This window comes from Streptomyces sp. NPDC046303 (genome assembly GCF_055588085.1).
This window is the reverse complement of record NZ_JBVJFA010000021.1, coordinates 1-56,308: the sequence shown is the minus strand read 5'-3', so window position 1 is coordinate 56,308 and position 56,308 is coordinate 1. Positions and strand designations below refer to the sequence as shown.

At 72.8% G+C, this 56,308-nt stretch carries 53 protein-coding genes and 1 tRNA gene (1 of these 54 cut by a window edge); 30 read left to right on the top strand and 24 right to left on the bottom strand.

Features of this window, described 5'->3' with window-relative positions:
• The 8 genes from ACZ6I1_RS22410 to ACZ6I1_RS22375 all read left to right on the top strand — a co-directional run.
• Positions 1-2,082 carry the 3' portion of a right-handed parallel beta-helix repeat-containing protein gene (locus ACZ6I1_RS22410; protein ID WP_469289767.1) on the top strand. 84 nt of this gene lie to the left of the window's left edge, so the window shows 2,082 of its 2,166 coding nt (coding positions 85-2,166); the start codon falls outside the window, past its left edge; the stop codon is at positions 2,080-2,082.
• Positions 2,079-2,948, top strand: coding sequence for a cupredoxin domain-containing protein (locus tag ACZ6I1_RS22405; RefSeq protein ID WP_469289765.1), 870 nt, complete (start codon positions 2,079-2,081; stop codon positions 2,946-2,948). Before ACZ6I1_RS22410 ends, ACZ6I1_RS22405 begins: the two co-directional genes overlap by 4 nt.
• Before the next feature lie 178 nt (positions 2,949-3,126).
• Entirely contained in the window at positions 3,127-4,443 is a 1,317-nt protein-coding gene (locus ACZ6I1_RS22400) for a hypothetical protein (protein WP_469289892.1), read from the top strand.
• Positions 4,444-4,477: 34 nt separating this feature from the next.
• On the top strand, positions 4,478-5,098 hold the full coding sequence (locus ACZ6I1_RS22395) for a TetR/AcrR family transcriptional regulator (protein WP_469289763.1): 621 nt from the start codon (positions 4,478-4,480) through the stop codon (positions 5,096-5,098).
• A 148-nt stretch (positions 5,099-5,246) separates the two neighbouring features.
• Positions 5,247-7,526, top strand: coding sequence for a molybdopterin oxidoreductase family protein (locus ACZ6I1_RS22390; RefSeq protein WP_469289761.1), 2,280 nt, complete (start codon positions 5,247-5,249; stop codon positions 7,524-7,526).
• Between the two features lie 73 nt (positions 7,527-7,599).
• The gene (locus ACZ6I1_RS22385; RefSeq protein ID WP_469289759.1) at positions 7,600-9,108 is read left to right on the top strand and encodes a CitMHS family transporter; all 1,509 of its coding nucleotides are present in this window, start codon (positions 7,600-7,602) and stop codon (positions 9,106-9,108) included.
• Positions 9,109-9,206: 98 nt separating this feature from the next.
• Positions 9,207-10,619 (top strand): aldehyde dehydrogenase family protein, encoded by a 1,413-nt coding sequence (locus tag ACZ6I1_RS22380; RefSeq protein WP_469289757.1) that lies wholly within the window; start codon positions 9,207-9,209, stop codon positions 10,617-10,619.
• A gap of 47 nt (positions 10,620-10,666) precedes the next feature.
• On the top strand, positions 10,667-11,746 hold the full coding sequence (locus tag ACZ6I1_RS22375) for a Zn-dependent alcohol dehydrogenase (protein WP_469289755.1): 1,080 nt from the start codon (positions 10,667-10,669) through the stop codon (positions 11,744-11,746).
• Positions 11,747-11,865: 119 nt separating this feature from the next.
• Here ACZ6I1_RS22375 and ACZ6I1_RS22370 read toward each other — a convergent pair whose 3' ends face one another.
• The gene (locus ACZ6I1_RS22370) at positions 11,866-12,519 is read right to left on the bottom strand and encodes a TetR/AcrR family transcriptional regulator (RefSeq protein WP_469289753.1); all 654 of its coding nucleotides are present in this window, start codon (positions 12,517-12,519) and stop codon (positions 11,866-11,868) included.
• 78 nt (positions 12,520-12,597) lie between these two features.
• Between ACZ6I1_RS22370 and ACZ6I1_RS22365 the strand changes: the two genes are divergently transcribed.
• The 3 genes from ACZ6I1_RS22365 to ACZ6I1_RS22355 are packed head-to-tail and all read left to right on the top strand — an operon-like array spanning position 12,598 to position 14,790.
• Positions 12,598-13,749 (top strand): acyl-CoA dehydrogenase family protein, encoded by a 1,152-nt coding sequence (locus ACZ6I1_RS22365; protein ID WP_469289751.1) that lies wholly within the window; start codon positions 12,598-12,600, stop codon positions 13,747-13,749.
• A 60-nt stretch (positions 13,750-13,809) separates the two neighbouring features.
• Positions 13,810-14,100, top strand: coding sequence for a YiaA/YiaB family inner membrane protein (locus ACZ6I1_RS22360; protein ID WP_469289749.1), 291 nt, complete (start codon positions 13,810-13,812; stop codon positions 14,098-14,100).
• Positions 14,101-14,160: 60 nt separating this feature from the next.
• Positions 14,161-14,790: a TetR/AcrR family transcriptional regulator gene (locus ACZ6I1_RS22355; protein ID WP_469289747.1), complete on the top strand. Its 630-nt coding sequence runs from the start codon at positions 14,161-14,163 to the stop codon at positions 14,788-14,790.
• Between the two features lie 29 nt (positions 14,791-14,819).
• Here the strand turns inward: ACZ6I1_RS22355 and ACZ6I1_RS22350 are convergent, their stop codons facing one another.
• Positions 14,820-15,281 (bottom strand): MaoC family dehydratase, encoded by a 462-nt coding sequence (locus ACZ6I1_RS22350; protein WP_469289745.1) that lies wholly within the window; start codon positions 15,279-15,281, stop codon positions 14,820-14,822.
• A 109-nt stretch (positions 15,282-15,390) separates the two neighbouring features.
• On the opposite strand from ACZ6I1_RS22350, the gene soxR reads away from it, so the two are divergent.
• Positions 15,391-15,834, top strand: coding sequence for a redox-sensitive transcriptional activator SoxR (gene soxR, locus ACZ6I1_RS22345; protein ID WP_469289743.1), 444 nt, complete (start codon positions 15,391-15,393; stop codon positions 15,832-15,834).
• On the opposite strand, the gene ACZ6I1_RS22340 is transcribed toward soxR, so the two are convergent.
• The 4 genes from ACZ6I1_RS22340 to ACZ6I1_RS22325 all read right to left on the bottom strand — a co-directional run bounded on the left by ACZ6I1_RS22340 (position 15,815) and on the right by ACZ6I1_RS22325 (position 20,081).
• Positions 15,815-16,615: a 3-keto-5-aminohexanoate cleavage protein gene (locus tag ACZ6I1_RS22340; protein WP_469289741.1), complete on the bottom strand. Its 801-nt coding sequence runs from the start codon at positions 16,613-16,615 to the stop codon at positions 15,815-15,817. The genes soxR and ACZ6I1_RS22340 overlap by 20 nt on opposite strands.
• A 17-nt stretch (positions 16,616-16,632) precedes the next feature.
• Positions 16,633-17,214, bottom strand: coding sequence for a hypothetical protein (locus tag ACZ6I1_RS22335; RefSeq protein ID WP_469289739.1), 582 nt, complete (start codon positions 17,212-17,214; stop codon positions 16,633-16,635).
• A gap of 95 nt (positions 17,215-17,309) precedes the next feature.
• Complete coding sequence (locus ACZ6I1_RS22330) at positions 17,310-18,695, bottom strand: serine-threonine protein kinase (protein ID WP_469289737.1); 1,386 nt, start codon at positions 18,693-18,695, stop codon at positions 17,310-17,312.
• 84 nt (positions 18,696-18,779) lie between these two features.
• Entirely contained in the window at positions 18,780-20,081 is a 1,302-nt protein-coding gene (locus ACZ6I1_RS22325; RefSeq protein ID WP_469289735.1) for an exo-beta-N-acetylmuramidase NamZ family protein, read from the bottom strand.
• 98 nt (positions 20,082-20,179) lie between these two features.
• Between ACZ6I1_RS22325 and ACZ6I1_RS22320 the strand changes: the two genes are divergently transcribed.
• Genes ACZ6I1_RS22320 through ACZ6I1_RS22310 form a run of 3 tightly spaced genes read left to right on the top strand, consistent with a single transcriptional unit; the run spans position 20,180 to position 23,471 of the window.
• Positions 20,180-20,950 (top strand): SDR family oxidoreductase, encoded by a 771-nt coding sequence (locus ACZ6I1_RS22320; RefSeq protein WP_469289733.1) that lies wholly within the window; start codon positions 20,180-20,182, stop codon positions 20,948-20,950.
• Positions 20,935-22,818, top strand: coding sequence for a class I adenylate-forming enzyme family protein (locus ACZ6I1_RS22315; RefSeq protein ID WP_469289731.1), 1,884 nt, complete (start codon positions 20,935-20,937; stop codon positions 22,816-22,818). The genes ACZ6I1_RS22320 and ACZ6I1_RS22315 overlap by 16 nt, the downstream gene beginning before the upstream one ends.
• A gap of 47 nt (positions 22,819-22,865) precedes the next feature.
• Positions 22,866-23,471: a TetR/AcrR family transcriptional regulator gene (locus ACZ6I1_RS22310; RefSeq protein ID WP_469289729.1), complete on the top strand. Its 606-nt coding sequence runs from the start codon at positions 22,866-22,868 to the stop codon at positions 23,469-23,471.
• A gap of 42 nt (positions 23,472-23,513) precedes the next feature.
• Here ACZ6I1_RS22310 and ACZ6I1_RS22305 read toward each other — a convergent pair whose 3' ends face one another.
• The 7 genes from ACZ6I1_RS22305 to ACZ6I1_RS22275 form a co-directional block, all read right to left on the bottom strand.
• Positions 23,514-24,728, bottom strand: coding sequence for an acyl-CoA dehydrogenase family protein (locus ACZ6I1_RS22305; protein ID WP_469289727.1), 1,215 nt, complete (start codon positions 24,726-24,728; stop codon positions 23,514-23,516).
• Between the two features lie 11 nt (positions 24,729-24,739).
• Complete coding sequence (locus ACZ6I1_RS22300) at positions 24,740-25,798, bottom strand: phosphotransferase family protein (protein ID WP_469289725.1); 1,059 nt, start codon at positions 25,796-25,798, stop codon at positions 24,740-24,742.
• A gap of 122 nt (positions 25,799-25,920) precedes the next feature.
• Positions 25,921-26,832, bottom strand: a complete 912-nt coding sequence (locus ACZ6I1_RS22295; protein WP_469289723.1) for an MBL fold metallo-hydrolase — start codon at positions 26,830-26,832, stop codon at positions 25,921-25,923.
• 134 nt (positions 26,833-26,966) lie between these two features.
• On the bottom strand, positions 26,967-27,263 hold the full coding sequence (locus tag ACZ6I1_RS22290; protein WP_469289721.1) for a hypothetical protein: 297 nt from the start codon (positions 27,261-27,263) through the stop codon (positions 26,967-26,969).
• A 93-nt stretch (positions 27,264-27,356) separates the two neighbouring features.
• Positions 27,357-27,680 (bottom strand): DUF202 domain-containing protein, encoded by a 324-nt coding sequence (locus ACZ6I1_RS22285; protein ID WP_469289719.1) that lies wholly within the window; start codon positions 27,678-27,680, stop codon positions 27,357-27,359.
• Entirely contained in the window at positions 27,677-28,075 is a 399-nt protein-coding gene (locus ACZ6I1_RS22280) for a YidH family protein (protein WP_469289718.1), read from the bottom strand. The genes ACZ6I1_RS22285 and ACZ6I1_RS22280 overlap by 4 nt, the downstream gene beginning before the upstream one ends.
• Complete coding sequence (locus ACZ6I1_RS22275; RefSeq protein WP_469289716.1) at positions 28,072-28,596, bottom strand: NUDIX hydrolase; 525 nt, start codon at positions 28,594-28,596, stop codon at positions 28,072-28,074. Before ACZ6I1_RS22275 ends, ACZ6I1_RS22280 begins: the two co-directional genes overlap by 4 nt.
• 84 nt (positions 28,597-28,680) lie before the next feature.
• Here ACZ6I1_RS22275 and ACZ6I1_RS22270 point away from each other — a divergent pair, with 84 nt between their 5' ends.
• Complete coding sequence (locus ACZ6I1_RS22270; RefSeq protein ID WP_469289715.1) at positions 28,681-30,336, top strand: FAD-binding dehydrogenase; 1,656 nt, start codon at positions 28,681-28,683, stop codon at positions 30,334-30,336.
• Between the two features lie 14 nt (positions 30,337-30,350).
• On the opposite strand, the gene ACZ6I1_RS22265 is transcribed toward ACZ6I1_RS22270, so the two are convergent.
• Positions 30,351-30,776, bottom strand: coding sequence for an ASCH domain-containing protein (locus tag ACZ6I1_RS22265; RefSeq protein ID WP_469289713.1), 426 nt, complete (start codon positions 30,774-30,776; stop codon positions 30,351-30,353).
• A gap of 270 nt (positions 30,777-31,046) precedes the next feature.
• Between ACZ6I1_RS22265 and ACZ6I1_RS22260 the strand changes: the two genes are divergently transcribed.
• The 3 genes from ACZ6I1_RS22260 to ACZ6I1_RS22250 all read left to right on the top strand — a co-directional run bounded on the left by ACZ6I1_RS22260 (position 31,047) and on the right by ACZ6I1_RS22250 (position 35,293).
• The gene (locus ACZ6I1_RS22260) at positions 31,047-31,994 is read left to right on the top strand and encodes a hypothetical protein (protein WP_469289711.1); all 948 of its coding nucleotides are present in this window, start codon (positions 31,047-31,049) and stop codon (positions 31,992-31,994) included.
• A 95-nt stretch (positions 31,995-32,089) separates the two neighbouring features.
• Positions 32,090-33,634 carry an APC family permease gene (locus ACZ6I1_RS22255; RefSeq protein WP_469289709.1) on the top strand — a complete coding sequence of 515 codons (1,545 nt, stop codon included), beginning with the start codon at positions 32,090-32,092 and terminating at the stop codon, positions 33,632-33,634.
• 219 nt (positions 33,635-33,853) lie between these two features.
• Positions 33,854-35,293 (top strand): amino acid permease, encoded by a 1,440-nt coding sequence (locus ACZ6I1_RS22250; protein WP_469289707.1) that lies wholly within the window; start codon positions 33,854-33,856, stop codon positions 35,291-35,293.
• A 113-nt stretch (positions 35,294-35,406) separates the two neighbouring features.
• Here the strand turns inward: ACZ6I1_RS22250 and ACZ6I1_RS22245 are convergent.
• Positions 35,407-35,491 (bottom strand) — tRNA-Leu (locus ACZ6I1_RS22245).
• A gap of 168 nt (positions 35,492-35,659) precedes the next feature.
• Between ACZ6I1_RS22245 and ACZ6I1_RS22240 the strand changes: the two genes are divergently transcribed.
• From ACZ6I1_RS22240 to ACZ6I1_RS22230, 3 genes are all read left to right on the top strand, one after another.
• Entirely contained in the window at positions 35,660-36,985 is a 1,326-nt protein-coding gene (locus ACZ6I1_RS22240) for a M20/M25/M40 family metallo-hydrolase (protein ID WP_361762124.1), read from the top strand.
• 144 nt (positions 36,986-37,129) lie between these two features.
• A complete protein-coding gene (locus ACZ6I1_RS22235) occupies positions 37,130-37,363 on the top strand; it encodes a chaplin (protein ID WP_469289705.1) in 234 nt (77 codons plus the stop codon).
• Between the two features lie 129 nt (positions 37,364-37,492).
• Positions 37,493-38,251: a chaplin gene (locus ACZ6I1_RS22230; RefSeq protein WP_469289703.1), complete on the top strand. Its 759-nt coding sequence runs from the start codon at positions 37,493-37,495 to the stop codon at positions 38,249-38,251.
• Positions 38,252-38,289: 38 nt separating this feature from the next.
• Here the strand turns inward: ACZ6I1_RS22230 and ACZ6I1_RS22225 are convergent, their stop codons facing one another.
• Entirely contained in the window at positions 38,290-38,478 is a 189-nt protein-coding gene (locus tag ACZ6I1_RS22225) for a DUF5703 family protein (protein WP_031146791.1), read from the bottom strand.
• Between the two features lie 47 nt (positions 38,479-38,525).
• Between ACZ6I1_RS22225 and ACZ6I1_RS22220 the strand changes: the two genes are divergently transcribed.
• Positions 38,526-39,200 (top strand): hypothetical protein, encoded by a 675-nt coding sequence (locus ACZ6I1_RS22220; RefSeq protein WP_469289701.1) that lies wholly within the window; start codon positions 38,526-38,528, stop codon positions 39,198-39,200.
• Positions 39,201-39,256: 56 nt separating this feature from the next.
• On the opposite strand, the gene ACZ6I1_RS22215 is transcribed toward ACZ6I1_RS22220, so the two are convergent.
• A complete protein-coding gene (locus ACZ6I1_RS22215; RefSeq protein WP_469289700.1) occupies positions 39,257-41,371 on the bottom strand; it encodes a helix-hairpin-helix domain-containing protein in 2,115 nt (704 codons plus the stop codon).
• Positions 41,368-42,351, bottom strand: a complete 984-nt coding sequence (locus ACZ6I1_RS22210; protein WP_469289698.1) for an aldo/keto reductase — start codon at positions 42,349-42,351, stop codon at positions 41,368-41,370. The genes ACZ6I1_RS22215 and ACZ6I1_RS22210 overlap by 4 nt, the downstream gene beginning before the upstream one ends.
• A 101-nt stretch (positions 42,352-42,452) precedes the next feature.
• On the opposite strand from ACZ6I1_RS22210, the gene ACZ6I1_RS22205 reads away from it, so the two are divergent.
• The gene (locus tag ACZ6I1_RS22205) at positions 42,453-43,502 is read left to right on the top strand and encodes an LLM class F420-dependent oxidoreductase (RefSeq protein WP_469289697.1); all 1,050 of its coding nucleotides are present in this window, start codon (positions 42,453-42,455) and stop codon (positions 43,500-43,502) included.
• 217 nt (positions 43,503-43,719) lie between these two features.
• Positions 43,720-44,508, top strand: a complete 789-nt coding sequence (locus tag ACZ6I1_RS22200) for a ferritin-like domain-containing protein (RefSeq protein ID WP_469289695.1) — start codon at positions 43,720-43,722, stop codon at positions 44,506-44,508.
• An 18-nt stretch (positions 44,509-44,526) separates the two neighbouring features.
• Here the strand turns inward: ACZ6I1_RS22200 and ACZ6I1_RS22195 are convergent, their stop codons facing one another.
• Positions 44,527-45,519 carry a magnesium and cobalt transport protein CorA gene (locus ACZ6I1_RS22195; RefSeq protein ID WP_469289890.1) on the bottom strand — a complete coding sequence of 331 codons (993 nt, stop codon included), beginning with the start codon at positions 45,517-45,519 and terminating at the stop codon, positions 44,527-44,529.
• A 54-nt stretch (positions 45,520-45,573) separates the two neighbouring features.
• Here ACZ6I1_RS22195 and ACZ6I1_RS22190 point away from each other — a divergent pair, with 54 nt between their 5' ends.
• The 4 genes from ACZ6I1_RS22190 to mshC all read left to right on the top strand — a co-directional run bounded on the left by ACZ6I1_RS22190 (position 45,574) and on the right by mshC (position 49,091).
• Positions 45,574-46,278 carry a histidine phosphatase family protein gene (locus ACZ6I1_RS22190; protein WP_469289693.1) on the top strand — a complete coding sequence of 235 codons (705 nt, stop codon included), beginning with the start codon at positions 45,574-45,576 and terminating at the stop codon, positions 46,276-46,278.
• Between the two features lie 67 nt (positions 46,279-46,345).
• Complete coding sequence (locus ACZ6I1_RS22185) at positions 46,346-46,936, top strand: DUF3090 domain-containing protein (protein WP_362595049.1); 591 nt, start codon at positions 46,346-46,348, stop codon at positions 46,934-46,936.
• Entirely contained in the window at positions 46,900-47,751 is an 852-nt protein-coding gene (locus ACZ6I1_RS22180; protein ID WP_469289888.1) for an SCO1664 family protein, read from the top strand. The genes ACZ6I1_RS22185 and ACZ6I1_RS22180 overlap by 37 nt, the downstream gene beginning before the upstream one ends.
• A 110-nt stretch (positions 47,752-47,861) precedes the next feature.
• Entirely contained in the window at positions 47,862-49,091 is a 1,230-nt protein-coding gene (gene mshC, locus ACZ6I1_RS22175) for a cysteine--1-D-myo-inosityl 2-amino-2-deoxy-alpha-D-glucopyranoside ligase (protein WP_469289691.1), read from the top strand.
• A gap of 177 nt (positions 49,092-49,268) precedes the next feature.
• On the opposite strand, the gene ACZ6I1_RS22170 is transcribed toward mshC, so the two are convergent.
• The 5 genes from ACZ6I1_RS22170 to ACZ6I1_RS22150 form a co-directional block, all read right to left on the bottom strand.
• Positions 49,269-50,264 (bottom strand): PAC2 family protein, encoded by a 996-nt coding sequence (locus ACZ6I1_RS22170; RefSeq protein ID WP_469289690.1) that lies wholly within the window; start codon positions 50,262-50,264, stop codon positions 49,269-49,271.
• A 138-nt stretch (positions 50,265-50,402) separates the two neighbouring features.
• Positions 50,403-52,010 carry a glycerol-3-phosphate dehydrogenase/oxidase gene (locus ACZ6I1_RS22165; protein WP_469289688.1) on the bottom strand — a complete coding sequence of 536 codons (1,608 nt, stop codon included), beginning with the start codon at positions 52,008-52,010 and terminating at the stop codon, positions 50,403-50,405.
• A 40-nt stretch (positions 52,011-52,050) separates the two neighbouring features.
• Positions 52,051-53,577, bottom strand: coding sequence for a glycerol kinase GlpK (gene glpK / locus ACZ6I1_RS22160; RefSeq protein WP_469289686.1), 1,527 nt, complete (start codon positions 53,575-53,577; stop codon positions 52,051-52,053).
• A 36-nt stretch (positions 53,578-53,613) separates the two neighbouring features.
• A complete protein-coding gene (locus ACZ6I1_RS22155; protein WP_469289684.1) occupies positions 53,614-54,402 on the bottom strand; it encodes an MIP/aquaporin family protein in 789 nt (262 codons plus the stop codon).
• 323 nt (positions 54,403-54,725) lie between these two features.
• The gene (locus tag ACZ6I1_RS22150) at positions 54,726-55,493 is read right to left on the bottom strand and encodes an IclR family transcriptional regulator (protein ID WP_469289683.1); all 768 of its coding nucleotides are present in this window, start codon (positions 55,491-55,493) and stop codon (positions 54,726-54,728) included.
• Between the two features lie 267 nt (positions 55,494-55,760).
• Here ACZ6I1_RS22150 and ACZ6I1_RS22145 point away from each other — a divergent pair.
• Positions 55,761-56,308, top strand: a 548-nt coding sequence (locus ACZ6I1_RS22145) for a homocysteine S-methyltransferase family protein (protein ID WP_469289681.1), incomplete at its 3' end; no start/stop codon positions are given.

The window sequence follows — 56,308 nt, the reverse complement described above, 5'->3', positions numbered from 1 at the left end:
CCCGCCGCCCGCGCGCACGAGGAGCGCCCCGTCACCTTCCCGGACGGCTCCGGCTCCGTGCCCGAGTACCGCAAGACCGACCCCGACCTCGTGGTCTGCAAGACCGGGCGGCCCGACTTCGAACGCCGGATATCCGCCTTCCCGGAAGAGCTCAGACAGCGCAACCTCGCCCTCTACGAGCGCTGCGAGAAGAGCGGCTACCGCCACCTCCAGGAGGCCGTCGACGCCGTCGACCGGCCCGGGATGAACATCGCGATCCTCCCCGGCCTGTACGAGGAGGAGCCCTCACTCGGAAAGCCGACGGGGGAGTGCGCCGCCCTCAAGGCCCCGAACTCCTCGCTCGGCTACCAGATCCTCAGCTACGAGCAGCAGGTGGCCTGCCGCCACAACCAGAACCTCGTCGCGATCCTCGGCAAGACGAACCTGCAGATCGAGGGCACCGGCGCCGCCCGCACGGACGTCGTCATCGACGCCAAGTACCAGAAGCTCAACGCCCTCCGCGCCGACAAGTCCAACGGCATCTACTTCCGCAACTTCACCGCCCAGCGCACCACCTTCAACTCGCTGTACGTGCTCGCCGCCGACGGCTTCGTCATCGACGACGTGCTGACCCGGTGGAACGACGAGTACGGCTTCCTCACCTTCGCCAGCGACCACGGGCTCTACAAGAACTGCGAGTCGTACGGCAACGGCGACTCCGGCATCTACCCGGGCAGCGCGTCCGACATCAACGACGGCCGCGGTTACGACGTGCCCCGCTATTCCATCGAGATCACCGGCTGCCGCAGCCACCACAACATGGTGGGCTACTCCGGCACCGCGGGTGACTCGGTGTGGGTGCACGACAACGAGTTCGACCAGAACATGGGCGGCGCCTCGATGGACAGCGCCTTCCCCGGCCACCCCGGACTCCCGCAGAACCACGCCAAGTTCGAGCGGAACCTCATCCACGACAACAACCAGGACTACTACCGGTACGTCGCCGACGGCACCTGCGCCAAGCCGCCGGTCGAACGCGGCTACGAACGCGGCGTCGTCTGCCCGCAGATCTCCATGCCGCCGGGCACCGGCATCATCACCGCGGGCGGCAACTGGAACATCTACGAGGACAACTGGGTGTACGGGCACCAGCGCGCGGGCTTCTTCCTCAGCGCGGTCCCCGCTTTCATCCGCGGCGAGGAGCAGTGGTCGAAGCAGGCCGACACCTCCCACCACAACCGCTACGCCGGGAACACCCTGGGCAAGGACAAGTCGGGTGCCGCCCGCCCCAACGGCATGGACGTGTGGTGGGACGGCCAGGGCCGCGGCAACTGCTGGCAGGACGGCCCCGACGGCTCCACCCCGGGCACGGTGCCGCAGTGCGGGGGCGCGCGCGGCGATGTCTCAGGGGCCTCGGCCCGCCTGGTCGGCGAACCGGTCAAGCTGGTGCAGCTGCTCGTCTGCGCGGACTACAGCGTCCAGGCCCGCAAACTCCCGGCCGGCTGCGACTGGTACGGCGCCCGCGGTCTGGAACGGGTCGAGACCCAGATCGCGCTCGCCGTGGCGGGCGTCCTGCTCCTGGTCGGCGGCGTGCTGTGGTGGCGCCGTCTGCGCGGCTCGCGCCTGGGCACGGCGGCCTCGCTCGTGGGCCTGGCGGGCCTGGCCCTGGACGTGGCCGGCTCCACGACCGGGCTGGTCGCCACGTTCGTTCCGGCACTGGCTCTCCTCCTCCTCGGACTGTGGTGGACGGGAGCCGGGCTGGCCCTGCGCCCGACCCGCCCATGGCTGGCCCGCCTGACCCTGCTGCTGGCCGGGCTGACCCTGCTGGACGCCTTCGACAAGGCCGTCCTGATGATCCCCTGGACCCCGCTGAGCCCCGCCTGGGTGCGGGCGCTGCTCGCCGTGGTCTGGGTCCTGTGGGCCGTGGTCGCCTCGGCCCGGCCCGAATCCCCGGTCCGTCCCTCCGGCCCCGGCTCCGACCCGGCGGGTGACCGCACCCCGGCCCCGACCGCCCCCTCCCCGGCCCTCGCCACGGCAGCCCCCGAACCCCGCCCCGACACCGGCCCGGAATCCGCAGACCCCACCCCGGGAGCCCACCCGTGACCGCCCGCCCCACCCCCGGGACCGAGAGCGCGGCCGCGACCGGCCGCCCGGCGCGCACCGCGGTCGTGCTCGCCCTGGCCGTGCTGGTCGCCTGCGCGGCGGTGACGGGCTGTGGCGGGCGGGCCACCACCCACCACAAGCCCGGCACCAGCCACGAGGAGGCCTCCGGGAACACGGGCACCCTGCTCACCGCCGACGACGGCAGCGGCCATCGGCTCCGCGAGGTCCCGGCCGAGGGCGCACCAGAGGTGCGGCTCACCGCTCGCCCGGACTCGGAGGACGGCTGGAACCTCGAACTGGCCGTCAAGAACTTCCGCTTCACCCCCGACAGTGCCGGTGGCGCCGCCCTCCCGGGCGCGGGCCACGCGCACCTCGAGCTCGACGGCCGCAAACTGGCCCGGGTCTACGGCCCCTGGTTCCACCTGCCCGCCGCGCTGGTTCCCGAGGGTGCGCACACCCTGACCGTCCGCCTGTACGCCGACGACCACACGGCCTGGGCGGTCTCGGGCAAGCCGGTCGAGGGCACGACCCCGCTCACCGCCACCGCCCCGGCGCCAGGGCAGTCCGGCGGCCACGAGCACCCCAGCACCCCGCAGGCGCAAGCCGACCGGACGGTCACGGTCACCGTCCGGGACGGCAAGGTCAGCCCCGCTCCCGCCCGCACCGAGCTGCGGCGCGGCGAACGGGTCGCCCTGCGCGTCACCAGCGACCGCGCGGACGTCCTGCACGTCCACGGCTATGACAAGGAACTCGCCCTGCCCGCAGGCCAGGAGGCCACCCTGGTCCTGACGGTCGACCGCACGGGCCTCTTCGAGGTCGAGACCCACGAGTCGGCCCTCGTCCTGACCCAGCTCCTCGTCCGATGACCCCGCCGAAGCCGAAGCCGACGCCGAGGCTTATCCCGGCACCGGCACCGGCTCCGACCACTCCGCCCCGGGCCGGGGGAGTGGCGGTGCCCGGTGCCGGGCCATGGGCGGGCCGATGCTGACCCCCGCCGGGCCGGTGCCCGCCCCGGGCGCCGGCGGTGGCGGCGCCGGCCAGAGCGTGGTCCTGCACCCGGCCGATCCGCTCACCGCGCTCGCGCACGGGATCGGGTCCCAGCACGATCTGCCGATCTCTCCCTTCTACGCCTTCGCCGGCGCCTTCGCCGCGCTCTTCGTCTCGTTCCTCGCGCTCGGCCTGCTCTGGTCCACCTCCCGATTCCGCGGCGACCGCTCGGGTCTCCCCCTGCCCGCCGCCCTCCAACGTGCCGCCGACGCCCCTGGCACCCGCACCGCTCTGCGCGGAGTCGGCCTTGCCGCCGCCCTCGCCGTCCTCCTGCACCTCCTCCTCGGTCCCGACGACCCGGCGCGCAACCCCGCTCCCGGAGCCGTCTACGTCCTCTTCTGGGTCGGACTCGTCCCCGCCTCCCTTCTCCTCGGCCCCGTCTGGCGCCTGCTCAACCCGCTCCGCACCCTGCACCGCCTGCTCGCCCGGGCCCGCCGCCACCGCGCCCCCGAGCGCCCCCGTACCGACCGCCCCCTCCCCGCCCGGCTCGGCCAATGGCCGGCCGCCGCCGGGCTGTTCGCCTTCACCTGGCTCGAACTCGTCGCTCCCGATCCCGCATCCACCACCACCCTCCTGATCGCCCTCGCCACCTACGCCACCGCCCACCTGCTGCTCGCCGCCCGCTTCGGCGAACGCTGGTTCGACGACGCCGACGCCTTCGAGGCGTACTCGTCCCTCCTGGCCCGCCTCTCCCCCCTCGGCCGTCGAAGCGACGGCCACCTGGTCCTCCGCAACCCCTTCCACGGACTCGACGCGACACCCGAGCGGCCCGGACTCGTCGCCACCGTCTGCGTCCTGCTCGGCTCCACCGCCTACGACGGCTTCTCCGACAACCCGTCCTGGATCAACGTCCTCCAGACCTCCCCCCTCGGCCGCACGCCCACGGCCACACTTGGACTGCTCGCTTCCGTCGCCCTCGTCGCCACCCTGTACTGCCTGTGCGCGGCAGCCACCCGCCTGGTCAGCGGCCCGCACCCCGGACCGCTCACCGCCTTCGCGCACTCACTCGTGCCGATCGCACTCGGCTATCTCATCGCCCACTACTTCTCCCTTCTGGTAACCGAAGGACCACGCACAGTAAGCATGGCACTCGGCACTGACAACGGCCCCGATCCTGTCCCGCCCCTGGGTCCGGGCGGCCTCGCGGCCCTCCAGGTCATCGCCGTCGTGACCGGCCACGTCCTGGGCGTCGTCGCCGCCCACGACCGTTCGGTACGCCTTTTCCCGCCCGCGAAAGCCGTGGCGGGCCAGCTGCCGCTGCTCGCGCTGATGATCACGTACACCATCGGCGGGCTGAGCCTCCTGCTGAACTGAGCCCCCGCTCGACACAGAAGCGAGGAACGGCATGATGGACCCCGTGCCTCCCGCCCACTCCCTGCGCCGCACCCCGATCCAGCAGCGCAGCGCCGACCGGCTCGCCCGGATCCTCGACGCCTGCGCCGAACTGCTCGACGAGACCGGGTACGAGAACCTCAGCACCCGCGCCGTCGCCCTGCGCGCCGGCGTGCCGATCGGTTCGGTCTACCGCTTCTTCGGCAACAAGCGGGCCATGGCCATCGCCCTCGCCCACCGCAACCTGGACCGCTACGCCGAGGGCATCGCGGACCGGCTCGCCGACCTCCCCGCCACGCACTGGCGGCCCGTCGTGGACGCCGTACTGGACGAGTACCTGACCATGAAGCGGAGCGTTCCCGGCTTCGCGCTCGTCGACTTCGGCGTCCCCGCGCCGCCGCCCGAGGGCCCCGAGGCCGACCCCAACCACCTGGTCGCCGCCCGCCTCACCGAACTGCTCTGCGCACACCTCGGGCTGACCCCCGACGACACTCTGCGGCGGGCCGTCCTCGTCGCCGTCGAGGCCACGGACGCGCTGATCCAGCTGGCCTTCCGGACCGACCCGGCAGGCGATCCCGGCATCGTCGCCGAGACCCGGGCGATGATGCAGGCCTACCTGGCCCGCGTACTGGACTGAAGCGCCGGCCCGCCCGGCCCTGCTTGCCCCGCGCACCCCACCGCACCGCCACCGAACGGAGCCCGCAACCCCTCCCCTCCGTGCCAACCGGTCGGTATGCTCGAGGCGCCCACGTGCCCGTGCCGCAGCCTGCCGCCCTGGAGGGCCCATGCCCCGCACCGCCCTGCGCATCTGTCCCCTCTGCGAAGCCACCTGCGGCCTCACCCTCACCCTCGAAGGCACCGCCGTCACCGGCGCCCGCGGTGACCGCGAGGACGTCTTCAGCAAGGGCTTCATCTGCCCCAAGGGCGCCGCCTTCGGAGCCCTCGACGCCGACCCCGACCGGCTGCGCACGCCCCTCGTCCGACGCGACGGCCGGCTCCAGCAGGCCACCTGGGAGGAGGCCTTCGACGCCATCGCCGCCGCGGTGCCCGCACTCGTCCGGAAGTACGGACCCCAGGCGGCCGGCCTCGTCCTCGGCAACCCGAACGTCCACACCATGGCCGGCGCCCTCTACCCGCCGCTGCTCATCAAGGCCCTCGGCACCCGCAACCTGTTCACCGCCAGCACGCTCGACCAGATGCCCAAGCACGTCTCCAGCGGGCTGCTCTTCGGCGACCCCTTCGCCATCCCGGTGCCCGACCTCGACCGCACCGACTTCCTGCTGCTCCTCGGCGCCAACCCGGTCGAATCCAACGGCTCGCTGTGCACCGCCCCCGACTTCCCGGGCCGGCTCAAGGCCCTGCGCGCCCGCGGCGGCACCTTCGTCGTCGTCGACCCGCGCCGCACGCGCACCGCCAAGCTCGCCGACCGCCACCTCGCGCCGCGCCCCGGCAGCGACGCACTGCTGCTCGCCGCCCTCGCGCACACGCTGATCGAGGAGAAGCTCGCGGCCCCCGGCGCGCTGGAAGAACACACCGAGGGGATCGGGGAACTCGCCGCCGCGCTCGGGAGTTTCACCCCTGAGGCCGTCGCACCCGCCTGCGACCTCACCGCCGCCGAGATCCGCACCCTCGCCCGCGAGCTCGCGGCCGCACCCACCGCCGCCGTGTACGCCCGCATCGGCAGCTGCACCGTCGAGTACGGCACGCTCGCCAGCTGGCTGGTGGACGTACTGAACATCCTCACCGGCAACCTCGACCGGCCGGGCGGAGCCCTCTTCCCGCTCTCCGCGACGGCCCCGGGACCCCGGCCGCCCGGTCCCGGCAAGGGCTTCGCCCTCGGCCGCTGGGCGAGCCGGGTCAGCGGCCACCCCGAGGCCAAGGGCGAACTGCCGACCGCCGCGCTCGCCGAGGAGATCGAGACCCCGGGGGACGGCCAGATCCGGGTGCTGCTCGCCATCGCCGCCAACCCCGTCCTGTCCGCACCCGACGGCGACCGGCTCGACCGGGCCCTGGCCGGGCTCGACTTCATGGTGTCCGTCGACCCCTACCTGAACGAGACCTCGCGCCACGCCCATGTCGTGCTGCCCCCGCCGCCGCCCTCCCAGAGCGCGCACTTCGACTTCGCGTTCAACGGGTTCGCCGTACGCAACCAGGCCCGCTACTCGCCCGCCGCCGTCCCGCTCGAGGAAGGGCTGATGGACGAGTGCGAGATCCATGCGCGGCTGATCCTCGCCGTCTCCGGCCTGCACGGATCCGCCGATCCGGCGGGCATCGACGAACTGGCCGTCCAGTCCGCCTTGGCGAAGGAGACCGCCGCCGCGCACTCCCCGCTGCACGGGCAGGACCCGGCGCGCCTCGCCGGACTGCTCACGGGCGGGAGCGGCCCCGAGCGCCGGCTCGATCTGATGCTCCGACTCGGGCCGTACGGAGACCGGTTCGGCGCTGGCGGTGCCGATCCCGTTGCCGGCCCTTCCGCCGACCCCTCCGCCGCCCCGGTCGCGTACGGCCTCAGCCTGGAGAGGCTGCTCGCGCACCCGCACGGCATCGACCTCGGCCCGCTGGGGCCTCGGCTGCCGAGCGTGCTGAAGACCCGCAGCGGCAGGATCGAGCTGCTCCCGGACCCGATCGCGGCCGAGCTGCCCAGGCTGCGCACGGCGCTCGCCGACCGCCCCGCCGGCCTGGTGCTCGTGGGCCGCCGCCATCTGCGGTCCAACAACAGCTGGTTGCACAACGTCCCGGCCCTCACCGGAGGTTCCAACCGGTGCACCCTCCAGATCCACCCGCAGGACGCGGACCGGCTGGGGCTCACCGACGGGGGCCGGGCCAGGATCACCGCCGACGGCGGCAGCCTGGACGTTCCCGTCGAGATCACCGACACCCTGCGCACCGGAGTGGTGAGCCTCCCGCACGGCTGGGGACACGACCGCGCGGGCGCCCGGCTCTCGGTGGCCGCCGCCGCACCGGGCGCCAACGTCAACCAGCTGCTCGACGGCACCCGGCTCGACCCGCTCTCGGGCACGGCCGTGCTCAACGGCTTCCCCGTCGAGCTCGCACCCCTGCCCTGAGCTGGGGTTTTGCTCGTATTGCTCACGCGTTGACGTCTTGTTGGCATAAGGAGGAGGCGCCTACGTTCCCTGCATGCTGACCCTCCTCGGCTTCGCCATGATCGCGACCTTCCTGGTCCTGATCATGCTGAAGAAAATGTCGCCCATCGCGGCGCTCGTCCTCATCCCCGCGCTGTTCTGCGTGTTCGCAGGCAAGGGCGCCCACCTCGGCGACTACGTCATCGACGGCGTCGGCAAACTCGCGCCGACCGCCGCGATGCTGATGTTCGCCATCGTCTACTTCGGCGTGATGATCGACGTCGGCCTCTTCGACCCGATCGTGCGCGGCATCCTGCGCTTCTGCAAGGCAGACCCGATGCGCGTGGTCGTCGGCACCGCCGTCCTCGCCGCGATCGTCTCGCTCGACGGGGACGGATCGACCACCTTCATGATCACCGTCTCGGCCATGTACCCGCTCTACAAGCGGCTCGGCCTGAGCCTGGTGGTCATGACGGGCGTCGCGGCCACCGCCAACGGCGTCATGAACACCCTGCCCTGGGGCGGTCCCACCGCCCGCGCCGCGACGGCCCTCAAGCTCGACGCCGCCGACATCTTCGTCCCGATGATCCCCGCCCTCGCCATGGGCCTGCTGTTCGTGTTCCTCCTGGCCTACGCCCTCGGCCTGAAGGAGCGCCGCCGGGTCGGCCTCCTGGTCATGCCTGACGAAGACGCCGCCACGTCGACGGCCGCTGACACCGTCACCGAACGCACCCCGGAGACCGCGTCCGCGCTGGTCGCCGCCGGTACGGGCGGCTCCGCCGAAAACCCCGCCGGCCCGTCCGGCCCGTCCGGCCCGTCCGCCGCGTCCGGCCCCGGTCGTACGGGCTCCCCCGCGAGCGACGGTTCCGAGCCCGCCGCCACGACTCCGGCGCCCGCCGCTTCCGGCGCCTCCGAGGACGGGTTCCAGGGCCTCGACCCCCAGCGCGCCACCCTGCGCCCGCGCCTGTACTGGTTCAACGCCGGCCTCACCCTCGCCCTCCTCACCGCGATGATCATGGAGCTGCTGCCCATCCCGGTGCTGTTCCTGATCGGCGCCGCCCTCGCCCTCACCGTCAACTTCCCGCACATGCCCGACCAGAAGGCGCGGATCGCCGCCCACGCCGAAAACGTCCTCAACGTCGCCGGCATGGTCTTCGCCGCCGCCGTCTTCACGGGCGTCCTCTCCGGCACCGGCATGGTCAAGCACATGGCCGACTGGCTCGTCGGCGCCATCCCCGAGGGCATGGGCCCGCACATGGCGCTGGTCACCGGGCTGCTCAGCCTGCCGCTCACCTACTTCATGTCCAACGACGGCTTCTACTTCGGCGTGCTGCCCGTCCTCGCCGAAGCCGGCGCCGCCCACGGGGTCTCCCCGCTCGAGATCGCCCGCGCCTCCCTGGTCGGGCAGGCGCTGCACATGTCGAGCCCGCTGGTTCCGGCCGTCTACGTCCTCGTCGGCATGGCCAAGGTCGAGTTCGGCGACCACACCCGCTTCACCGTGAAATGGGCGGCCCTGACCTCCCTGGTGGTCCTGGCGTCGGGGATGCTTTTCGGCATCATCTGATCCCCGCCGCCCCTGGCGCGCCCAAAACTACCGGCGCTAGTTTGTAGGGTGTCCGCGAGGTCTGGTCTACGCGCTCGTGCGTGCTCGGGAGGAATGCCATGAAGGCCCACGACGGGATGTACATCGGCGGCGCCTGGCGGCCCGCCGCCGGACGCGACCGCATCGAGGTGGTCAACCCGGCCGACGAGACGGTCATCGGTGCGGTTCCGGCCGGTTCCGCCGAGGACGTGGACGCCGCCGTACGCGCGGCCCGCGCCGCCTTCCCGGCCTGGGCGGCCACGGCTCCGGCCGAGCGGGCGGCGCTGATCGGCGCCCTGCGCGACGTGCTGGCCGCCCGCAAGAGCGAGATCGCCGAGACCATCACCGCGGAGCTCGGCTCCCCGCTCGGCTTCGCGGAGATGGTCCACGTCGGGGCGCCGCTCGCGGTGGCCTCCTCGTACGCCGAACTCGGCGCCTCGTACGCCTTCGAGCAGCGGCTCGGGAACTCCACCGTGCTGCTCGAACCGGTCGGTGTGGTCGGGGCCATCACGCCCTGGAACTATCCGCTGCACCAGGTCGTTGCCAAGGTGGCGCCCGCTCTCGCCGCCGGCTGCACCCTCGTCCTCAAGCCCGCCGAGGACACCCCGCTGACCGCACAGCTCTTCGCCGAAGCCGTGCACGAGGCGGGCATCCCGGCCGGAGTCTTCAACCTGGTGACCGGAACCGGTCCGGTCGCCGGGCAGGCCCTGGCCGCGCACGAGGGAGTCGACCTCGTCTCCTTCACCGGCTCGACCGCCGTCGGCAAGCAGATCGGCGCCACCGCCGGCGCCGCCGTCAAGCGGGTCGCCCTCGAGCTGGGCGGAAAATCGGCCAACGTCATCCTGCCCGGCGCCGACCTGGCCAAGGCCGTCGCCACCGGCGTCGGCCACGTCATGAACAACACCGGCCAGAGCTGCAACGCGCTCACGCGCATGCTCGTCCACCGGGACCAGTACGAGGAGGCCGTCGCCCTCGCGGCCGCCGCCGTCGCCGCGTACCCCACCGGCGACCCCACCGACCCGGCCACCCGCCTGGGCCCGGTCATCAACGCCAAGCAGCACCAGCGCGTGCGCGGGTACATCGCCAAGGGTGTCGAGGAAGGCGCTCGCCTCGTCGCCGGCGGCGCCGACGCACCGCACGAGCGCGGGTACTTCGTCGCGCCCACCGTCTTCGCCGACGTCACGCCCGACATGACCATCGCCCAGGAGGAGATCTTCGGCCCCGTGCTGTCGATCCTCGCCTACGAGGACGAGGAGGACGCGCTGCGCATCGCCAACGGCACCGTCTACGGCCTGGGCGGCGCGGTCTGGGCGGCGGACGAGGAGACGGCCGTGGCCTTCGCCCGCCGGATGGACACCGGGCAGGTGGACATCAACGGCGGCCGCTTCAACGTGCTCGCGCCCTTCGGCGGCTACAAGCAGTCGGGCGTCGGCCGGGAGCTGGGCCCGCACGGCCTGGCGGAGTACCTCCAGACCAAGTCCCTGCAGTTCTGAGCTGTCCCGCCCGTTCTGAGCCGCCGCCCGATTCGGAGAAGACGACCATGGTCCGCGCCGCCATCCTGCCCGCCGTCGGAGCCCCGCTGGAGATACGGGAGATCGTGCTGCCCGATCCCGGCCCCGGGCAGGTCAGGGTCCGGCTCACCGCAGCCGGGGTCTGTCACTCCGACCTCTCCCTCACCAACGGCACCATGCGGGTGCCCGTGCCCGCCGTCCTCGGCCACGAGGGCGCGGGTACGGTCCTCGCCGTCGGGGAGGGCGTGACCCACGTCGCGCCCGGCGACGGGGTAGTGCTCAACTGGGCGCCGTCCTGCGGCCGGTGCCCCGCCTGCTCCATCGGCGAGGTCTGGCTCTGCGCGCAGGCGCTCACGGGCGTCGGGGCCGTCTACGCGCACGACGCGCAGGGCACCGAGCTGCACCCGGGGCTGAACGTGGCCGCGTTCGCCGAGGAGACCGTCGTCGCGGCCAACTGCGTACTGCCCGCGCCCGCCGGGATTCCGCTCGCCGAGGCCGCCCTGCTCGGCTGCGCGGTCCTCACCGGCTACGGCGCCGTCCACCACAGCGCCCAGGTACGCCCGGGCGAGTCGGTGGCCGTGTTCGGCGTGGGCGGGGTCGGCCTGGCCGCGCTCCAGGCCGCCCGGATCGCCCAGGCGGGCCCCCTCGTGGCCGTCGACGTCTCCCCGGCCAAGGAGGAGCTGGCGCGGGCGGCGGGAGCCACCGAGTTCGTGCTCGCCTCCGACGCCACCCCCAAGGAGATACGCGCCCTGACCGGCGGTCAGGGCGCGGACGTCGCCGTCGAATGCGTGGGCCGGGCGGAGTCCATCCGCGCGGCCTGGGAGTCCACCCGGCGCGGCGGCCGCACGACGGTGGTCGGCATCGGCGGAAAGGACCAGCAGGTCACCTTCCACGCGCTGGAGATCTTCCACTTCGCCCGCACCCTCACCGGCTGCGTCTACGGCAACAGCGACCCCGCCCGTGACCTCCCGGTGATCGCCGAGCACGTCCGGGCGGGCCGCCTCGACCTCGGCTCCCTCGTCACCGACCGGATCACCCTCGACGGCATCCCGGCCGCGTTCGACGCCATGCTGGCGGGCAAGGGCGGCCGCTCGCTGGTCGTCTTCTAGCCCAAAGGCGGGGCCGGGGTTCCGCGGACCCCCGGCCCCGCGGAGGCCGGCGGCCGGTCAAGGCCGGTCCGCCGGCCAGGGCCCGGCCAGGGCCCGGCCTGGGTCCGGCCAGGGTCCGGTCAGGGGCCGGCGTTCCCGCGCGACAGCGCCTCGTATTGGAGGGCCAGCCCGTCCAGGAGGGCCGCCAGGCCCGTCTCGAAGGCTCCCTCGTCCACCTCCTGCCGGTGCTCGGCCAGCAGGTGGGCCTGACCCAGGTGGGGGTAGTCCGCCGGGTCGTACGCCGTCTCGTCGTCCACGAAGCCCCGCGCGAACGAGGCCATCGCCGAGCCCAGGATGAAGTAGCGCATCAGCGCGCCGATCCGGGTCGCCTGCGCCGGCGGCCAGCCCGCCTCCGTCATCGCGCCGAAGACCGCGTCCGCCAGCCGCAGGCCCGCCGGGCGGCGGCCAGGGCCCCGCGCCAGCACTGGGACGATGTTCGGATGGTCGGACAGAGCATCCCGGTACGAATGGGCCCAGGCGTACAAGGCGCCCCGCCAGTCCGGGCGGCAGGCCTCGAACATCGACAAGTCGACCCGCGCGCTCACCGCGTCCGCCACCGCGTCCAGGATCTCGTCCTTCGTGCGGAAGTGGTTGTACAGGGACGGCCCGCTGACCCCGAGCGCGGCCGCCAGCCGCCGCGTCGACACCGCCTCCAGCCCCTCCGCGTCCACCAGCGCACCCGCCGCCTCGACGATGCGGTCTCTGCTGAGGAGGGGCTTGCGCGGTCTGGCCATGCGCCACATAGTAGGGCCTGCCCGCCATAAACTACCGGTGCTAGTTAACGGCCCGGACGAGACGCCCGGAGGTGCCCGGTGAACCTGGAGCTGAGCGAGGAGCAGAGCGCCGTACGCCGGCTCGCCCGCGAGTTCACCGAGCGCGAGGTGGTCCCGTACGCCGCCGCGTGGGACCGCGCCGAGAGCGTGGACCGGGGCATCGTGAAGAAGCTCGGCGCGCTCGGCTTCCTCGGCCTGACCGTCCCCGAGGAGTACGGCGGCTCCGGCGGCGACCACCTCGCGTACGCCCTGGTCACCGAGGAGCTCGGCCGTGGCGACTCCGCCGTGCGCGGCATCGTCTCCGTCTCCCTCGGCCTGGTCGCCAAGACCATCGCGGCCTGGGGGACCGAGGAGCAGAAGCACGCCTGGCTGCCCCGCCTGTGCTCGGGGGACGCGCTCGGCTGCTTCGGCCTGACCGAACCCGGCACCGGCTCCGACGCCGGCAGCCTCACCACCCGCGCCGTGCGCGAGGGGGACGCGTACGTCCTCAGCGGCAGCAAGATGTTCATCACCAACGGCACCTGGGCCGATGTGGTGCTGCTGTTCGCCCGCACCGGCGACGAGCCCGGCCACCGCGGGGTGTCCGCCTTCCTCGTCCCCACCGACACCCCCGGCCTCACCCGCCGGGAGATCCACGGAAAGCTCGGCCTGCGCGGCCAGGCCACCGCCGAGCTCGCCCTCGACGCGGTCCGCGTCCCCGCCTCCGCCCTGCTCGGCCCCGAGGGCAAGGGCTTCTCGGTCGCCATGTCCGCGCTGGCCAAGGGTCGGATGTCGGTCGCCGCCGGCTGCGTCGGCATCGCCCAGGCGGCCCTGGACGCGGCCGTCTCGTACGCCGCCCAGCGCGAGCAGTTCGGCAAGCCGATCGCCCGCCACCAGCTGGTCCAGGAGCTGATCGCCGACATCTCGGTCGACGTGGACGCCGCCCGCCTGCTGACCTGGCGGGTGGCGGACCTCATCGACCGCGGGCAGCCCTTCGCCACCGAGTCGTCCACCGCGAAGCTCTTCGCCTCCGAGGCCGCCGTCCGCGCCGCGAGCAACGCCCTCCAGGTGCACGGCGGTTACGGATACATCGACGAGTACCCGGCCGGGAAGCTGCTCCGCGACGCCCGCGTGATGACTCTCTACGAGGGCACCAGCCAGATCCAGAAGCTGCTCATCGGCCGGGCCCGCACGGGCGTCTCCGCCTTCTGAGTACGCGCATGAGTACCCGCGCGGATGCGGGCCCCGCCGCACCCGCCGGATGCTGTGGCCATGAACGAGACACCGGTCAAGCAGCAGAACACGGGGGCCTACTACGGCCAGGCCGTCGCCTCCTTCGGCGTGGCGCTGAGCGCGGTGGCCCTCGGCATCTACAACCTCGACGCGGACGCGTGGGTGCGGGCCTTCCTCGGCATCGCCGTCCTCTACCTGACCACCTCCGCCTTCACGCTCGCCAAGGTGATCCGCGACCGGCAGGAGGCGGGCCAGATCGTCAGCAGGGTCGACCAGGCCAGAATGGAGAAGATCCTGGCCGAGTACGACCCCTACCAGCCGAAGCCCTAAGCGCTTGCTCACCCTCCGGTAGGGTGTTCACTTCCACACGGTGAAGAGGGTGAGTGAGCGATGGACAGCGCGGCGGAAACGGTCGACGGCTACCAGCCGTGGTCCGAGGTCACGCCCGACGCCGCGCGGCGGCTGCTCGTCGCCGCCGTCGAGGCCTTCGCGGAGCGCGGATACCACGCGACCACCACACGTGACATCGCGGGCCGCGCCGGGATGAGCCCGGCCGCGCTCTACATCCACTACAAGACCAAGGAAGAGCTGCTCCACCGGATCAGCCGGATCGGCCACGACAAGGCACTGGAGATCCTGACCACCGCGGCCGAGGGCCCGGGCAGCGCCGCCGAGCGGCTCGACGCCGCCGTACGGTCCTTCGTACGGTGGCACGCCGCGCACCACACCACCGCGCGCGTGGTCCAGTACGAGCTCGACGCTCTCGCTCCGGAGCACCGCTCCGAAATCGTGGCACTGCGCCGCCAGAGCGACGCCGCCGTGCGCCGCATCCTCGCCGAGGGCGTCGAGGCGGGCGAGTTCGCCGTCCCCGACGTGCCCGGCACCACCCTCGCCGTGCTGTCGCTCTGCATCGACGTGGCCCGCTGGTTCAGCGCCTCCGGCCGCCGCACGCCCGACGAGGTCGGGGCGCTCTACGCCGACCTCGTACTCCGCATGGTGGGCGCGCGGCCCCGCCCGTAGGCCGCAAGCGGCTCGGAAGCGGCAGCGGCTCAGAAGTAGTAGCGGGACACCGACTCCGCCACGCACACCGGCTTGTCGCCGCCCTCGCGCTCCACCGTGACCGTGGCCGCGACCTGTACGCCGCCCCCAGCCTCCGTGACCTCCGTGATCACGGCGGTCGCGCGGAGCCGCGATCCGACCGGCACCGGCGCCGGGAAGCGCACCTTGTCCAAGCCGTAGTTGATGCCCATCTTCATGCCCTCGACCCGCATGATCCGGGGGACCAGGCTCGGCAGCAGGGACAGGGTCAGATAGCCGTGCGCGATCGTGGAGCCGAAGGGTCCGCTCGCCGCCCGCTCCGGGTCCACGTGGATCCACTGGTGGTCGCCGGTGGCGTCCGCGAAGAGGTCGATCCGCTTCTGGTCCACCTCCAGCCACCCGCTGGGCCCGAGCGGCTCGCCCGTCCCGGCGCGCAGCTCCTCGGCGGACGTGAAGATCCTCGGCTCGGCCATGCCCTGCTCCTGCCTCTCACTCACGGATTGCGCCGGGGCGAACAAGCGCTTGCTCAGCATGCTGGGACCGTATGTGTATGTCAACGGACCGCCGACTACCCTCGACCGGGTGCCGCAGATTCCCGAGAAAATCCACGAACTCACCGTCGGCCAGCTGTCCGCCCGCAGCGGAGCCGCCGTCTCAGCGCTCCACTTCTACGAGTCCAAGGGCCTCATCAGCAGCCGCCGCACCTCCGGAAACCAGCGCCGCTACACCCGCGACGCGCTGCGCCGGGTGGCCTTCGTGCGGGCCGCCCAGCGCGTGGGCATCCCGCTCGCCAGCATCCGCGACGCCCTCGCCCAACTCCCCGAGGAGCGCACGCCCACCCGCGAGGACTGGGCCCGCCTCTCCGAGGCCTGGCGCGCCGAGCTCGACCACCGGATCAGCCAACTCGGGCGGCTGCGCGACCATCTGACGGACTGCATCGGCTGCGGCTGCCTCTCCCTGGAGAACTGCGCGCTGTCCAACCCGGACGACGTCTTCGGCGAACGGCTCACCGGCTCGCGGCTCTAGGCCGTCCAGACGAGTGCCGCGCCGGCCGTTCCCTGCTGCTCCCAGACCGCTGCTCCCGGACCGCCGCGAGCTCTTCCCGGGCCGCCGCCACCAGTTCGGCGTTCGACCGCGCGGGCCGCCCGTCCGGCAGGTGCAGCACATCGCCGACGCCGGTCCGCGCGCCCGTACCGCACCGCGCGGCCAGCCGCAGCACCGGCCAGGCGGCGGCCTCCCGCCCGTACAGCACCAGCGCCACCGGCGGCAGCCCGCGCAGCCCGGCCACCAGCGCCGGATCGGCCGCGGCGAGCTCCACCGCGAGCCGCACCCGTCCGGGCGAGCGCACCGGCCAGGCCAGGAACCGGGCCATCGGCTCCGGTCCGGCCGCTCCGCCCAGCGGAACCACCACGTCCACCGCGACCCCGCGCGCCAGCAGCGCCTCCGCCAACACCGCGGCCCCCGGCTCCGCGAACCGCACCTCCGCCCGGTCCGGCAGCACGGTCCAGGACCGGACCCGCTCCAGCCGCCCCGCCGGATCGGGCTCGCCGTCCACGCTCACCGGCACCGACAGCGGTACGGAGACCCCCGTGCCCCGCAGCGCGTCCAGCACCGGCCCGACCACCCGCGGCGACAGGCTCTGCCGGCCGCACGGGGTCCGCGGACTCACCAGTACCTCCCCGGCCCCCGCGGCCACCGCGGCCGACGCCGCCTCCGCCAGGTCCCGGGGCGACATCGGCACGGCCGCCCCGTCCGAGGCGCTCCGGGCGCCGTTCAGCGACACCCCCGGCGCGGGCGGCGCGGACACGCGCCGCGCCGGGGGCCTCATGCCGCCCCCGCCGTCGGGGTGTCCGCCAGCGCCGGTCTCGGCACCACGATCCCGCAGCCCCCGCACACCGGACCGTCCCAGGCCCAAGCCCCCTCCCAGGAACCGACCGCGGGCACGGCCGACCACCGCAGCTCCTCCTCCCCGCAGACCGGGCACGCCGTGCCCGGCTCCGACTCCAGCGCCTTCACCAGCCGCCGCAGCACCTCTCCGAGGGCCCCCTCCGGCCGCACCCCGGGATCCGCGCACCGCACCACCGCGTCCCCGCTCCCGCCCCACGCCCACTCCGGACGGCGCAGCCCGTGGTGCTTCTCCCGCCGTCGCCGCTCCGCGAACTGGCGCTCGTACTCCAGCCAGACCGCCCGCGCGTCCTCCAGCTCCTCCAGCGCGGCGACCAGCCGCAAGGGGTCGGCCCCCCGGTCCTCGGGGGCGATCCCGTGCCGGTCGCACAGGTGCCACCACGTGGCCCGGTGCCCGTACGGAGCGAACCGCTCCAGGCAGCGGCGCAGCGAATGGCGCCGCAGGGCCCGGTCGTTGCGCGCGTCGCGTACTTGGTAGGCCAGACTCCGGAATCCCGCCATCGCACTTTCACCTCCACCGATGTGCCCAACATGCCCTGCGGGTGGCGGGCGCATGCGGGGGCGGTCGAGGCGTGCGGGTGGCACATGGCCGGAACTCAGCGCCCCATGCGCCCCGCGGCCACCACGAGCCGGGCCAGCTCCTCGTGGCAGATGTCGCTGTGCGCCCCCGAGGGAGCGCCGCCGCGCCGCACCACCGAGCCCGCGTCCACGCTGACGCAGCCCGCGGCGGGCACCCCCTCCCGCAGGGCGGCGTCCAGGGTCAGCCGGGGCGCACCGGGTACGGCCTGCACCCCGTCGTGCCCGATCGCGCCCCAGCGGTCGCCGAGGCCCAGCAGTCCGGCCGAATCGCCCGCCATCCGGGAGGCCAGCGGGTAGAACACCCGCAGGGAGGTGTCGTGCGGGGAATGGCAGGCCACCACCGGTCCGTCGACCCTGCGCTGCAGGCCGCCCAGGGCGCCGCCGCGGCTCCCGTCGTGCGGCAGCCGCTGCGAGAACGCGTAGTGGGAGAAGGCCCCCTGGAGCAGGGTCAGGGAGGCCACGTGCCGGGCGCCGTCCGGTACGGCGCGCAGCGCGAACGACACCAGCCGCGCCCCGAAGCTGTGCCCGACCAGATGGATCCGCAGGCCCGGCCGCCGGGCCGCCAGGTCGCCCAGGACCGGTCCGAGGCCGCGCTCGCCGACCACACCGGCCCGCTTCTTCATCTTGTAGTACGTCGCTTGCCGCAGCAGCTCCTTCGCGCCGTTCCACAACGGGCGCAGCCCGCCGCCGAACGCGAGGCCCCGTCCGGGCGAGTCTCCTGGCGGCGCGCCCGCCTCGGCCAGCGCGTCGGTCAGGGCCCGGCAGACCTCCAGCACGTCCTCCGCGAACACGGCGGGTACGGGCTCGGCCGACGGCATGCCGGCCGCGGCAACGCCGTCCACCACGTCCACGCCCGCGAGTTCCCGTACGAGTGCCCCGAACTCGATGAAGGCGGCCTCCGACTCCGGCCGCTCCTCCAGCAGTTCGGCCACCCGGTCCAGCTCCGCCTGCCGCCCCGGCCAGAACTCCCCGAGCGCCTGCCGGGTCCCGGGATCGAGCGCCGTCCCGAAGCCGGACTCCGCGAGCGCGGCCGGCTCGTCGAAGTCCGGTATCGGCTCGTCGGAGAAGCGCATCGAGGGCCATACGACGCCCACGTACCCCAGCCGCACCCCCGGCCCGACCAGCCCCGGGAAGGGGGCGAAGAACCGGTCGTAGAGCCGGGTCGCCGTGGACCGGTCGCTGTTCCAGCCGTGCGCGAAGACCAGCAGGTCCGTGGCATCGATCCGGGCCACCGCCGCCAGCGTGCCGCGGTCCACGTCCCCCTCGGAGTCGAAGGTCAGCTCCGCGTACGGCCCGACCCCGATCCCCAACCCGGCCGCGGCCGCGGCCGTCACGCCAACCCCGGCTGCAACCCCGACCCCGACCCCTGCCCCGGCCCCGATCCCGGCTCCGCTGTCCGTCATGTCACGTCCCCCTCCACGCGTGCGCCCGGTGGATCCAGGATCCTGCGGGTCCGCCCACCCGGCCAGACCCCGGACGCCACCGGCTCACGCGTAGAGCAAGTACTCCGCGCGCACCGCCTCGAACCGGGCCAGGCCCGCCGCCCAGTCACCGGCGATCTCGTCCACTCCGGCCCCGGCGTCCACCAGCTTCCGCACCCGGTCCGAGCCCGTCAGCTTGTCGATCCAGTGGTCCGTGCGCCAGGCGAAGCCGCTCCACGACCGGCGGGCCGTGACCAGCAGCCCGATCCCGGCCCGTACCGGATCGAAGGCCTCCCGGTCGTGCACGATCAGCCGGACACCGCCGCAGACCTTCCCGGCGTGTTTGGAGAAGGACGGCGTGAAGTACGCCTCCCGGAACCAGACCCCCGGCAGGTCCAGCAGGTTCGCCGCCTCCGCCCACCGCCGGTCGACGCCCTCCGCGCCCAGCACCTCGAAGGGCGTGGTCGTCCCGCGGCCTTCGGACAGGTTCGTCCCCTCGAACAGGCAGGTGCCGGCGTACGCGAGGGCCGTGTCCGGGGTCGGCATGTTCGGGCTGGGCGGCACCCAGGGCAGCCCGGTCCCGCCGAAGAACGCGTCCCGCCGCCACCCGGTCATGGCCACCGTCCGCAGCCTGACTGATTTTTCAGGCAGCCGGGACAGGAACTCCCCGTTGAAGAGCAGGGCCAGCTCGGCCGCCGTCATCCCGTGCGCCAGCGCGATCGGTTCCCGGCCCACGAAGCTCGCGTACGGCCGCTCCAGCACCGGCCCCGCGGCCCGCCGGCCGCCCACCGGGTTGGGCCGGTCCAGCACCACCACCGCCTTTCCGGCGAGGGCGGCCGCGCGCATGCAGTCGTAGAGCGTCCAGATGTAGGTGTAGAAGCGTGCCCCGACGTCCTGGATGTCGAAGACGACGGTGTCGATCCCGGCCGCCGTGAACACGTCCGCGAGCCGCTGCCCGCTCTTGTCGTACGTGTCGTACACCGGCAGCCCCGTCGCCGGATCCCGGGAGGCCCCCTCGGAGCCGCCCGCCTGCGCCGTCCCGCGGAACCCGTGCTCAGGGCCGAACACCGCGACCAGGTCCACCCGGTCGTCCGCGTGCAGTACGTCGACCAGGTGGCGGGCGTCGGCGGTGATCCCGGTCGGGTTGGTGACCACGCCGACCTTCTGCCCGGCGAGGGCGGCGTACCCGTCCGCGGCGAGGCACTCGAAGCCGGTCCGCACCCGCCCCGTCCGCGGAGCGGCCGCCGCGCCGGCCGGGCGGTCCGGCCCCGCGGCCCCGGCGGCCGCCGCGCCGCCGGCAGCGCCCACCGCCCCTGCCGCCCCGATGGCCCCCGCCAGTCCCAGCACCCCGCGTCGCGAGAGAGTCATCCCGCCACGCTAGGGCGCGACCCCCTTCCGTCCCGACATACCGACTGGTTAGTCTGCCCACGATCCCGCAGCCGTCCGTCCCCCGAAAGGTGATCCCCGTGAGCGCGTACGCGTACCAGGACCAGCGAGTCGTCGTCACCGGAGCGGGCGGCGGGATCGGCGCCGCCCTCGCCCACCGCTTCGCCGCCGAGGGCGCCACGGTCGTCGTCAACGACCTCGACCCGGCCAGGGCCGCCGCCGTGGCGGGCGCGATCGGCGCCCGCGCGATCTCCGTCCCCGGCGACGCGTCGGCGATCGTGGCCGAGGCCCGGGAGGCCCTCGGCGGCGGCATCGACGTCTACTGCGCCAATGCCGGACTGGCCTCCGGCGGCGACGCGTTCGCCGACGAGGCCGTCTGGGAGGCGGCCTGGGACACCAACGTCATGGCCCACGTCCGCGCGGCCCGGCTGCTCCTGCCGGACTGGCTGGAGCGGGGGAGCGGCCGCTTCGTGTCCACCGTCTCCGCCGCCGGACTCCTGACCATGATCGGAGCGGCGCCGTACAGTGTCACCAAGCACGGTGCGCTCGCCTTCGCCGAATGGCTCTCGCTGACCTACCGCCACCGCGGTGTCCAGGTCCACGCCATCTGCCCGCAAGGGGTGCGCACCGACATGCTGACGGCCGCGGGATCGGCGGGTGAGCTCGTCCTCGCACCGACCGCGATCGAGCCGGAGGCGGTCGCTGACGCACTGTTCGACGGCATGGAGAAGGGCCGGTTCTTGATCCTCCCGCACCCCGAGGTCGCGGATTTCTATGCCGCGCGCGCCACCGACCCGGACCGCTGGCTGAGCGGCATGAACCACCTCCAACGGAAATGGGAGACCCCGTGAGCTCCCCGTACGCCGCCCAGCCCTGGCTGGCGCTGCTCAGCCCGGCCCAGCGGGCGCCCGTCGCCCCGCCGCCGACCGTGCTGCACGCCTTCCGCGCGGCCGTGGCCCGGGCCCCCGAGCGCACCGCGCTCGCCTACTTCGACGGCCGCACCGGCTACGCCGAGGCCGACGCGCTGTCCGACTCGGTCGCCGGCCACCTCGCAGCGCACGGCATCCGCCGCGGGGACCGGGTCGCCGTCATGCTGCAGAACACCCCGCACTTCGTGCTGTCGGTCCTCGCCGCCTGGAAGGCCGGGGCCGTCGTCGTCCCGCTCAACCCCATGTACAAGGCCGGCGAGGTCGGGCACATCCTGCGCGACTCCGGGGCCACCGCCCTGGTCTGCGACGGCGGGGCGTGGGAGGCGTACCTCCGCGAGGCCGTCGGGGGCACGGCCGTACGGACCGTCCTGACCGCCCGGGACCTGGACTTCCAGACCCGCAACGACCCCAGGGTCTTCGGCCGGCCGGGGCCGTCCGAGGCGGCGGAACCGGGCGATCCCGCCAGGCGCACCCGCGCGACTGCCCGGGACCCGCAGTCCGTGCTGGACCTGCGGCCCACGGCGGACCCGCAGCCCACCGCGGACCCGCAGCCCGCCCCGGGCCCGCAGCCCGCCCCGGGCCCGCAGCCCACCGCGGGCCCGCAGCCCGCCCCGGGCCCGCAGCCCGCCCCGGGCCCGCAGTCCGCCCCCGGCCCGTCGGCCGCGGACCCGGCCGATCTCGCCACCGTGGCCCGCCAGGGCCACCCCGCGCCGCCCGACCCGCACCTCACCCACACCGACACCGCCCTCATCAGCTACACCTCCGGCACCAGCGGCACCCCCAAGGGCGCCCTGAACCCCCACGGCGCCCTCACCTACAACGCCGTGCGCCAGGTCACCGCCCACCCCCTCCCCGAGGGCGCCACCTACTTCGCCCTCGCGCCCCTCTTCCACATCACCGGCATGGTCTGCGAGCTCAGCGCCTGCTTCGCCAACGCCGGCACCCTCGTCCTCGCCCACCGCTTCGACGCCGCGGTCGTGCTCGACGCCTTCCTGGAGCACCGCCCCGCCTACACCATCGGCCCGGCCACCGCCTTCATGGCCCTGGCCGCCCACCCGGAGGTCACCCGCGACCACTTCGCCTCGTTCCGGGTGATCTCCTCCGGCGGAGCCCCGCTGCCGCCCGCGCTCGTCGAACGGCTGCGCGGCGCCTTCGGCTTCTACCTGCGCAACGGCTACGGCCTCACCGAGTGCACCGCCCCCTGCGCCAGCGTCCCCCCGCACCTCGAAGCCCCCGTCGACCCGGCCACCGGCACGCTCTCCGTGGGAGTCCCGGGCGCCGACACCGTCGTCCGGATCCTCGACGAGCAGGGCGCCGAGGTGCCCCTGGGCGAGACCGGCGAGATAGCCGTCCGGGGCCCGCAGGTCGTGCCGGGCTACTGGGGCCTGCCCGCCGAAACCGCCCGGGCCTTTCCGGACGGCGAACTGCGCACCGGGGACGTCGGTTTCATGGACGCGGACGGCTGGCTCTACGTCGTCGACCGCAAGAAGGACATGATCAGCGCCTCCGGCTTCAAGGTGTGGCCGCGCGAGGTCGAGGACGTGCTCTACACCCATCCGGCGGTCCGCGAGGCGGCCGTGGTCGGCGTCCCCGACCCCTACCGCGGGGAGAGCGTGAAGGCGTACGTCAGCCTCCGTCCCGGCGCCCACGCGGAGCCGGCCGAGCTGTCCGCCTACTGCGCCGAGCGCATCGCCGCCTACAAGTACCCCCGCCACGTGGAGATCCTGCCTGTCCTGCCGAAGACCACCAGTGGCAAGATCCTGCGACGGGAACTGCGCGACCGCGGCTGAAAACAGTCGGATGGTCGTACAGCTGGAATGGAAGGAAGGTCGGCGCCATGGCTGCCAGGACCACGGAACCCGACGGCACGCACGAGGCCCCGGTGCCGCAGCGGCTGCTGGCCGTCGCCACCCGGCTGTTCGCCGAGCGCGGCTACGACCGCACCTCCGTACAGGAGATCGTCGAGGCGGCCGGGGTCACCAAGGGTGCGCTCTACCACTACTTCGGGTCCAAGGACGACCTGCTGCACGAGGTGTACGCGCGCATGCTGCGCCGGCAGCAGCAGCGGCTCGACGCGGTGGCCGGATCCGACGCGCCCGTCGAGGACCGTCTGCGGGCGGCCGCCGCCGACGTGGTGGTCACCACCATCGAGAACCTCGACGACGCGATGATCTTCTTCCGGTCGATGCACCAGCTCAGCCCGGAGAAGTTCAAGCAGGTGCGGGCGGAGCGCCGGCGCTACCACGAGCGCTTCCGGGCGCTGATCGAAGAGGGCCAGCGCACCGGCGTGTTCTCCGACGCCACCCCCGCCGACCTGGTGGTCGACTACCACTTCGGCTCCGTGCACCACCTGTCGACCTGGTACCGCGCGGACGGGCCGCTCACCCCGCAGCAGGTCGCCGATCACCTCGCCGACCTGCTGCTGCGCGCACTGCGTCCCTGAGCCCGGCCCGGGGGCGGGACCGAAAGCCCCCGGGCACCAGCGCTACATGTACTTCTTCAGCTCGCGCCGTGCCAGCGACCGCTGGTGCACCTCGTCCGGCCCGTCCGCCAGCCGCAGCGTCCGCGCGGCGGCCCACAGTTCGGCGAGCGGGAGGTCCTGGCTCACCCCGCCCGCGCCGTGCAGCTGCACCGCGTCGTCCAGGATCCGCACCACCGCCCGCGGGGTCGCGATCTTGATGGCCTGGATCTCGGTGTGCGCGCCCCGGTTCCCGACGGTGTCCATCAGCCAGGCCGTCTTCAGCACCAGCAGCCGCAACTGCTCCACCGTCACCCGGGCGTCCGCGATCCAGTTCTGTACGACGCCCTGCGCGGCCAGCGGCTTGCCGAAGGCCGTACGCTCCACGGCGCGCCGGCACATCAGCTCGATCGCCCGCTCCGCCATGCCGATCAGCCGCATGCAGTGGTGGATGCGGCCCGGGCCGAGCCGCGCCTGGGCAATGGCGAAGCCGGTGCCCTCCGCGCCGATCAGGTTCGCCGCCGGGACCCGCGCCCCGTCGAAGACCACCTCCGCGTGCCCGCCGTGATCGTGGTCCTCGTACCCGTACACCGTCATGGCCCGGCGGACCTCGACCCCCGGGGTGTCGCGCGGCACCAGGACCATCGACTGCTGGCGGCGCGGATCGGCGCCCTCCGGGTCGGTCTTGCCCATCACGATGAAGATCTTGCAGTCCGGGTTCATCGCCCCGGAGATGAACCACTTGCGCCCGGTGACCACGTACTCGTCGCCCGCGCGCTCGATCCGCGTCTCGATGTTGGTCGCGTCCGAGGACGCCACCTCCGGCTCGGTCATCGCGAACGCGGAGCGGATCTCCCCGGCCAGCAGCGGCTCCAGCCACTGCTTCTTGTGCTCCTCGCCGCCGAACTGGGCGAGCAGCTCCATGTTCCCGGTGTCCGGGGCCGCGCAGTTGGTCGCCATCGGGGCCAGGTGCGGGCTGCGGCCGGTGATCTCGGCGAGCGGGGCGTACTGGAGGTTGGTCAGCCCGGCGCCGTACCCGGAGTCCGGAAGGAAGAGGTTCCACAGGCCCTGGCGGCGTGCCTCGGCCTTCAGTTCACCGAAGACGGCCGGGGTGTCCCAGGGCGAGGCCAGCCGCGCGCGCTGCTCGGCGGCGACGGGCTCCGCCGGGTAGACGTACTCCTCCATGAACGCGAGGAGCCGCTCGCGGAGTTCCTCGGTCCGGGCGTCGAATGCGAAGTCCATGGGTTGCTGCCTCAGCCTTCGTGGCGGTTCTGAAAGGTGTGGGGGGCCCGGAGGGTGCTCAGACCGTGCTCGATGAAGACCGGGACCAGCTCGCCGATCCGGTCGAAGCCCGCGCCGACGGTCTGCCCGAGCGTGTAGCGGTAGTGGATCCCCTCGAGGATCACCGCGAGCTTGAACCAGGCGAACGCCGTGTACCAGGCGATCGCACCGGTGTCCCGGCCGGAACGGGCCGCGTACCGTTCGACCAGCTCGGCGGGCGTCGGATGTCCCGGAGCCCCGCTGGTGGTGCTGACCGGAGATTCGGTCAGACCCAGGTCCGAGCTGTACATCACCAGCAGCCCGAGATCGGTCAGCGGATCGCCCAGCGTGGACATCTCCCAGTCCAGCACCGCCCGAATCTGGTCGTCCGGGCCGCCGATCAGCACGTTGTCGAGCCGGAAGTCCCCGTGCACCACGGTCGGCGCGGGGGAGCCGGGCAGCGTCCGCCCGAGCGTGAGGTGCAGCTCCTCGATCCCGGCGAGTTCCCGCCCCCGGGAAGCCGCGAGCTGCTTGCCCCAGCGGCGCAGCTGCCGGTCCAGGAAGCCCTCGGGGCGGCCGAAGTCGCCCAGGCCGACGGCCGCCGGGTCCACCGCGTGCAGGTCGACCAGCGTGTCCACCAGGCCGAGCACCGCCCGCCGCGTGCGCTCGGGGCCGAGTGCGGCGAGCTCGCCCGCCGTGCGGTACGGCACCCCCTCCACGTACTCCATGACGTAGAAGGGCGCGCCGAGCACGGACTCGTCCTCGCACAGCAGCACCGGCTCGGGCACCGGTACGGCCGTCCCGTGCAGGGCCGCGATCACCCGGTGCTCGCGCCGCATGTCGTGCGCCGTGTCCAGGACGTGGCCGAGCGGGGGACGGCGCACCACCCAGCGGGCGGCGCCGTCGGTCACCTCGTACGTGAGGTTCGACCGGCCCCCTTCGATCAGCCGGCCGCTCAGCGCCCCGGCCGCGAGCCCGGGCCGCACGCTGTCGAGATGGCCGCGCAGCCGTTCCAGATCGAGGCCTCGCGGATCGTCCGGGGCTGGGGTCATGGGGGCACCTCCGTACGGAGTCAGACGGTGACGGTTCACGGTGTTCACTCGGAGGCCATCATGCCGACCAGTCGGTATGTAGTCCAGAGCGCAGCCCCGAGGAACTGCTCCCGCCGCGGAACTCAGGCGTGGCAGAGGATGGGCGTCCCGCCGTTCATCACCGTCATGTCCTTGAGCACCGCCAGGATGTCCAGGGCGGCGCCCTCCGGTTCCCCGGCCAGTTCGGCGTACGCCCGGTGCAGGTTCGCCACCAGCCGCTCGCTCTCCCGCCAGGCCGCGAACTCGCCGAGGTCGGCCCGGCGGGCGGTCTCCAGCGGGGTCAGCCCCTCCGCCCGCCCCTCCCGGGCCAGTCCGGCCACGAACCGGAGGTAGCGGTCGGTGGCCTCGTAGGCCGAGGCGTCGGTCAGCGGCCCGTGTCCCGGTACGACCGTCTCCGCGTCCAGGGAGCGCAGCAGCTCCAGCGCCCGCAGCGATCCGGCGAGGGAGCCCATCGCGAGGAAGGGCGTGCCCCCGGCGAAGACCAGGTCGCCCGTGAACACCACCCGCTGCCGGGGCAGCCACACGATCGAGTCGCCGGTGGTGTGCGCGACGCCGGGGTGGATGACCCGCACCTCCGTCTCGCCGGCGTACAGGGTCATCCGGTCGCTGTAGGTCAGGTCGGGCGCGGTGATCTCTATCGCGCCGAAGTCGGTCCCGGGCCAGATCAGCTCCAGCTGGTGCCCGGCGGCGAGCTGTTCGGCGCGCGCGTTGTCGTGCCCGAGGACCAGCGCCTCGGGTGTGAACACCCCGTTGCCGTAGGTGTGGTCGCCGTGGTGGTGGGTGTTCACGACGGTGCGGGGGAGCGGCACCCCGGCCGTCTTCACCGCCTCGCGCAGGGCCAGGGCCCGCCGCTCGGTGGCGGCGGTGTCGACGAGCAGGGTCCGGCCGCCGTCGCTGACGAAGCCGGCGTTGTTGAGGCACCAGCCGCCGTCCGGCTGGACGTACGCGTACACCCCCGGTGCGGGCTGGACGAGGTACGGCTTGTCGACGGTCATCGGCGTCTCCCCGGATCGCTGTGACGGGCGGTCGGCATCCTGCCAGCCGTCGCGGCTCCGGGGGAGGGCGGGTGCCGCTCCTGAGTGGATTTTCAGTCAGTGGCCGTCATGGGCCGTGTGCCCGTCAGTGGCCGTCAGTGGTCGTCGTAGTGCCCGTCGTGCTCGGCGTGCCGGTGTCCGTCGTGTACGTAGTCCACGTGGTCCCCGTGCCGGACCGCCGCGTGCCCGCAGTCCGAGCCGTGCACGTGGCTGTGGCCGTCGTGGGTCGTGTGCCCGCTGCTCTCGCACTCGTCCCAGTGCCCGGAGTGCTCCCGGTGGAGGTGCCCGTCGTGCGCGTAGTCGACGTGGTCGCCGTGCGCGACGGCCTGGTGCCCGCAGTCGGGGCCGTGGGTGTGCGCGTGCGTGGGGTGTTCCAGGTGCTGAGTGGTCATGGCGCCGAGGCTAGTGCGGATCATCCCGGATCGCCCGTTCTGTCCCGTCGGTGTCCGGGTGGCGCGCAGAAGCCGGACCATCCGACCATCGGCTCAGATGATCACGGCCATCGCGAAGACCGCCAGCGCCGTCGTGCAGGCCACCACCGCCAGGGCCGCGCGCGGCGGGAGCGCCGGCGGCCGGCCCGCCGCCAGTGCCCGGATCCGCCGGTGCGCCACCCCCAGGAAGACCAGCCAGACCAGAGCGGCCACGGCGGCCCCGGCCAGCTCCAGCGGCCGCCCGGACCCGCGCAGCGCCTGCCGCAGCGCCAGCACCGCCACCACCGCCGAGGCCAGCGTCGTACGCCGCCACGCGAGCCGGGTCCGTTCGGGCTGGAGTCCCGCGTCGCGCACCTCGTCGTCCCGGGACGGGCTCACCGCCCCGACGTCCAGCCCAGCGCCACGACCACCACCATCGCCACGGCGACCAGCCCGACCCCCAGGCTCAGCACCACCGGGAACCGTGACATCGGCAGGTCCCCGCCCCGCCGCATCGCCCGCTCGCACCGCACCCAGTGGTTGACCGCCCGCAGCGCACACGCCGCGCCCACCGCGAGCAGCGCGAAGGCCATCCCGACCCGCACCCCCCACCGCAGGTCCGGCAGGAACTGGTCGACGGCGAAACCCCCGCCCACCAGGGCCAGCGCGGTCCGGATCCAGGCGAGGAAGGTCCGCTCGTTGGCCAGCGAGAAGCGGTAGTCGGGGGTCTCGCCCTCGTCCTGGAGGCCCTGCGGCGCGAACCAGAGACGGACGTCTTTGACGAAGTCGATCACAGGGGCAATCTACGGCGGAACTCCCGCAGCCGCCGGTACGCCTCCAGCCCGTCCGGCACCCAGGCCCACTCCCCGCCGGCGACGCGCCGGTCCAGTTCCTCCGAGGAGAGGTAGGTGTGCCAGTCCACCTCGGACTCCTGCGGAGCCACCGGCAGCTCGCACCGCACCTCGTGCACGTACGACCACCAGGCCCCGCCCGGCCCCTCGTAGAGGAACTTGAACAGCGGCACCGGCTGCGGCAGCCCGCTCACGCCCAGTTCCTCCTCGGCCTCCCGCAGCGCGGCCCGCGCGTAGCCCTCCCCGGCGCCCAGGACCCCGCCCACGAACATGTCGTAGTACGAGGGGAACACCAGCTTCGACGCCGTGCGCCGGTGGACGAAGATCCGCCCCTGCGCGTCCGCGGCCTGCACGAACACGCAGCGGTGGAGCAGCCCCCGCGCGTACACCTCGCCCCGCGGAGCCTGCCCCACGACCCGGTCCTCGCGGTCCACCACGTCCAGTACTTCATCAGCGGCACTCACCCGTCCATCCAACCACCGCTGTTGACTGGTTACCGCTCCGTAGCCAAGGATCTGCCCCACCACCGACGGAGGACGGGTATACGCATGACGTACGACGCAGACGTGATCGTGATCGGGGCCGGGCTGGCCGGGCTCGCCGCCACCGCCGAACTCGTCGACGCGGGCCGCAAGGTCATCCTGCTCGACCAGGAGCCCGAGCAGTCAATCGGCGGCCAGGCCCACTGGTCCTTCGGCGGGCTGTTCCTCGTGGACTCGCCCGAGCAGCGCCGGATGCGGATCAAGGACAGCCGCGACCTCGCCCTCCAGGACTGGCTGGGCACCGCCGGTTTCGACCGCGCGGAGGACGGCTGGCCGCGCCGCTGGGCCGAGGCGTACGTGGACTTCGCCGCCGGGGAGAAGCGCCCCTGGCTGCACGCGCAGGGTGTCCGCTTCTTCCCGGTGGTCGGCTGGGCCGAGCGCGGCGGCTACGACGCCGAGGGCCACGGCAACTCCGTCCCCCGCTTCCACATCACCTGGGGCACCGGCCCCGGCCTGGTCGAACCCTTCGAGCGCCGGGTCCGGGCCGGGGTGGCCCGCGGCCTGGTCCAGCTGAGGTTCCGCCACCGCGTGACCGGGCTCTCCCGCACCGCGGGCGCGGTGGACACCGTGACCGGCGAGGTCCTGGAGCCCTCCGACGCCGTACGGGGCGCCGCGAGCAGCCGCGGGACCACCGGGGCCTTCTCCCTGCGGGCCCAGGCCGTGATCGTGACCAGCGGCGGCATCGGCGGCAACCACGACCTCGTGCGCGCGCAGTGGCCCGCCCGGCTCGGCACCCCGCCCGAGCGGATGCTCTCCGGGGTCCCCGCGCACGTGGACGGCCTGATGCTCGGGATCGCCGAGGAGGCGGGCGCCAGCCACATCAACAAGGACCGGATGTGGCACTACACCGAGGGCATCCAGAACTGGGACCCGATCTGGTCCCGGCACGGCATCCGCATCCTGCCCGGCCCCTCCTCGCTCTGGCTGGACGCGAAGGGCCGGCGGCTGCCCGTACCGCTCTTCCCGGGCTTCGACACCCTCGGCACCCTCGACCACATCATGAAGACCGGTCACGACCACACCTGGTTCGTCCTCAACCAGCGCATCATCGGCAAGGAGTTCGCCCTCTCCGGCTCCGAGCAGAACCCGGACCTCACCGGCAAGTCGGTCCGCGACGTCATCAACCGCGCCCGCCAGGCCGTCCCCGCACCGGTCAAGGCCTTCATGGACAACGGCGCCGACTTCGTCGTCGAGCGGGACCTGTCCGCCCTGGTGCGCGGGATGAACGCCGTCACCAAGGAAGACCTGATCGACGAGGCCGAACTGCGCCGCGTGATCACCGCCCGGGACCGGGAGATCGCCAACCCGTTCAGCAAGGACCTCCAGGTGACGGCCATCCACGGGGCCCGCAAGTACCTCGGCGACAAGCTCATCCGCACGGCCGCACCGCACCGGATCCTGGACGCCGGGGCCGGGCCGCTGATCGCGGTACGGCTGTCGATCCTGACCCGCAAGTCCCTGGGCGGCCTGGAGACCGACCTCTCCTCGCGCGTCCTGGCGACGGACGGCGAACCGCTGCCCGGCGTCTACGCGGCGGGCGAGGCGGCCGGCTTCGGCGGCGGCGGGGTGCACGGCTACCGGGCCCTGGAGGGCACCTTCCTGGGCGGCTGCCTCTTCTCGGGCCGGGCGGCGGGGCGGGCCGCGGCGAAGGCGGTCGGCTGACCCCGCCCCCCGTCTCAGTCCAGCCGCTCGACGATCCGGAACCGCTCCGCCACCACCGGAGTGTCGTCGTCCACCGTGAACCCCGGATCGCCGAGCAGCTCGCGCAGTTCGGGCCCGTGCCAGAACCTCTCGTGGGAGGAGCGCCATTCGGCCACGGACGCGTACCCCTCACCCTCGGCCAGCGCGTGCTCCAGGTCCACCTCGCCGAGCCGCAGCACCCGTACGTCCGTCACCTCGAGGACGGCCACCGGACGTTCGGCGGAATCCAGCAGGGCCGTCCGCTGCCCCGCCACGGGCAGCGGCTCGTCCTCCGCCTCGTACCCCGCGAGCAGCCCCGTCGTGGTGGTCTTCGCCCCGCTCAGCACGGCCGCAACCAGCCGGTCGCGCAGCGGCCCGGGGAAGCCCAGCAGGTACGGGGGAAGAGCGTCGTACGTCGTCATGGCCCGAGCCTAACCGGCGCGGCGAACCCCGCCCCGAACCGGCACAACCCCCCAACTCACACCATCATCACAGCAGTTGAAACCCGCCACGCAGTGGACTGGACCTTGACTCGGAGCTGTGCGTACCGCTTTGCTGTCAGTGATCACCGGTTCGCTCACCGGCAGGATCCGCACACCACACGGCCGCACCACCCCCGTGCATCATGCACGTTTTCCGGCCACCGCTCGTCAGCACCCCCGTCCGACCGCGCCCTGGAGGGAAACCCGCGGATGTCCCCGCCTCCGCCGCCCCTCGGCCGCGCCCGCAAGCGGGACGCCCAGCTCTTCGACCCCGCCCTCTGCGACGCCGAACTCGTCGACGTCCGCACCCAGTTCACCCAGGGGCGATGGGCCAAGGCCAGGTCCCTCCTGGTCGGCACCGGCGACGACTGGGACCGCCGCGGCCACCGCATCGTCGTCCTCGCCGAAACCCCCGCAGCCACCGCCTGGGCCCGCGAATGGCTGCTCGCCGAACCCGAGAGCGCCGACGCCGCCACCCTCCTCGCCTGCGCCGCCGTCTTCACCGCCCTGCGCCGCAAGGGCACCCCGGCCGCGGCCGAGGACGCCTGCCGCCGGGCCGCCGCCCTGCTCCCCGCCGACCCCACCCCCTGGCTCGCCCTGCTCCTCCTCTCCCGCGCCTTCGGCACCGAGGAGGAGTTCAGCCGCCACTTCGACCAGGTCCGGGCCCGGCACCGCGAACACCACCACGCCCACCACCTGATGGTCGCCCGGCTGGCCGAGCGCACCCCCGCCGCCGGCCACGACCCGCTCCACGAGGTCTACGACTTCGCCGCTTGGGCCGCCGAGGAGTCCCCGGCCGACTCCCCGCTCGCCGTGCTCCCCGTCATCGCGCACGCCGAGCGCTACCGGGTGCTCGCCGCCAGCCACGGGCACACCTTCGGCAACGCCGCCCAGCACTGGTCCGGCCGCCGCGCCCGCCAGGTGCTGCGCTCCGCCTTCGACTGGTGGCTGGAGTGGGAACGCGAAGACCACCCCCGCAACCGTGTCGACCTCAACTTCCTCGCCCACGCCAAGCTCTGCGAGGGCCGCCCCGCCGAGGCCGCCGCCCTGTTCCACCGGATCGGCAGCCACGCCACCCCCGCCCCGTGGTCCTACCCGGACCTCGACCCGCACAAGGCCTTCCTCGCCGCGCGCCGCGCCGCGCTCGGCACCGCCTGACCGCGGGCCGCACCCCGACCACCCCGGGCCGGCCCCGGACCCCCACGGCCGACCCCCCGGACGACCCCCAGCCCACACGAAAGGACGGACCCGCCATGCCGACGGGCAGATCCACCACGCTCCAGGACCCGGCCGAGATCCGCACGTACAAGGGCCAGGACCGGGCCCTGCGCGCCGACCGCCTGGGCACCGCAGGCCTGCTGCTCTCCGTACTCGCCGCCAGCGCGCCCCTGATGGTGGTCGCCGGTGTGATGCCCACCACCTTCGGCGTCATGGGCATCATGGGCCAGCCGCTGCTCTTCGTCATCCTCGGCATCGTCCTCGCGCTCTTCAGCATCGGCTACGCCGAGATGAGCCGGCACGTCCACAACGCCGGCGCCTTCTACGCCTACATCGCGCGCGGCCTCGGCCCCACCGCGGGCGCCGGAGCCTCCCTGGTCGCCCTCGTCGCGTACAGCGCCATGCAGGTCGGCGTCTACGGCATCCTCGGCTTCGAGATATCCGGCCTCTTCGCCACCTATCTCGAGATCGAACTCGCCTGGTGGATCCCGGCGCTGCTCGCCGTCGCCGCCACCGGCGCCCTCGGCTGGCTGAAGATCGACCTCAACGCCAAGGTCCTCGGCGTCCTGCTCCTCATCGAGTGCGCCCTCGTCGTCGTCTTCGACCTCGCCGCCCTCGGCAAGCCCGGCCCGGAAGGCCTCTCGCTCAGCGCCTTCAACCCCGAGGCCCTCACCGGACCCGGCCTCGGCACCGCCCTGTGCTTCTGCATCGCCGCCTTCGTCGGATTCGAGCAGTCCCCGGTGTACGCCGAGGAGACCAGCAAGCCGCACATCGTCGTGTCCCGGGTGATGTTCCTCGCCGTCGGCTTCGTCGCCCTGTTCTTCGCCCTGAGCGCCTGGGCCCTCACCGTCGCCACCGGCCCCGCCGAGGTGGTCAAGACCTCCGCCGAAGCCGGCCCCGGCCTGCTCTTCCAGCTCACCGAGGCACGCCTCGGCGCCACCTTCACCGACGTCCTGCACGTCCTCTTCGTGACCGGCATGTTCGCGGCCATGCTCAGCTTCCACAACGTGGTCGCCCGCTACGCCTTCGCCATGGGCCGCGAGGGCCTGCTCCCGGCCGTCTTCGGCCGGACCAGCTCGGGCACCGGCGCCCCCGCCACCGGCTCCCTCCTCCAGACCGGCATCGCCGCCCTCGTCGTGATCGCCTTCGCCGTCACCGACGACAAGCCCACCGGCGACCCGACCGCCCCCGTGCTCCACCTGTTCACCTGGATGGGCAGCGTCGGCGCCCTCGGCGTGACCCTCCTCATGGCCGCCGCCTCCTTCGCCGTCATCGCCTTCTTCGTCCGCCGCGGCACCGCCGGCGCTCAGATCTGGCGGCTCGTCGCGGCCGGCGCCGCCGGACTCGCCCTGCTCGCCATCGCCGTGTACACCGTCAAGGACTTCGGCGTCCTCGTCGGCGCCGCGCAGGGCTCCGCGCTCAGCTGGGTGCTGCCCGGCATCATCGGCGCCGCCGTCGTCACCGGGCTGCTCTACGGGACCTTCCTGCGCCGCAGCCGCCCCGAGGTGCACGCCCGCATCGGCCTGGGCAACGAGGCCTTCCGTCTCGACCAGGCGGCGGAAGCCACCGCCAGGAACTGACCCGGCACCTGGCTTTCCAGCCTCGACGAAGCCCCCGACGCCCCTTTCCAAGGTCGTCGGGGGCTTCGATGCGCTGGGGTCGATTTTGGCGGGTGGCGGACCCCCATGGTCTCCTGGGGCGATCAAAACGACCGAACCGCTGCACAGGGGACACCACCCAGCTCCCCTGCGCGGCGGTCCGGGCCTGCCTGTCCGACCCCCACGAAGGCGAAGTCATCCATGAGTGACCGCACCTTGACCGAGGCCCCCGCCCCGGCGTCTTCCCGCCACGTCGACGCCGGTGACGAGGGCTACAGCAAGGACCTCAAGTCCCGCCACATCAACATGATCGCGATCGGCGGGGCGATAGGCACCGGCCTGTTCCTGGGCGCCGGCGGCCGCCTCGCCGGAGCGGGGCCCTCCCTGGCGATCGCCTACGCGGTCTGCGGTGTCTTCGCCTTCTTCGTCGTCCGGGCCCTCGGCGAGCTCGTGCTCTACCGCCCCTCGTCCGGCGCCTTCGTCTCGTACGCGCGCGAGTTCATGGGCGAGAAGGGCGCCTACACGGCGGGCTGGCTCTACTTCCTCAACTGGTCCACGACCACTGTGGCCGACATCACCGCCGCCGCGACCTACGCCCACTTCTGGTCGCTGTTCACCGACGTCCCCCAGTGGGTCCTCGCCTTCATCGCCCTGGCCGTCGTCCTCACCGCGAACCTGATCTCGGTGAAGTACTTCGGTGAGATGGAGTTCTGGTTCTCCCTGGTCAAGGTCGCGGCCCTGGTCATCTTCCTGATCGTCGGGATCTGGCTCGTGGCCACCAGCCACGAGATCGGCGGCCACACCCCGGGCCTGTCCACCATCACCGACAACGGCGGCATCTTCCCGTCCGGCGTCCTGCCGATGCTCCTGGTGATCCAGGGCGTGGTCTTCGCGTACGCCTCCGTCGAACTCTGCGGCGTCGCCGCCGGTGAGACCGAGAACCCCGAGAAGATCATGCCGAAGGCGATCAACTCGATCATGTGGCGCGTGGGCCTCTTCTACGTGGGCTCCGTGGTCCTGCTCGCCCTGCTCCTGCCCTACACGGCGTACTCCTCCGACCAGAGCCCCTTCGTCACGGTCTTCGACAAGCTCGGCATCCCCGGCGCCGCGGGCATCATGAACCTGGTCGTGCTGACGGCGGCCCTGTCCAGCCTGAACTCCGGCCTCTACTCCACCGGCCGCATCCTGCGCTCGATGGCCCTGTCCGGCTCCGCCCCCCGGTTCACCGGCCTCATGAACAAGGGCAAGGTCCCGTACGGCGGGGTCCTGTTCACCGCCGCCTTCGGCGTCGCGGGCGTCGGCCTGAACTACTTCATGGAGGAGGAGGCCTTCGAGATCGTCCTGAACTTCGCCTCGCTCGGCATCCTCGGCACCTGGGCGATGGTCATGATCTGCTCGCTCCACTTCTGGCGCCGCGCGAAGCAGGGCCGCGTCGAACGCCCCGCCTACCGCCTGCCCTGGGCCCCGTACACCCAGCTCGTGACCCTGGCCTTCCTCCTCGCCGTCCTCGTCCTGATGTGGTGCGACGGCGGTGTGGGCCGCACCACGGTCATGTTCGTCCCGGCCATCGCCGCCGCCCTGGTAGGCGGCTGGTTCCTGGTCCGCGGCCGCGTCGCGGAACTCGCCGCAGCCCGCGACTGACCATCCCGGCCGCTCGCGGAGCCCCCCGCACACGGGAGGCTCCGCGAGCGGTTTTCGGCGTCCGCACGCCGGGACAACGAAAAGGACCCCGCCGGAGCGGGGTCCTTCTTTTGTGTCCGAGGGGGGACTTGAACCCCCACGCCCGATAAAGGGCACTAGCACCTCAAGCTAGCGCGTCTGCCATTCCGCCACCCGGACAAGGTGTCTGTCTCGCGTCCCTCGCGGGCCGTTCCGACGTGGAAAACATTACCAAACATTCCGGGGTCCTCGATCACACCCCCTCGTGGCCAGGGAGTGCCCTTGGGGAGAACGGTCCCGAGCGGGAGGATGGAGGCAGTTCGGTACCGATCAGTGGGAGGAAGCAGCGTGAGCGAGTCGAGCGCGGGCAGGACCGTCTCCGGCGAGGACGAGGTCGTCGACCTCTGCCGGGACCTCATCCGGATCGACACCAGCAACTACGGAGACCACTCGGGGCCGGGCGAACGCAAGGCGGCCGAGTGGGTGGCCGAGAAGCTCGCGGAGGTCGGGCTGGAGCCGCAGATCTTCGAGTCGCACAAGGGACGCGCCTCGACCGTGGCGCGCATCGAGGGGGAGGACCCCTCCCGGCCCGCGCTGCTGATCCACGGGCACACCGACGTGGTCCCGGCCAATGCCGCCGACTGGACGTACGACCCCTTCGCGGGCGAGATCGCCGACGGCTGCGTGTGGGGCCGCGGCGCCGTCGACATGAAGGACATGGACGCGATGACGCTGGCCGTCGTCCGCGACCGCATGCGCAGCGGCCGCAAGCCCCCGCGCGACATCGTGCTCGCCTTCCTCGCCGACGAGGAGGCCGGCGGCGTCTACGGGGCGCGGCACCTCGTCGACAAGCACCCGGGGCTCTTCGAGGGCGTCACCGAGGCGATCGGCGAGGTCGGCGGCTTCTCCTTCACCGTGAACGAGAACCTGCGGCTCTACCTCGTGGAGACCGCCCAGAAGGGCATGCACTGGATGCGGCTGACGGTCGAGGGCACCGCCGGCCACGGCTCCATGACCAACAACGACAACGCGATCACGGAGCTGTGCGAGGCCGTGGGGCGGCTCGGACGCCACCAGTGGCCGGTGCGCGTGACCAAGACCGTACGGAGCTTCCTGGACGAGCTCTCGGACGCGCTCGGGACCCCGCTGGACCCGGACAACATGGACGCCACGCTCGCCAAGCTCGGCGGCATCGCCAAGATGGTCGGCGCGACGCTGCGCAACTCCGCCGCCCCGACGATGCTCGGCGCCGGCTACAAGGTCAACGTCATTCCCGGCCAGGCGACGGCCCATGTCGACGGCCGCTTCCTGCCGGGCTACGAGGACGAGTTCTTCGCCGACCTCGACCGCATCCTCGGCCCCCGCGTCAAGCGGGAGGACGTGCACGGGGACAAGGCCCTGGAAACGGACTTCGACGGCCGGCTGGTCGACGCGATGCAGGGCGCCCTGAAGGCCGAGGACCCGATCGCGCGGGCCGTCCCGTACATGCTCTCGGGCGGTACGGACGCCAAGTCCTTCGACGACCTCGGCATCCGCTGCTTCGGCTTCGCGCCGCTGCAGCTGCCGCCGGAGCTGGACTTCGCCGGCATGTTCCACGGCGTGGACGAGCGGGTTCCGGTCGACGGGCTGAAGTTCGGCGTCCGGGTCCTCGACCGGTTCATCGACAACGCCTGAGGGACAACGCGCGGGAATCGCAGAAGTGTGCGCAGACCACTGGGAAGAGTGAATGCGCTCATACGCTCGTAGCCCCGGTGATCCCTCCTCGTTACAGGTGGTGCGGTCCGCGGCTGGGACCGCACTTGCCTACTAGGAGGAACAATGATCAAGAAGGTTGTCGCCGCTGCGGCTGCCACCGGTGGCCTGGTTCTCGCGGGAGCGGGCGTGGCTGTCGCCGACGCGGGCGCCCAGGGTGCGGCCATCGGCTCCCCGGGTGTCCTGTCCGGCAACGTCGTCCAGGTGCCGATTCACATCCCCGTGAACGTCTGCGGCAACACGGTCAACATCATCGGCCTGCTGAACCCGGCCTTCGGCAACACCTGCGTCAACGCCTGACGCGTCTGAAGTCTTCGGCCCCGGAGCGCATTCCAGCGTTCCGGGGCCACCGGGCTTTCCGGCCCGGATTCTCACTTTCGGCGGACCAGGCGGGGGAGCCTGGACGTACACACCAGGGGACGAGTACAGATGCGACGACCGGCACAGGCCACCAGGAAGACCCTGATCACCATGGCTGCCGCGGGGGGCGTCCTCGCCATGGGCGGGGGGTACGCACACGCGGACTCCGGCGCCTCGGGGCATGCCGCCAACTCTCCGGGACTGCTGTCCGGGAACAACGTGCAGGCGCCCGTGAACGCGCCCGTGAACGCCTGCGGGAACACCGTGACGGTGGTGGGAGGCCTCAACCCGGCCTTCGGCAACCACTGCTCCAACGGTTCGGACGGGGGCCGGCCCGGGCAGCCGGACCACCCCGACACGCCTGACCACCCGGGGAACCCGGGCGGCCCCGGTCAGCCGGGCGGCGGCGACGAACCGTGCGACGACCACCCCGGTACGCCGGGCAATCCCGGCACGAACCCCGGAAACCCGGGCACACCGGGCAATCCGGGTACGGAGAACCCCGGGAACGGCAACCCGGGGAACGGCAACCCGGGTACGGGGAACCCCGGAAACGGCAACCCCGGCAACCCCGGCCACCAGAACCCCGGCAACCCCGGACAGCCCGGACACCCCGGTACGCCGGGAACGGGCATCGCCCCGGCCACGGGTTCCGTCACGCCCGTCACGCCGATCACGCACCCCGCTCAGGAGACCGGCGTCCCCGGCCCGTCGGCCGCCCTCGCCGCGACCGGCTCCGGTGACGTCCTCACGGCCGGCCTCCCGCTGGCCGGCGGCCTGCTGCTGGGCGGCGCCGTGCTCTACCGGCGCGCCCGCAGCGCCGCCTGACGACGGCTCAGGCGCGGGCCCCGCACGCGGGGCCCGCGTCACCAGGTCGCGCGGACCTGACGGATGATCCGGCGGCGCAGTCGCACACGGCGGCTGCCGTCCCGGTGCAGGGTCAGGCGGTCGAGCTCCCAGTTCCCGTACTCGGCATGATCGGTCAGCAGGCGGGTCGCCTCCTTGCGGGGAACCCCGCGAGGCACGTACACGTCGACGAATTCGTATTCCGGCATCGCATCTATTGTGCGGGCAGAGCCCTGCTACGGATAGCGTCTGCTCTATGTCTGATGCCGCTCTGCCCACTGCTGCCGAGGTACGCGCCGCCGCCGAGGCGGTCAAAGAAGCGCTCGACCGGCACCTCGCCGCGGTCGAGAGCAGGACCGGGGACGAGGATCCCGACGTCTACGCCGCGTTCAACGAACTCGCCGCCGCGGCCGAGGAGTACGACGAACTCCTCTACGACCGCTACGACGAGGTCACCCCCTTCGAGATCCCCACACCCGACGACGGCGTCCCGTACACCGGCCCCGCCGAGCCCCCCGCCTTCAGCGTGCTCATCCGCCGCGACTACGCCGTGGTCGAGCCACAGCGGCTGATCGCCCAGGCCGAGCGGGTCGCCGCGCACGACCGGGACGCCGAACTCGTCCACGACGGCGGCACCGCGGATGCGCTGGGCGTCCTCTTCGGGGAGTACGAGCCCGACGAGATCGCCTCCCGCTACAAGGAGTTCGGGCTGGAGGAAGGCGACTCCACGCTGTGGATCGCGGCCTCGGAGGAGATGGCGGAGCCGGGGGAGTGGCTCAATTCGCCCTTCGGGCACACCGATCCGGAGGACGTCATGCACCGGTTCGACGTCAGCACCGTCTTCGACGAGGAGACCGACGAGTTCGCCGAGGACGAGGACGAGGACGTGGAAGAGGACGAGCCCGCGCGGCCCGGTCTGACCCCGGCCTGAGCGGCGCCCGAACGGGAACGGAAGCGGCCCCCCGCAGTGCGGGGGGCCGCTTCTCGCTACTCCGGCTGCTCGCCCGCCGCCGCCAGGGAGGTCAGCAGGCCCGTCAGCCGGGTCGTACGCGGCTTCGGCAGCACCTCCGCCACCGCATGCGCCAGCGCCTGGTCCACGCCGTGCACCACGGACAGGTGCCGCTCGGCCCGCCCGAAGGCCGTGTACACCCAGTCCCGGGAGAGGGCCTGTGCCGCGTCGCCGGGCAGGACGACCACCACCGCCGGCCAGCGCGCACCCACCGCCTGGTGCGCGGTCACCGCCCAGCCGTGCCGCACCTGGGACTCCACGAGCTCCTTCGGTACGACGAGCGGCGCGCCCGCACGCTCCAGGTGCAGCCCCTGCGCGTCGGCCGACACCACGCGGGCCGGCAGGGCCCGGCCGGGGGACGGCACGTGGACCACCCGGTCGCCGGGATCGAAGCCGCCGAACCGGCCGGGACCCGGGTTCAGCCGCTCCTTGAGGGCCGCGTTCAGTGCCCGGGTGCCCGCCGAGCCGCCGTGGCCCGGGGTGATCACCTGCACGCTGTCCGCCGGGATCCCGAAGGCCCGCGGCACCGACTCGGCCACCAGCTGCACGGCCCGGTGCACGGCTTCCCCGGCGTCGCGCACCGGCACGATGACGACCTCCTTGCCGGGGGCGTCCACCTGGTTCAGTTCCCCGATGCCGACCCCCGAGACCAGCTCGCCGAGCGGTCCGGGGTCCGGGACGCGGGAGACCACCTGAGGACAGGTACGGGCCGCCAGCAGATCGGCGAACACCCGCCCCGGCCCGGCGGACCCGAGCACCGAGGGGTCCCCGGAGAGCACCAGGCGGGCCCCGTCGGGGACCGACTCCACCAGGGCGGCCGCGGTCTCCACGTCCAGCTGCGGCGCGTCCAGGACCACCAGCAGGTCCAGGTCGAACTGCCCGTCGGCGTCCCGGCCCGGCCCCTCCGCCCCGGCGAGCAGCCCGGCGACGGTGACCCCCTCGGCCGAGGGCACGTGCGCGGCCAGGCAGGCCCGCAGCCCGGACTCCCGGGCGGCGGCCAGCAGGGCGAGCGGTTCGGCGCGGGCGGCCTCGCCGCCGGTGTGGGCGACCAGGCCATGGCCCGCGACGGCACGGATCAGCTCGGCGCCGGGGCCGGTGGCCGCCTTCTCCCAGTCCGCCGGGGCGTCGAAGGTGCTGGCGATCCGGGCCAGGCCGTCGGCCAGGCTCTCCTCGGCCATCGCCGCACCCTCCAGGCCCACCAGCACGCGGACGGGCTGCTCCTCGTCCTCCGCGGCCGGCGGGCCGAGCGGCTCGTGGAAGACCAGCACCGAACCCTCGGCGATGGCCGCCTCCAGGGCCTCGTCGGGTTCCGGTACGCCGTACTGGGCCAGCGCCGACCGCAGGACCGGTGCTTCCAGCGCGGTGTGCCCCTTGATCCCGGCCTGGACCAGCAGCCAGCCGACCAGGGCGGCGGTGCGGCGCTCGTCGCCGGGGCCGGCCCCGGGGCCCAGCAGGGCCCGGGCGAAGCCGTCCGCCTGGGTCGGGCGCACCGCGGGCACCGACAGCAGCAGCCAGGGGTTCTCGGCGAGCCGCTCGGCGGCGTCGTCGGCGAGCGCCGCCGCGGCCGCGGCGGCCAGCTCCTCTGGGGCGCCGCCCCGGGCCAGGACGGCCCGTACGGCGTCGACGGTGTCCGCGGCGGGCGCGGCGGCGGCCGGAGCCTGCGCCGCCCTGCGGGGCGGCGGCGGGGGAGCGGAGGCCGCCTTGCGCGGCGCGGCCGGGGCCTCGTCGAAGTACACGGACGGGGGCTTCGCCCCGCTCTCCACGGCCCGTACGGCGGCCAGCAGGTCGGCGGCCTTCCCGCTGAGCTTCGCCCCGGCCTCGACGGGCGCCTCCCGTTCGGCCTTGCGCCGGGCGATCCGCTCCCGCTCGATCTTCTGCGCGGCCAGCTCGGCCTGCGCCTCGCTCAGTTCGGGCGCGGCGGCCGCCGCCGCTTCCCCCGCACTGGGCACCGTGTCCGTGTCCGTGTCGGTGTCGGTGTCGGAGCCGCTGTCGGTGTCGGTGTCGGAGCCGCTGTCGGTGTCGGTTTCGGCGGCAGGCTGCGGCTCGGCCGGTTCCTCCGCGGCGGCGGGGTCGGGTTCGCGGTCCGTACTCACAGCGTGCTCCAGTCCTGATCGGGGTAGCGGTGCACGGGCGCCGACACATCGTCCAGCGCCCGGCAGATCTCCTCGGGAAGACTAAGGGCCTCCACTGACAGAGCCGCCGCGAGCTGCGCCGACGTCCGCGCCCCGACGATCGGCGCGACCACCCCGGGCCGGTCCCGGATCCACGCCAGGGCCACCTGCAGCGGGGTCACCGCCAGCCCCTGAGCGGCCGTCACCACCGCGTCCACGATCCGGCCCGCGGCCTCGTCCAGGTACGGCTCCACCAGGGCGGCCAGCGATTCCGAAGCACCCCGCGAGTCCGCCGGGGTGCCGGCCCGGTACTTGGCCGTCAGGACCCCGCGCCCCAGCGGGGAGGAGGGGAGGAGGCCGACGCCCAGGTCCAGGGCGGCCGGCAGCACCTCGCGCTCGACCCCCCGCTGGAGCAGCGAGTACTCCATCTGGGTCGAGGCCAGCCGGGTCCGCAGCCCCGGGGCCGCGAGCTGCCACGTCGCCGCCTTCGCCAACTGCCAGCCGCTGAAGCCCGCCACGCCGGCGTACCGGGCGCGGCCGCTGCTCACGGCCAGGTCCAGCGCCTGCAGGGTTTCCTCCAGCGGGGTCACCGGGTCGAAGGCGTGCAGCTGCCACAGGTCGACGTAATCGGTGCCCAGCCGGTCCAGGGAGGCGTCGAGCGCGTCCAGCAGGTGCCCGCGCGAGCCGTCGAACCGCCGATGCGGATCGGGCACGCTGCCCGCCTTGGTCGCGATCACCAGGTCCCGGCGCGGGACGAGCCCGGACAGCAGCCGCCCGAGGAGGTACTCCGCCTCCCCGCCGCCGTAGACGTCGGCCGTGTCGACGAGCGTGCCGCCCGCCTCCCAGAACGTCTTCACCTGCTCGGCGGCGGCTTCCTCGCCGGTGTCGCGGCCCCAGGTGAGGGTGCCGAGGCCGATCCGGGAAACGCGCAGTCCGGTGCGGCCGAGATGCCTCTGCTCCATGAGCGCTGAGACTACTGGGGCACTGACGGAAGGGCTCCGGGCGCGCTAGAGTCCCCGCACACGCACGTTACTGATCGGTATATTCGGTAAGGGGACGACACATGCGGCTCGGCATCAATCTCGGCTACTGGGGTGCGGGCATGGACGCCGACAACCTCGCCGTCGCGCAGGAGGCCGACCGCCTCGGGTACGACGTCTGCTGGGCCGCCGAGGCCTACGGCTCCGACGCCCCGACCGTCCTCGCCTGGGTCGCCGCCCAGACCGAGCGGATCGACGTGGGCTCGGCGATCCTCCAGATCCCGGCCCGCCAGCCCGCGATGACGGCCATGACCGCCGCCACCCTGGACTCCCTCACCAAGGGCCGCTTCCGGCTCGGCCTCGGCGTCTCCGGCCCGCAGGTCTCCGAGGGCTGGTACGGCGTCACGTTCGACAAGCCGCTCGCGCGGACCCGGGAGTACGTGGAGATCGTCCGCAAGGCCATGTCCCGCGAGCGGCTGAGCTACGAGGGCGAGCACTGGACCCTGCCGCTCCCCGGCGGCCCGGGAAAGCCGCTCAAGCTGACCGTGCACCCCGAGCGCGAGCACATCCCGCTCTACATCGCCGCGATCGGCCCCAAGAATCTGGAGCAGACCGGCGAGATCGCCGACGGCGCCCTGCTGATCTTCCCGGCCGCCGAGCACCTGGAGGCCACCGCGCTCACCCACATCCGGGCGGGCCGCGAGAAGGCCGGGCTGACCATGGACGGGTTCGACGTGTGCCCGACCGTGCCGCTGGCCCTCGGTGAGGACGTGTCCGCGCTCGCCGACATGTTCCGCCCCTACACCGCGCTGTACGTGGGCGGCATGGGCAGCCGGAAGCAGAACTTCTACAACCAGCTGGCCCAGCGCATGGGCTACGAGAAGGAAGCCGCGGAGATCCAGGACAAGTACCTGAGCGGCGACAAGACCGGCGCGGCGCAGGCCGTCCCGCACTCCCTGATCGACTCCACCACGCTGCTCGGCCCGGTCGAGCGGATCGCGGACGGCATGCGGGCCTACGCGGAGGCCGGTGTCACCACCCTCACGCTGGCCCCGGCGGGCTTCACCCTGGACGAGCGGATCGCCGCCCTGCGGGCCGGCACCGAGGCCATGGAACGCGCCGGCCTGGCCTGACGCCCGGAGCCGGCCGGCCTCGGCGGCCGGCTCCGAAAGGGGGGCCTGCGGCCGTGGTGGGGGCTCGGGGGTCTTCCCCGCCACGGCCGACACACGCGATAACGCGCGGGGCGCCCGCGGGGTTACGCGCCGGCACCCCACCGCCGGTTTCGTTCATTCGGGCGAGCGGCGCGGCCCTTCGGTTGCCGCCCCCCGCGAGCGGCGTTTGACTCGGTGCATGCTCTCTGCCCGCAGCCTGTTCCAGGAGATCGTCGACAACGACGACTCCTTCCAGCTGTTCTGCTCCATCGCCGCCAGCGGGGAGACCCAGGGCGGCTGGGAGAACGCCCGCATCGCGGCCCTCGTGCCGGACGCGATGAGCGACCTCGCGCCCAAGATCACCCGGCACGGCGCCGACGAGGACAAGCACGGCCGGATCTTCAACGCCCTGCTCCGCAAGCGCGGTCTGCCGCCCGTCCCGGTACCCCCGGAGACCGACTACACGATGCTCCTGGAGCGGCGCGGCATCGGCCTCGCGCACGACAAGCTGCGCCGCGAGGAGCCGCTGACCGAGCGCGACATCGTCGTCTACCTCTCGCACAGCCGGGTCACCGAGCAGCGGGCCGCCGACCAGATGGACATGCTGGTCCGGCACTTCGGCGACCACCCCGAGGTCGGCAAGGCCATCCGCATGATCAGCCACGACGAGGACAACCACCTCGCCTACTGCCACGAGGAGTTGCTGCGCCTGGCCCGTGCGGGCCACGGCCGCGCCATCCATCGGGTGCTGCGGGAGAGCGCGCTCGCCGAGATCGGCATCTACCGGGACGTGAGCCTCGCCGTCATGGAGCACATGGGGCGGCTGCTGCACTGGCCCAAACCGAAGGCGGCCGCGCTCGCCGCCGGGATCCGCGGGATGTACGCGTACGAGCGGTTCAGCGGCTGGCACCGGATGGTGGACCTGCGCATGCCCCAGCGGCGCGACGCCCTGGGCGGCGCACCGGTCACCTCCCCCGAGTTCGCCTGAGGCCGCGGCCGGGACCGGCTACAGCCAGCCCCGCCGCTTGAACAACCGGTGCAGGCCCAGGCACGCGCCGGCCATGACCAGCACCACGCCCGGATACCCCAGGCCCCAGCCCAGCTCGGGCATGTGCTCGAAGTTCATCCCGTAGATCCCCGCCACCATCGTGGGAACGGCCGCCATCGCCGCCCAGGCCGAGATCTTGCGCATGTCGTCGTTCTGCCGGACGCCCATCTGCGCCAGGTGCGCGGCGAGGGCGTCCGACAGCAGCCGGTCCAGGCCCTCCACGTACTCGTTCGCCTTGGTCAGGTGGTCGGCCACGTCGCGGAAGAACGGCTGGGCGTGCTCGTGGACGAAGGGCACGTTCCCGAAGGCCAGCCGGTTCATGGGCTGGAGCAGCGGGCTCGTCGCCCGGCGGAACTCCAGCACCTGCCGCTTGAAGGCGTAGATCCGCGAGGCGGTGTTCTTGGTGTCCGAGGCGTTCGGGGCGAAGACCTCGGCCTCCAGTTCCTCCAGGTCGCCCTGGAGCTCGGCCGCCACGTCGATGTAGTGGTCCACCACCGCGTCGGAGACCGCGTACAGCACCGCCGTGGGGCCGTGCTTCAGGACGTTCGGCTCCTGCTCCAGCCGGCGCCGCACGGCGGCCAGCGCCGCCCCCTCGCCGTGCCGGACGGTGACCACGAACGAGTCGCCGATGAAGACCATCAGCTCGCCGCTGGTCACTATGTCCGTGTGGTCGTCGTAGAGCACCGGCTTCAGGACGACGAACAGCGAGTCGTCGTAGACCTCCAGCTTCGGGCGCTGGTGGGCGGTCAGGGCGTCCTCCACCGCCAGCGGATGCAGGCCGAACTCCGTCCGGACGTGCTCGAACTCCTTCTCGGTCGGCTCGTGCATGCCGACCCACAGGAAGGCGTCCCCCGTGGCCCGCGCCTCCTCCAGGGCGTCCGAGAAGTCCGCCGGGCCGTCGGTGCGGCGGCCGTTCCGGTAAATCGCGCAGTCGACAATCACGCGGCGTATTCTCCCCCGCCCGCGCCCCGCCCGCACGTTGCCGGCAGCGCTTAGGCTGGCGCCATGGCCACGCTGATCCTCGTACGACACGGGCGGTCCACCGCCAACACCGCTGGGCTGCTCGCCGGATGGACCCCGGGAGTGGCCCTCGACGAGCGCGGCGCCGAGCAGGCCGCCGCGCTGCCCGGCAGGCTGGCGGGCGTACCGCTCGCCGCCGTCGTCACCAGCCCGCTGCAACGCTGCCGCGAGACCCTCGCCCCGCTGCTCGGCGCCCGGCCGGAGCTGGAACTGCACACCGACGAGCGGATCGGCGAGTGCCACTACGGCGACTGGTCGGGCCGCAAACTCGCCGAACTGGCCGACGAACCCCTGATGAAGGTCGTCCAGCAGCACCCCTCGGCGGCCGCCTTCCCCGGCGGCGAATCCCTGCGCGCCATGCAGGCGCGCGCCGTGGAGGCCGTACGGGACTGGAACGCGCGGGTCGAGGAGGAGCACGGCGGCGACGCCGTCTTCCTCATGTGCTCCCACGGCGACATCATCAAGTCCCTCGTCGCGGACGCCCTGGGCATGCACCTGGACCTGTTCCAGCGCATCCACGTCGACCCCTGCTCGGTGACCGCCGTCCGCTACACGCCGACCCGGCCGTTCGTGTTCCGGGTCGGCGACACCGGGGACCTCGACTCGCTCGTGCCGCGGTCGACCACACCGGACAAAGCCGTGGAAGACGCCGGGAACGCCGTTGTGGGAGGCGGTGCGGGCGCGGTGTGATCGAACGGCGCAGTAGGGTGGACTGGCCCCGTACATGAGCGCCGCCGCCGAGACTTGGAGACTGGACGTGCCCCGTCAGGTGTTCCTCTACGACCCGCCGGACCGCTTCGTGGCCGGCACGGTCGGTCTGCCGGGACGCCGTACGTTCTTCCTGCAGGCCTCCGCCGGCCCCCGCGTCACCAGCGTCTCCCTGGAGAAGACCCAGGTCGCGGCGCTGGCCGAGCGGATGGACGAGCTGCTGGACGAGGTCGTACGGCGCACGGGGGGCAACGCCCCGGTTCCGGCCGTGGCCCCCGCCGAGGCCGCCGACACCGCGCCGCTGGACGTCCCGGTGGACGAGGAGTTCCGCGTCGGCACCATGGCCCTGGCCTGGGACGGCGAGGAACAACGGATGATCGTCGAGGCGCAGGCCCTGGTCGAACTCGACGCCGACTCGGACGAGGACCTCGCCGAGGCGGAGGAGCGGCTCCTCCAGGACGAGGAGAACGGCCCGCCCATGCTGCGGGTCCGCCTCACCGGCGCCCAGGCCCGGGCCTTCGCCAAGCGGGCCCTGGACGTGGTCAACGCGGGCCGGCCGCCGTGCCCGCTGTGCAGTCTGCCGCTGGACCCCGAGGGACACGTCTGCCCCCGCCAGAACGGCTACCGGCGCCAGGTGTGACCGTCATGGGGGAGCGGGAGAAGCTCGAGGAACTGCTCACCAGGGGTGAGCTGACCGTCGTCGGCCGGATCCGCGAGGCGTCCAACGCCGTGCTGCTGTGCAACGTCACGTACGACGGCGTGAGCACCGACTGCGTGTACAAGCCGGTGAAGGGCGAGCGCCCGCTGTGGGACTTCCCCGACGGGAACCTCGCCCAGCGCGAGGTCGCCTCCTACCTGGTCTCCGAGGCCACCGGCTGGGGCCTGGTACCCACCACCGTGCTGCGCGACGGACCGTTCGGCGAGGGCATGGTCCAGCGGTGGATCGAGGTCCCCGAGGGCGAGAGCCCCGGCGCCGAGCTCCTCGCCCTCGTCGAGGGCGAGGAGGCGGGGGACGGCTGGAAGCCCGTCGCGTTCGCCGACGTCGGCAACGGCCGCACCGCCCTGCTCGTGCACGCCGACGACCCGCGGCTGCGCCGCCTCGCCGTCCTCGACGCCGTGATCAACAACGGCGACCGCAAGGGCGGCCACCTGCTGCCCGCGCCCGACGGACGCCTCTACGGGATCGACCACGGCGTCACCTTCCACGCGGACGACAAACTGCGCACCCTCCTGTGGGGGTGGGCCGGGGAACCGCTGACGGACGAGGCCCGCACCGTGCTGGCCGCCCTGGCCGCCGAGCTGGCGGAGGGGGCCCCGCTCGCCACCCGGCTGGCCGAACTGATCACGGCGGTCGAGCTGGCCGCCGTACGGGACCGGGTGGCGCAGCTGCTGCGCACCGGAACCCATCCGCAGCCGTCCGGGCAGTGGCCCTCGATCCCGTGGCCGCCGGTCTGAACCGGCCACCGGGGACACGCACAATTCCGGCCAGACCGCAAGAGTGCCGATCAAGACAACAGTGCAGGTCCGGTTCGTTTCCGGAACATCCGTCCGGTTAGGCTCGAGACATGCATGCCTGGCCCGCTTCCGAGGTCCCCGCCCTTCCTGGCAAGGGCCGCGACCTCGAGATCCACGACACCGCGACCCAGGGGACGATCACCCTCGACCCCGGTCCCGTCGCCCGCATCTACGTCTGCGGCATCACCCCGTACGACGCGACCCACATCGGTCACGCGGCGACCTACAACGCGTTCGACCTCGTGCAGCGCGTGTGGCTCGACACCAAGCGGCAGGTCCACTACGTCCAGAACGTCACGGACGTGGACGATCCGCTCCTGGAGCGGGCGCTGCGCGACGGCCACGACTGGACGGAGCTCGCCGAGCGCGAGACCGCCCTCTTCCGCGAGGACATGACCGCCCTGCGCATGCTGCCGCCGCAGCACTACATCGGCGCCGTCGAGGCCATACCCGGCATCGTGCCGCTGGTCGAGCGGCTGCGGGACGCGGGCGCCGCGTACGAGCTGGACGGCGACGTCTACTTCTCCGTGGAGTCCGACCCGCACTTCGGGGAGGTCTCGAACCTCGACGCCGAGGCGATGCGGCTGCTCTCGGCGGAGCGGGGCGGAGACCCGGACCGGCCGGGCAAGAAGAACCCGCTGGACCCGATGCTGTGGATGGCCGCGCGTCCGGGCGAGCCGAGCTGGGACGGCGGCTCGCTGGGCCGCGGCCGGCCCGGCTGGCACATCGAGTGCGTGGCGATCGCCTTGGACCACCTGGGCATGGGCTTCGACATCCAGGGCGGCGGCTCCGACCTGGCCTTCCCGCACCACGAGATGGGCGCCTCGCACGCGCAGGCCCTGACGGGCGAGTTCCCGATGGCCAAGGCGTACGTACACGCCGGCATGGTCGCCCTGAACGGCGAGAAGATGTCGAAGTCGAAGGGCAACCTCGTCTTCGTGTCCGCGCTGCGGCGGGCCGGGGTGGACCCGGCCGCGATCCGCCTGGCGCTGCTGTCGCACCACTACCGCGACGACTGGGAGTGGACGGACCAGGTCCTCGCGGATGCGGTGGCCCGGCTGGAGCGGTGGCGTGCGGCCGTGTCCCGGCCGGACGGCGTTCCGGCCGACGGCCTGGTCGAGGAGGTCCGCGAGGCCCTCTCCCGCGACCTGGACGCCCCCGCGGCGCTGGCGGCCGTGGACCGCTGGGTGGAGCGGCAGCTCGCCTCCGACGAGACCGACGAGTCGGCCCCCGGCCTGGTCTCCCGAACGGTGGACGCCCTCCTGGGCGTGGCCCTGTAGCGGGCCGCGTCGCCATTGCCGCTGGGGGTGCCCCCAGCGCCTCAAACGCCGGCGGGGCTGGAAGATCCAGCCCCGCCGGCGTTTGAGGCGTGGGGTGTGGGGCGGAGCCCCACGAGGCCGGGCGCAGCCCGGGACGCTTGCGCGGCGGCGCCGCACCCGCACCCCCGCCCCGGCCGGCTAGGCCTCCGGCGGGGTGTCGTCCTCGTCCGGCGGCGCGGCGGCCGGGGGCTGCGGCTCCTCCCCGGAGTCCTTGCGCTTCGGGGGCCGCTGGAGCCCGCTGGAGGTGTCCCGCAGGTACGACCCGTCACCCGGCTCGCCCCCCGCGGCCGCGGAAGGGTCGCGGCGCCGCAGGTACCGCTCGAACTCCCGGGCGATGGCGTCCCCCGAGGCCTCCGGCAGGTCGGCCGTGTCCCGCGCCTCCTCCAGCGTCTGGACGTACTCCGCCACCTCGCTGTCCTCCGCGGCCAGTTGGTCCACGCCCAGCTGCCACGCCCGCGCGTCCTCCGGGAGTTCACCCAGCGGGATCCGGATGTCGATCAGATCCTCCAGCCGGTTCAGGAGCGCCAGCGTGGCCTTCGGGTTCGGCGGCTGGGACACGTAGTGGGGGACCGCCGCCCACAGCGACACCGCCGGGACTCCGGCGTGCGTGCAGGCCTCCTGGAGGATGCCCACGATGCCGGTCGGGCCCTCGTACTTGGTCTCCTCCAGGTCCATCGTCCGCGCCAGGTCCGCGTCCGAGGTGACCCCGCTCACCGGAACCGGCCGCGTGTGCGGGGTGTCCCCGAGCAGCGCCCCCAGGATGACCACCATCTCCACGCCCAGTTCGTGCGCGAAACCGAGGATCTCGTTGCAGAACGACCGCCACCGCATGGACGGTTCGATCCCGCGCACCAGGACCAGGTCCCGCGGCTTGGCACCGCCGATCCGGACCACCGACAGCCGCGTCGTCGGCCAGGTGATCTTCCGCACCCCGTTGTCCAGCCACACCGTCGGCCGGTTGACCTGGAAGTCGTAGTAGTCCTCGGCGTCGAGCGCCGCGAAGACCTCGCCCTTCCACTCCCGGTCCAGGTGTGCGACCGCACCGGAGGCGGCGTCACCCGCGTCGTTCCAGCCCTCGAACGCGGCCACCATGACCGGGTCGATCAGCTCGGGCACGCCCTCAAGCTCGATCACCCAGGTCTCCTTCCGAAGTTCCCTTGTGTACGTGGGTCAGCCTAAGCCTTGATGAGGCACCGGCCACAGCCCACGACAGAGGGGCGGTTCCCCTCGGAACCGCCCCTCTTCCCCACCTGCGCGAGAGCTATGCCTCGGCTATGCCCTGTGGCTCAGCATCTCCTCGACCCGGGCGCGCACGGAGGCGTCGTCCAGGCCGCGGATCGTCACCGTCGTACGACGGCGCAGCACGTCGTCGACCGTCTGCGCCCACTCGTTGTCACGGGCGTAGGCGACCTGCGCCCAGATCTCCGGACCGTCCGGGTGGATGCGCTCGGCCAGCGCCGGGTCCTCGTTCGCCAGGCGGGCGATGTCGAAGGCCAGCGAACCGTAGTGCGAGGCCAGGTGGCGCGCGGTGAGCGGGTCCATCCGCGTGCCGGGCTCGCGGTCCACCAGCAGCCGGTGCGCGACCGCGTTCGGGTTGGCGACACCGGGCAGCGCGATCCGGCGCACGAGGGACTTCACCGGCTCCATGTCCTCGGTCAGCGGGCTCCCCGGGAGCTTGGCCAGCTTGTCCATGACCACGCGGCCGATGTGGCGGTACGTCGTCCACTTGCCGCCGGCCACCGACAGCATGCCGCCCGCGCCCTCGGAGACGACCGTCTCGCGCTTGGCCTTCTCGACCCCGCCGGGGCCGCCGGGCAGCACGCGCAGGCCCGCGAAGGCGTACGTCATGAGGGAGCGGTCCAGGTCCGCGTCCTTCACCGAGAAGGCCGCCTCGTCCAGGATCTGCTGGATGTCCGCCTCGGTGGCGCGCACGTCGCCCGGGTCGCCCTCGTAGACCTCGTCGGTGGTGCCCAGCAGCAGCTGGTCCTCCCACGGCAGCGCGAAGGTGATGCGGTACTTGTCGATCGGGGTGGCCATCGCGGCCTTCCACGGCGACTTGCGCTTCATCACGATGTGCGCGCCCTTGGACAGGCGGATCGACGGCATCGCGTGCTTGTCTTCCATGCGCCGCAGGTGGTCCACCCACGGGCCGGTGGCGTTGAGCACGACGCGCGCGTCCACCCCGAACTCGGTGCCGTCCAGACGGTCCTTGAGCTCGGCGCCGGTGACCCGGCCGCGCGTCATGCGCAGACCGGTGACCTCGGCGTGGTTGAGGACGACCGCGCCCGACTCGACGGCCGCGCGGACCGTCATGACGGCGACGCGGGAGTCGTTCATCTGGTGGTCGTAGTAGACCGCGACGGCCTTGAGGTTGTCCGTCTTCAGGCCCGGGTTGTCGGCGACGGCGCGGGCCGGCGAGATGACCTTGCCCATGCCGTCACCGAAGGCCGAGAGCGCCGAGTACGCGAACACGCCCGCGCCCAGCTTCGCCGCGCCGACCGGCCCGCCCTTGTACACGGGCAGGTAGAAGGTGAGCGGGTTGACCAGGTGCGGGGCCACGTCCTTGGCCAGCACCCGGCGCTCGTGGTGGTTCTCGGCGACCAGCTTGACCGCGCCGGTCTGCAGGTAGCGCAGACCGCCGTGGACGAGCTTGGAGGAGGCGGAGGAGGTGGCGCCGGCGAAGTCGCCGGCGTCCACCATGGCGACCCGCAGACCCGACTGCGCGGCGTGCCAGGCCACCGAGGTGCCCAGGATTCCACCGCCGATGACCAGCAGGTCGTACGTGGCCTTGGCCAGCTGCTCACGGGTCTCGGCGCGGCTCGGGTTCGAACCGGCGGTCGGGTGCGTACCCAGCGCGGGAACGCTCTGCGGGTTGCTCATATCTCTCTTAGCTCCTCGTCGATTGACTCAGCTGGTGCGGTCAGCTGGCGTCTTCGTCGTCGACCCAGCCCATGGACCGCTCCACGGCCTTGAGCCAGCTCTTGTACTCGCGGTCCCGCTGCTCGGCGGGCATCCGCGGGGTCCACTCGGCCGCGCGGCGCCAGTTGGCGCGCAGGGCGTCGGTGTCGGGCCAGAAGCCGACGGCCAGGCCGGCGGCGTAGGCGGCGCCGAGGCAGGTGGTCTCGGCGACCATCGGGCGCACCACGGGGGCGTCCAGGAAGTCCGAGAGGGTCTGCATCAGCAGGTTGTTGGAGGTCATGCCGCCGTCGACCTTGAGGGCGGTGAGCTCGACGCCCGAGTCCTTGGTCATGGCGTCGGTGATCTCGCGGGTCTGCCAGGCGGTGGCTTCCAGGACGGCACGGGCGATGTGCGCCTTGGTGACGTACCGGGTCAGGCCGGCGATCACACCGCGGGCGTCGGAGCGCCAGTACGGGGCGAACAGGCCGGAGAAGGCCGGTACGAAGTAGGCGCCGCCGTTGTCCTCGACGGAGGAGGCCAGGGTCTCGATCTCGGCCGCGGACTTGATCAGGCCCATCTGGTCGCGCATCCACTGGACGAGCGAGCCGGTGACGGCGATGGAGCCCTCGAGGGCGTAGACCGGCTTCTGGTCGCCGATCTGGTAGCCGACCGTGGTCAGCAGGCCGCTGTAGGAGTTGATGATCTTGTCGCCGGTGTTCATCAGCATGAACGTTCCGGTGCCGTACGTGGACTTCGCCTCGCCCTCGGCGAAACAGGTCTGCCCGAACAGCGCGGCCTGCTGGTCACCGAGCGCCGAGGCGACCGGGACGCCGGCCAGGACGCCGTCCTTGACGTGGCCGTAGACCTCGGCGGAGGACTTGATCTCCGGCAGGACGTTGAGCGGGACGCCCATGGACTCGGCGATCTTCTCGTCCCAGGCCAGGGTGTGCAGGTTCATCAGCATGGTGCGCGAGGCGTTGGTGACGTCGGTGACGTGGACACCGCCCTGCGCGCCGCCGGTGAGGTTCCAGATGACCCAGGAGTCCATGGTGCCGAAGAGGATGTCGCCGGCCTCGGCGCGCTCGCGCAGGCCTTCGACGTTGTCGAGCATCCAGCGGACCTTCGGGCCGGCGAAGTAGCTGGCGAGGGGCAGGCCGGTCTCGCGGCGGAAGCGGTCCTGGCCGACGTTGCGGCCGAGCTCCTTGCACAGGGCGTCGGTGCGGGTGTCCTGCCAGACCAGCGCGTTGTGCACCGGCTCGCCGGTGTTCTTGTCCCACAGGACGGTGGTCTCGCGCTGGTTGGTGATGCCGACGGCCTTGACGTCGGCGGCCGTGATCTCGGCCTTGGCGATGGCGCCGGCGACGACCTCCTGGACGTTGGTCCAGATCTCGGTGGCGTCGTGCTCGACCCAGCCCGGCTTCGGGAAGATCTGCTCGTGCTCCTTCTGGTCGACGGCGACGATGCGGCCGTCGCGGTCGAAGACGATGCAGCGGGAGGAGGTGGTGCCCTGGTCGATCGCGGCGATGAAGGGGCCGGTGCTGCTGGTCATGGTGGCTGCTCCTGGGAAGTCCGGTGGGCGAACGGCTTAGACGAACGCGAGGTTGTAGATACCCGCGGCGAGGGCTCCGCCGATCAGCGGGCCGACGACGGGGATCCAGGCGTACCCCCAGTCGGAGCCGCCCTTGTTCGGCAGCGGAAGCAGCGCGTGGACGATGCGCGGACCCAGGTCGCGCGCCGGGTTGATGGCGTAGCCGGTCGGGCCGCCGAGCGAGAGGCCGATGCTGACGACGGTCAGGGCGACGATCAGACCGCCGAGGAGGCCGAGGCCCTTGCCGCTGTCGTTGAGGCCGTAGGCGAGCACCGCGAGCACGAGCACCAGGGTGCCGATGATCTCGGTGGCGAGGTTCTGCCACACGTTGCGGACCTCGGGGCCCGTGGAGAAGACGCCCAGCACCGGGCCGGCGTTCGGCTCCGTCTTCTGGTCGACCAGGCCCGCGTGCTCGGACTTGGAGGCGACGATCTCCGGATCGGTGAGGTGCGCCTGGAACTGGCCGTAGTACGCCACCCAGGCCAGCGTGGCGCCGATCATGGCGCCGAGCAGCTGGCCGGCGAAGTAGACCGGAACGTTGCCCCAGTCGCCGTCCTTGATCGCGATACCGACCGTGACGGCGGGGTTGAGGTGGGCGCCGGACAGGGTGCCCGTCATGTAGACGGCGGTCATGACCGCGAAACCCCACCCGAAGGTGATCGCCAGCCAGCCCGCGTTCTGCGCCTTGGAGCGCTTGAGCACGACTGCGGCGACCACGCCGGCGCCGAGGAGGATGAGTACGGCGGTACCGATGGTCTCGCCGATGAAGATGTCGGAGCTGGACACCCGCGACTCCTTTGTCTTACGTCCAGGGGTGGGCGGACACCGGGTCCCTCCGGTGGTTCCGCGCACTCGGTGAGTGCTGCACCGGTCCTTGGCCTTGCCACACCTTAACGCGTATTGCCGGTAGGTGTTCGACATTGCCGACCGATGAACGGCAGTTTTCGCCTGTGTGAAGAACCCGTCAAGGCCTGGCCAGGTCAAAGAACCGGATCGTTACCACCCGGTGCGATCGACCAAATCCGGCCAATCCATGATCAGTAAATGACAAAACCCACCCAAATGCAGCTCGAGGCCGCCATGGGTGGGTTGAACGAGTCAGGTCAAGCTCAGAACCGGCCCGCTCCGAGGTCGCGTGAAACCGACCGCGCACAGTCCCGTACGGAGGCCACCAGGGACGCCCGCGGCTCGCCGGACTCCCCGCAGACCCGCTCCACGGCCCCCGCCACGGCGACCGCGCCGACCGGCATCCTGCGCCGGTCGTGGATGGGCGCCGCGACCGAGGCGATGCCCTCCCAGGTCTCCTCGACGTCGGCGGCCCACCCCCGCGCCCGGGTCAGCCCGAGGACCTCCTCGAACCCGGCGGGGTCCGTGACCGTGCGCGGCGTGAACGCCTCGCGCTCCACCTCCACCGCCTGCGTGTGCGCGACCGGATCGTAGGCGGACAGCACCTTGCCCAGGGCGGTGGAGTGCAGCGGCTGCATGGCCCCCACCTCCAGCACCTGACGGCTGTCGTCGGGCCGGAACACGTGGTGCATGATCAGCACCCCGCTCTTGTGCAGCACGCCCACGTACACGCTCTCGCCGCTCGCCCGGGCCAGGTCGTCCGTCCACACCAGGGCGCGCGCCCGCAGCTCGTGCACGTCCAGGTAGCTGTTGCCCAGGCGCAGCAGCTCCGCGCCCAGCTGGTAACGGCCCGAGGCCGGGTCCTGCTCGACGAAGCCCTCCGCCTGGAGGGTGCGCAGGATGCCGTGCGCCGTGCCCTTGGCCAGGCCCAGGGAGGACGCGACGTCCGAGAGCCCCAGCCGGCGCTCGCCACCCGCCAGGAGTCGCAGCATCGCAGCGGCTCGCTCGAGCGACTGGATGTTCCGTGCCATGGCGCAGCCTCCTGCTGACGTAGTTCGACAATGACGAACACTATCGGTCGATGCCGACGTTTTGCATGGTGAGGGGTTCCGTACGCACGTTTGAGCCGGTCACCCGCAGGACCGACTCACCCGAGTGGACGCCCCGCCACAGAATGCAGTCCGCCACGTGGGACGCCCTCACCGGGTCAGGTGCCGCCCGGTTACGCTGGCCGCGTGCGCCCCTGAACACAGTGGGGGTGCAAAGCCGACAGCCGTCGCACCCCAGGGAGCTCAACCATGGCCTCGTTGCCGAACCCGTCCGCAGACACCCAGACCCGGGCCGATGCCCTCCGAGAGGCGCTCGCCACCCGTGTGGTCGTCGCCGACGGGGCCATGGGGACGATGCTCCAGGCGCAGGACCCCTCGATGGAGGACTTCCAGCAGCTGGAGGGCTGCAACGAGGTCCTGAACGTCACCCGCCCCGACATCGTGCGCACCGTCCACGAGGCGTACTTCTCGGTGGGCGTGGACTGCGTCGAGACCAACACCTTCGGCGCGAACCTCGCGGCGCTCGCCGAGTACGACATCGCCGAGCGCAACTTCGAGCTGTCGCAGGCCGGTGCCCGCATCGCCCGCGAGGTCGCCGACGAGTTCACCGCCTCCACCGGACAGCAGCGCTGGGTCCTCGGCTCCATCGGCCCCGGCACCAAGCTCCCCACCCTCGGCCACATCACCTACGCCGAGATCCGCGACGCGTACCAGGTCAACGCGGAGGGTCTGCTCTCCGGCGGCGCGGACGCGCTGCTCGTCGAGACCACCCAGGACCTGCTCCAGACGAAGTCCTC

Coding starts and splice junctions, on each gene's coding strand:
- ACZ6I1_RS22395 (WP_469289763.1), top strand. CDS start 4,478: ATGGACCCCGTGCCTCCCGCCCACTCCCTGCGCCGCACCCCGATCCAG.
- ACZ6I1_RS22390 (WP_469289761.1), top strand. CDS start 5,247: ATGCCCCGCACCGCCCTGCGCATCTGTCCCCTCTGCGAAGCCACCTGC.
- ACZ6I1_RS22385 (WP_469289759.1), top strand. CDS start 7,600: ATGCTGACCCTCCTCGGCTTCGCCATGATCGCGACCTTCCTGGTCCTG.
- ACZ6I1_RS22380 (WP_469289757.1), top strand. CDS start 9,207: ATGAAGGCCCACGACGGGATGTACATCGGCGGCGCCTGGCGGCCCGCC.
- ACZ6I1_RS22375 (WP_469289755.1), top strand. CDS start 10,667: ATGGTCCGCGCCGCCATCCTGCCCGCCGTCGGAGCCCCGCTGGAGATA.
- ACZ6I1_RS22370 (WP_469289753.1), bottom strand. CDS start 12,519: ATGGCCAGACCGCGCAAGCCCCTCCTCAGCAGAGACCGCATCGTCGAG.
- ACZ6I1_RS22360 (WP_469289749.1), top strand. CDS start 13,810: ATGAACGAGACACCGGTCAAGCAGCAGAACACGGGGGCCTACTACGGC.
- ACZ6I1_RS22355 (WP_469289747.1), top strand. CDS start 14,161: ATGGACAGCGCGGCGGAAACGGTCGACGGCTACCAGCCGTGGTCCGAG.
- ACZ6I1_RS22350 (WP_469289745.1), bottom strand. CDS start 15,281: ATGGCCGAGCCGAGGATCTTCACGTCCGCCGAGGAGCTGCGCGCCGGG.
- ACZ6I1_RS22335 (WP_469289739.1), bottom strand. CDS start 17,214: ATGGCGGGATTCCGGAGTCTGGCCTACCAAGTACGCGACGCGCGCAAC.
- ACZ6I1_RS22330 (WP_469289737.1), bottom strand. CDS start 18,695: ATGACGGACAGCGGAGCCGGGATCGGGGCCGGGGCAGGGGTCGGGGTC.
- ACZ6I1_RS22325 (WP_469289735.1), bottom strand. CDS start 20,081: ATGACTCTCTCGCGACGCGGGGTGCTGGGACTGGCGGGGGCCATCGGG.
- ACZ6I1_RS22315 (WP_469289731.1), top strand. CDS start 20,935: ATGGGAGACCCCGTGAGCTCCCCGTACGCCGCCCAGCCCTGGCTGGCG.
- ACZ6I1_RS22310 (WP_469289729.1), top strand. CDS start 22,866: ATGGCTGCCAGGACCACGGAACCCGACGGCACGCACGAGGCCCCGGTG.
- ACZ6I1_RS22305 (WP_469289727.1), bottom strand. CDS start 24,728: ATGGACTTCGCATTCGACGCCCGGACCGAGGAACTCCGCGAGCGGCTC.
- ACZ6I1_RS22300 (WP_469289725.1), bottom strand. CDS start 25,798: ATGACCCCAGCCCCGGACGATCCGCGAGGCCTCGATCTGGAACGGCTG.
- ACZ6I1_RS22295 (WP_469289723.1), bottom strand. CDS start 26,832: ATGACCGTCGACAAGCCGTACCTCGTCCAGCCCGCACCGGGGGTGTAC.
- ACZ6I1_RS22290 (WP_469289721.1), bottom strand. CDS start 27,263: ATGACCACTCAGCACCTGGAACACCCCACGCACGCGCACACCCACGGC.
- ACZ6I1_RS22270 (WP_469289715.1), top strand. CDS start 28,681: ATGACGTACGACGCAGACGTGATCGTGATCGGGGCCGGGCTGGCCGGG.
- ACZ6I1_RS22265 (WP_469289713.1), bottom strand. CDS start 30,776: ATGACGACGTACGACGCTCTTCCCCCGTACCTGCTGGGCTTCCCCGGG.
- ACZ6I1_RS22260 (WP_469289711.1), top strand. CDS start 31,047: ATGTCCCCGCCTCCGCCGCCCCTCGGCCGCGCCCGCAAGCGGGACGCC.
- ACZ6I1_RS22255 (WP_469289709.1), top strand. CDS start 32,090: ATGCCGACGGGCAGATCCACCACGCTCCAGGACCCGGCCGAGATCCGC.
- ACZ6I1_RS22250 (WP_469289707.1), top strand. CDS start 33,854: ATGAGTGACCGCACCTTGACCGAGGCCCCCGCCCCGGCGTCTTCCCGC.
- ACZ6I1_RS22235 (WP_469289705.1), top strand. CDS start 37,130: ATGATCAAGAAGGTTGTCGCCGCTGCGGCTGCCACCGGTGGCCTGGTT.
- ACZ6I1_RS22230 (WP_469289703.1), top strand. CDS start 37,493: ATGCGACGACCGGCACAGGCCACCAGGAAGACCCTGATCACCATGGCT.
- ACZ6I1_RS22225 (WP_031146791.1), bottom strand. CDS start 38,478: ATGCCGGAATACGAATTCGTCGACGTGTACGTGCCTCGCGGGGTTCCC.
- ACZ6I1_RS22220 (WP_469289701.1), top strand. CDS start 38,526: ATGTCTGATGCCGCTCTGCCCACTGCTGCCGAGGTACGCGCCGCCGCC.
- ACZ6I1_RS22210 (WP_469289698.1), bottom strand. CDS start 42,351: ATGGAGCAGAGGCATCTCGGCCGCACCGGACTGCGCGTTTCCCGGATC.
- ACZ6I1_RS22205 (WP_469289697.1), top strand. CDS start 42,453: ATGCGGCTCGGCATCAATCTCGGCTACTGGGGTGCGGGCATGGACGCC.
- ACZ6I1_RS22200 (WP_469289695.1), top strand. CDS start 43,720: ATGCTCTCTGCCCGCAGCCTGTTCCAGGAGATCGTCGACAACGACGAC.
- ACZ6I1_RS22190 (WP_469289693.1), top strand. CDS start 45,574: ATGGCCACGCTGATCCTCGTACGACACGGGCGGTCCACCGCCAACACC.
- mshC (WP_469289691.1), top strand. CDS start 47,862: ATGCATGCCTGGCCCGCTTCCGAGGTCCCCGCCCTTCCTGGCAAGGGC.
- ACZ6I1_RS22165 (WP_469289688.1), bottom strand. CDS start 52,010: ATGAGCAACCCGCAGAGCGTTCCCGCGCTGGGTACGCACCCGACCGCC.
- glpK (WP_469289686.1), bottom strand. CDS start 53,577: ATGACCAGCAGCACCGGCCCCTTCATCGCCGCGATCGACCAGGGCACC.
- ACZ6I1_RS22150 (WP_469289683.1), bottom strand. CDS start 55,493: ATGGCACGGAACATCCAGTCGCTCGAGCGAGCCGCTGCGATGCTGCGA.